The 46,671-nt window shown below is 30.3% G+C and carries 24 protein-coding genes and 1 tRNA gene; 7 read left to right on the top strand and 18 right to left on the bottom strand.

The genetic code is table 11. The features are described from left to right. The 4 genes from GKZ86_RS24245 to lgt form a co-directional block, all read right to left on the bottom strand. Nucleotides 1-9,307: non-ribosomal peptide synthetase (locus GKZ86_RS24245; protein WP_154785605.1), on the bottom strand; the 9,307-nt coding region annotated here is incomplete at its 3' end. Between the two features lie 15 nt (nucleotides 9,308-9,322). Further along, entirely contained in the window at nucleotides 9,323-18,004 is an 8,682-nt protein-coding gene (locus GKZ86_RS24240; RefSeq protein ID WP_154785604.1) for a type I polyketide synthase, read from the bottom strand. A 44-nt stretch (nucleotides 18,005-18,048) separates the two neighbouring features. Beyond that, entirely contained in the window at nucleotides 18,049-24,603 is a 6,555-nt protein-coding gene (locus GKZ86_RS24235; RefSeq protein ID WP_154785603.1) for a type I polyketide synthase, read from the bottom strand. Nucleotides 24,604-24,990: 387 nt separating this feature from the next. Beyond that, complete coding sequence (gene lgt / locus GKZ86_RS24230; RefSeq protein WP_154785602.1) at nucleotides 24,991-25,827, bottom strand: prolipoprotein diacylglyceryl transferase; 837 nt, start codon at nucleotides 25,825-25,827, stop codon at nucleotides 24,991-24,993. Nucleotides 25,828-26,510: 683 nt separating this feature from the next. Between lgt and GKZ86_RS24225 the strand changes: the two genes are divergently transcribed. The 3 genes from GKZ86_RS24225 (at nucleotide 26,511) to GKZ86_RS24215 (ending at nucleotide 30,247) form a co-directional block, all read left to right on the top strand. Continuing rightward, nucleotides 26,511-27,176, top strand: coding sequence for a 4'-phosphopantetheinyl transferase superfamily protein (locus tag GKZ86_RS24225; protein ID WP_154785601.1), 666 nt, complete (start codon nucleotides 26,511-26,513; stop codon nucleotides 27,174-27,176). 68 nt (nucleotides 27,177-27,244) lie between these two features. After that, nucleotides 27,245-27,955: a thioesterase II family protein gene (locus tag GKZ86_RS24220; protein WP_154785600.1), complete on the top strand. Its 711-nt coding sequence runs from the start codon at nucleotides 27,245-27,247 to the stop codon at nucleotides 27,953-27,955. Between the two features lie 180 nt (nucleotides 27,956-28,135). Then, nucleotides 28,136-30,247, top strand: coding sequence for an outer membrane beta-barrel family protein (locus GKZ86_RS24215; RefSeq protein ID WP_154785599.1), 2,112 nt, complete (start codon nucleotides 28,136-28,138; stop codon nucleotides 30,245-30,247). Nucleotides 30,248-30,671: 424 nt separating this feature from the next. Here the strand turns inward: GKZ86_RS24215 and GKZ86_RS24210 are convergent, their stop codons facing one another. The 8 genes from GKZ86_RS24210 to GKZ86_RS24175 all read right to left on the bottom strand — a co-directional run bounded on the left by GKZ86_RS24210 (nucleotide 30,672) and on the right by GKZ86_RS24175 (nucleotide 37,504). Then, nucleotides 30,672-31,142, bottom strand: a complete 471-nt coding sequence (locus GKZ86_RS24210; protein ID WP_154785598.1) for a hypothetical protein — start codon at nucleotides 31,140-31,142, stop codon at nucleotides 30,672-30,674. Nucleotides 31,143-31,550: 408 nt separating this feature from the next. After that, a complete protein-coding gene (locus GKZ86_RS24205; protein ID WP_154785597.1) occupies nucleotides 31,551-32,060 on the bottom strand; it encodes an STM3941 family protein in 510 nt (169 codons plus the stop codon). A 93-nt stretch (nucleotides 32,061-32,153) separates the two neighbouring features. Next, the gene (locus GKZ86_RS24200; protein ID WP_154785596.1) at nucleotides 32,154-32,861 is read right to left on the bottom strand and encodes a DUF6090 family protein; all 708 of its coding nucleotides are present in this window, start codon (nucleotides 32,859-32,861) and stop codon (nucleotides 32,154-32,156) included. A gap of 41 nt (nucleotides 32,862-32,902) precedes the next feature. Further along, nucleotides 32,903-33,718: a DUF5694 domain-containing protein gene (locus tag GKZ86_RS24195; RefSeq protein WP_154785595.1), complete on the bottom strand. Its 816-nt coding sequence runs from the start codon at nucleotides 33,716-33,718 to the stop codon at nucleotides 32,903-32,905. A 202-nt stretch (nucleotides 33,719-33,920) separates the two neighbouring features. Next, entirely contained in the window at nucleotides 33,921-34,766 is an 846-nt protein-coding gene (locus GKZ86_RS24190; RefSeq protein WP_154785594.1) for a hypothetical protein, read from the bottom strand. A gap of 74 nt (nucleotides 34,767-34,840) precedes the next feature. Beyond that, nucleotides 34,841-35,689, bottom strand: coding sequence for a hypothetical protein (locus GKZ86_RS24185; protein WP_154785593.1), 849 nt, complete (start codon nucleotides 35,687-35,689; stop codon nucleotides 34,841-34,843). A 71-nt stretch (nucleotides 35,690-35,760) separates the two neighbouring features. Continuing rightward, entirely contained in the window at nucleotides 35,761-36,594 is an 834-nt protein-coding gene (locus GKZ86_RS24180) for a hypothetical protein (protein ID WP_154785592.1), read from the bottom strand. Between the two features lie 76 nt (nucleotides 36,595-36,670). Then, nucleotides 36,671-37,504 carry a hypothetical protein gene (locus GKZ86_RS24175; RefSeq protein WP_154785591.1) on the bottom strand — a complete coding sequence of 278 codons (834 nt, stop codon included), beginning with the start codon at nucleotides 37,502-37,504 and terminating at the stop codon, nucleotides 36,671-36,673. A 103-nt stretch (nucleotides 37,505-37,607) separates the two neighbouring features. On the opposite strand from GKZ86_RS24175, the gene GKZ86_RS24170 reads away from it, so the two are divergent. From GKZ86_RS24170 to GKZ86_RS24155, 4 genes are all read left to right on the top strand, one after another. Then, nucleotides 37,608-37,895 carry a hypothetical protein gene (locus GKZ86_RS24170; RefSeq protein ID WP_154785590.1) on the top strand — a complete coding sequence of 96 codons (288 nt, stop codon included), beginning with the start codon at nucleotides 37,608-37,610 and terminating at the stop codon, nucleotides 37,893-37,895. 12 nt (nucleotides 37,896-37,907) lie between these two features. Then, complete coding sequence (locus GKZ86_RS24165; protein ID WP_154785589.1) at nucleotides 37,908-40,394, top strand: Hsp70 family protein; 2,487 nt, start codon at nucleotides 37,908-37,910, stop codon at nucleotides 40,392-40,394. 318 nt (nucleotides 40,395-40,712) lie between these two features. Further along, nucleotides 40,713-41,807 (top strand): exopolyphosphatase, encoded by a 1,095-nt coding sequence (locus GKZ86_RS24160; protein WP_154785588.1) that lies wholly within the window; start codon nucleotides 40,713-40,715, stop codon nucleotides 41,805-41,807. Between the two features lie 385 nt (nucleotides 41,808-42,192). Next, nucleotides 42,193-42,264, top strand: a tRNA-Glu gene (locus GKZ86_RS24155). 84 nt (nucleotides 42,265-42,348) lie between these two features. Here the strand turns inward: GKZ86_RS24155 and GKZ86_RS24150 are convergent. The 6 genes from GKZ86_RS24150 to GKZ86_RS24125 form a co-directional block, all read right to left on the bottom strand. After that, on the bottom strand, nucleotides 42,349-42,705 hold the full coding sequence (locus GKZ86_RS24150) for a hypothetical protein (RefSeq protein ID WP_154785587.1): 357 nt from the start codon (nucleotides 42,703-42,705) through the stop codon (nucleotides 42,349-42,351). Between the two features lie 204 nt (nucleotides 42,706-42,909). Beyond that, a complete protein-coding gene (locus tag GKZ86_RS24145) occupies nucleotides 42,910-43,602 on the bottom strand; it encodes a hypothetical protein (protein WP_154785586.1) in 693 nt (230 codons plus the stop codon). 221 nt (nucleotides 43,603-43,823) lie between these two features. After that, nucleotides 43,824-44,327, bottom strand: a complete 504-nt coding sequence (locus tag GKZ86_RS24140) for a hypothetical protein (protein WP_154785585.1) — start codon at nucleotides 44,325-44,327, stop codon at nucleotides 43,824-43,826. A 183-nt stretch (nucleotides 44,328-44,510) separates the two neighbouring features. Then, nucleotides 44,511-44,864, bottom strand: a complete 354-nt coding sequence (locus GKZ86_RS24135) for an IS1-like element transposase (protein WP_228526652.1) — start codon at nucleotides 44,862-44,864, stop codon at nucleotides 44,511-44,513. Nucleotides 44,865-45,082: 218 nt separating this feature from the next. Next, nucleotides 45,083-45,790 (bottom strand): DUF4262 domain-containing protein, encoded by a 708-nt coding sequence (locus GKZ86_RS24130; RefSeq protein ID WP_154785584.1) that lies wholly within the window; start codon nucleotides 45,788-45,790, stop codon nucleotides 45,083-45,085. A gap of 14 nt (nucleotides 45,791-45,804) precedes the next feature. Then, a partial coding sequence (locus GKZ86_RS24125) for an RHS repeat-associated core domain-containing protein (RefSeq protein WP_305069148.1) occupies nucleotides 45,805-46,671 on the bottom strand: 867 nt, incomplete at its 5' end.

Here is a 46,671-nt window from a genome sequence, read left to right as displayed (position 1 = left end):
CATCTGAAACGATATATGCTATTAATTGTTTATTCAAATCACTTCCTTCTCGAGCAATTACAATACTTTGTTTGATACCTGGTATTTCTTGTAAAACACTTTCTATCTCTCCCAACTCTATTCGAAAACCTCTAATTTTAACCTGATTGTCCCTTCTTCCCACATATTCAATATTACCATCAGATAACCAGCGAGCCAAATCGCCAGTTTTATACAATCTAGATTGTATATTCTCTTGAAAAGGGCTTGAAATAAAGCGTTCTTTAGTTAGGTCAGGAAGATTCAGGTAACCTCGTGCCACTTGTATTCCACCAATGAATAATTCTCCTACAACGCCTATGGGTACTGTATTTCCATCTTTATCCAAAATGTATAAACTGGTATTTGAAACAGGCTGACCAATCGGAACTATTTCAAGTCCTTTTACATCCAATGGAACCTGCCAGTAAGTAACATCTACTGCGGCCTCAGTTGGACCGTATAAGTTATACAATGCTGTTACCGGTAATTTTTCTCTAAATGTTAAAACATGACTCTTCTTAAGCTCTTCTCCACTGCATAAGACACGTTTTAATGTTCTGCAATCATCAAGGTTTATGTCTTGCAAAAACACTTCAAGCATTGAAGGGACAAAATGAATCGTTGTTATTTCCTGCTCCGCGATTATATTTTTTAAATAAAAGCTGTCTTTCTGTCCTCCAGGTTTTGCTAAAACTAATTTTGAACCGCTTATCAAAGGCCAAAATATTTCCCAAACTGAAACATCAAAACTAAAGGATGTTTTTTGTAAAGTTTTGTCTAATGGAGTCAGCCCATAATATTCCTGCGTCCAATACAATCGATTTACAATATTTTTATGCTCTACCATAACTCCTTTTGGAGTACCTGTCGAACCAGAGGTATAAATCACATAAACTAAATTATCAACACTAATTTCAATATCTAAAGCCAAAATGGATTCGTTATTTAGATTCTCAGACTCTTGATCTAAATAGATCAAATCTATCTCTGGATCATTTAATGTCAATGGGCAGCTTTCTGAACTGGTTAAAAGAATTTCACTTCCCGAATCTTCTAACATATAGTTAATTCTGCTAATAGGATATTCAGGGTCTATAGGTACGTAGGCACCTCCGGCTTTTATAATTCCAAGCAATCCTACAATCATTTCAATAGAACGATCAATACATATTGCTACTAATGATTCCTTTTTTACTCCTCTTCTTTGAAGGTAATGCGCTAACTGATTCGAACGCTCATCAAGTTCTCTGTATGTTAATTCTTCTTCATCAAAAATCAAGGCTATATCATCTGGCGATTGATTCGCTTGGATTTTTAATAAATCGACTAAAGTTTTATCATGATCATATGTCTTTAAGGTATCATTGAAGTCTGCCGTTAATGTTTTCTCTTCTTCTAAACTTAGAAATTTAAGATCTTTTATCTGTTGATGCGGATTATCTACAATATTACTTAACAGAAGTTCATAATGACTTGCCATGCGCTCTATTGTCTCTTGTTTAAATAAATCTGTACAATATTCTATACTCAATTCAAGTCCTGACTTATTTTCTGTTAGATTGAATATTAAATCAAATTTACTTATAGATTGTTTTAATTTCTGAATTGAGAATTTTAAACCTGCAGAATCTAAATTAATTTCATATATCTCTGATTTGTCTTGAAAAACAAATAAAACTTGAAACAATGAAGTTGTACTCAAATCTCTGTTTTTAACAACTTTTTCGACTATTTTCTCAAAAGGGACTTCTTGATTCGAATATGCTTCTAAACAAGTCGTTTTGATTTGTTCTGAAAATTCAAGAAAACTTGAAGTCTCATCTAAATGACTTCTCATTACAACTGTATTTACAAAAAAACCTATAAGTCCTTCGAGCTCGTTTTGATCCCGATTAGCAACAGGTGTACCTATGCAAACATCATTTTGTCCAGTATATTTATACATTAATATTTTTAAGCCACTCAAAAGTGCCATAAATAGAGTTATTTCACAATCTATTGATATTTTTTTTAGCTTATCAACTAATGTTCTTTCAAAAATAAAATCTACAGAACTACCATTAATAGACTGTATATTGGGTCTTTTGTAATCTAATGGTAAGTTTAAAGTTTCTGTATTTTTTAATTTATTTTCCCAATACGTCGTTTTCTCTGACAGCACCTTCTCATTGAAATATTGTCTTTGCCAAATTGTATAATCCGAATATTGAATAGGCAACTCATTTAATTGTTGAGGTTCTTTTGTTATTTTAGATTCGAGAATTGATTTTAATTCATTAATTAAAATTGGTATTGACCATCCATCCGCGGCGATATGATGTATCACAACAACCATGTAATGTTGATCTGTATTTTCTTTAATAATTTTGACTCTAAAAGGATAATCCTTATTTAAGTTAAAGGGTTTATAAATTTCTTGATTAATTAAAATTTCAATATCGTCCTGCGTATTGATTTGAAAATTTTCTACATATTCTAATCTCCACAAATCAGGAGTAATTACTTCCTGATAAACGGCTCCATTTTTTTCAATAAAAATAGTTCTCAATGCCTCATGACGATTTATTAAAACTTTAAACATATCTTCAAATACATCTTTATCAACAAATCCTTCTATTTTTAGTGCAAACGGTATATGATAATGTGTACTGCCATATAACTTATCAATAAACCATAATCTTTCCTGAGAATAGGATAATGGAATATCATCTGGGCGTTCATTAATTTTTATAATTGATAACTTACTAGAATATTCAATAGCTTTGATATAAACCGAAAGAGATGCAATTGTAGGGTTCAAAAACAAATCATTTATGCTCAAATCTTTCTTCAACTCTTTTCTAATTCTAGATCCAACTCGAATTGCTAATAAAGAATGTCCACCTAACTCAAAAAAATTATCATGAATTCCAATTTTATCTCGTTTAAGTAATTCTTCCCATATAGTAGCTAACTTCTGCTCTAATTCGTCTCTTGGTTCAACATATTTAATATTTATTTGAGATAATTCTTTCTCTAATAATACTTTTTTATCTATTTTCCCATTTGCAGTTAAAGGAATTGATTCTAAATTGACAATTAATGCAGGAATCATGTAATCAGGTAATTTTAATTTCAGCTGTTGCTTAATTAATTCCTTATCAAAATCGCCATCTGTAACCACATAAGCTACTAAAGATTTATTTTCATCCTCTTCACGAACTATAACAACATTTTGTTTTAAATTTTTTACTTCTGATAAAGTCTTTTCGATTTCACCAATCTCTACCCTGTAGCCATTTATTTTAACTTGATTACCAATTCTGTCGATATATTCGATATTACCATCTGACAACCAACGAACTAAATCTCCTGTACTGTATAATTTACCATTATAATCGTCGGAGAAAGGATTCTCTATAAACTTATCATTAGTTAAATAAGGCTGATTATAATATCCTCTTGAAATTCCTGCACCCCCAATAAATAACTCTCCAGCAATTCCAATGGGAACAGGGTTTTTAAATTTATCTAAAATATAGACAACGCTATTTGTAAATGGCTTGCCAATAGGTATAATGTCTTTCTTTTCTGTTAAATCAACTTTATACAATAATTTCCCAATAGTTGTTTCAGTTGGGCCGTAATGATTCAAAACTTTACATTGGTGATCAATATTTTTAATCTTTTCAATTACATCCATCGTTAATTTATCTCCCCCAAATATCACCATTTGTTTAGGCAGAAGTATATTATTATTATTATATTCCAGGGATTTCCAATGAGATGGCACAATCTTTATACAATCAACTTTGTTATTCTCAAAATATTCATGCATACTACTTGCATTTGTAAGTGACTCTCTTGAAAATAAATGAAGTGTTTTGCCTAAGAGAAGTGAGCTAAACAAAACGGTATTACCAAGATCTGCTGCCATTGTTGACATTAATCCAAATGAAGAACACATTGTTATATCTGTGTGTTCAAAAAGACCAGATATATAATCTAAAACATTATGATGTGATATAACTACTCCTTTGGGCTTTCCTGTAGAGCCTGAAGTATAGATAATGTAAAAGTCATCATTGATAAAATCATCAAAACATATAAGTTCTTTTGTTGATTCATTTTCTTCAAATATTGCTTTATTATCTATGTTAATTAATTCTAAATCATCTTCTGAATCAAATAAATTCTGACAAAATTCATCAGTCAAAACAAACTTTAATTTTGTGTCTTCTGTTATAAATTTAATTCTACTTTTTGGCAATTCACTGTCAATTGATAAATACACCGATCTGATTTTTAAAATCCCCAATATAGCTAAAACCATTTGCAGAGGACTTTTCAAGCATACACCTATGATTTCTTGAGACTTAACATTTCTAGATAGAAGGTAATTGGCCAGCAAACTTGATTTTTGATCAAGCTCTTTATACGTTAATATTTGATTTTCAAAAACTAGAGCCCTTTCTGAAGGTGAAATTCTTGCTTGTTCTTTAAATAATTCGATAAATGATTTATCATATAATTTATCAGCTTTAGGCTTATTAAATTCAACTAATATTTTATTCTTTTCTTCTTCTCCTAAAATATTTAATTGATCAATTGTATAGTTTGGATTTGTTAGAATAGAAGATATAAGAGTATCATAATGTTCAAACATTCTATTAATAGTTGAATCCTTAAACAAATCCGTATTATATTCTATAAAGATATCTAATTCAGAATCAGTTTCAATCACATTAAATGCTAGATCAAATTTAGACGTTTTTTGAACATAATCTTTCACAACAACGGTTAATTCCCCTATATTTATACTAGGAATTATTTCATTATTATTAAATATAAATGCTATTTGAAATAAAGGATTCCTACTTAAATCCCTTTCAGGTTGAACTCGCTCTACAATCTTTTCGAAAGAAACGTCTTGATTATTAAATACATCTAACGTAGAATCTTTAATTTGATTTAGAAAATCTTTGAATAAACTATCTCCTTTTACTGAATTTCTTAAAACTAATCGATTAGCAAAGAATCCAATTAACTCTTCTATTTCATCATAATTTCGATTTGCTACTGATGTCCCAATACATATATCTTCTTGATTAGTATATTTATAAAGCATTACTTTAAAAATAGCCATCATTGACATAAATAGGGTAACCCCTTCCTCTTTACTATATTTTTTTAATTTACTACTTAACTCTTTATCAATATTATACCTTGCATTACTCCCTTTTAGGCTTAGAAATTTTGGTCGCGGATAATCCGTAGGTAAATTTAATTGAGAAAGATCTTTTAGTTTTTCTTCCCAAAACTTAAGTTTTGTATTTAAAGTTACTTCATCAGTATTTGATCTTTCCCAAATAGCAAAGTCTGCATATTGAATCGGAAGTTCTTTTAATCCATGTTCAATTCCTTTTTCTTCAGATTCATAAATTTCCAATAATTCCTTTACAAAAATTGGCAGCGACCAACCATCAATATTTATATGATGCATAACTAAGAGTAAACAGCATTTTTCAGTTGAAAGTTTAAATAGCTTCACTCTCAATAATAAATCTTTTGACAGATTAAAGGGTTTATCTATCTCATTCTGTATTAGGTAATTTAAATCTTCTTTTTCAGTCGTATTTATTTCTTCAAAAAATGAAACTGATTCGTCATCTATTTTTAATATTTTTTGAAATACTTCTCCTTTATTTTCTACAAAAACTGTTCTTAATATTTCGTGTCTATCAATTATTTTTTTAAATGAGTTATATAAAATTTCAACATTCACATTTCCAAGTAATTCTAATACGACTGGTAAATGAAATTGAACACTTCCTTGTTTTTTATCAACAAACCATAGTCGCTCCTGTGCAAAAGAAAGAGGTATGTTTTCAGTCCTTTTTTGTTTTTCAATTGTTGTAGAAACACGAACTATTTTACATCTATGAATATACTCTGAAAAACCTCCAACTGTAGGATTGATGAATAATTGTTTCACTTCAGCTTCAATATTTAATCTTTTCCTTATCAAGGAAATTACCCTAACAGCTAGCAGTGAATGTCCTCCTAAATCAAAAAAATTATCGTAAATACTAATTTTATCGATATTTAATAATTCTCCCCAAATACTTACTATTTCTTCTTCTATTTCATTTCTAGGCTCAGTATATTCTTTACGATTTAAAACTGAATCATTGAATTTTGGTAATGCTTTCTTATTAATCTTACCATTAGATGTCAATGGAATTTCATCTATACTTATAATAGATAATGGGATCATATAATCTGGCAGCCTCGTTCTAAGAAATTGCTGTACTTCTATTAAATCTAAAACTCCATCTGAAACGATATATGCTATTAATTGTTTATTCAAATCACTTCCTTCTCGAGCAATTACAATACTTTGTTTGATACCTGGTATTTCTTGTAAAACACTTTCTATCTCTCCCAACTCTATTCGAAAACCTCTAATTTTAACCTGATTGTCCCTTCTTCCCACATATTCAATATTACCATCAGATAACCAGCGAGCCAAATCGCCAGTTTTATACAATCTAGATTGTATATTCTCTTGAAAAGGGCTTGAAATAAAGCGTTCTTTAGTTAGGTCAGGAAGATTCAGGTAACCTCGTGCCACTTGTATTCCACCAATGAATAATTCTCCTACAACGCCTATGGGTACTGTATTTCCATCTTTATCCAAAATGTATAAACTGGTATTTGAAACAGGCTGACCAATCGGAACTATTTCAAGTCCTTTTACATCCAATGGAACCTGCCAGTAAGTAACATCTACTGCGGCCTCAGTTGGACCGTATAAGTTATACAATGCTGTTACCGGTAATTTTTCTCTAAATGTTAAAACATGACTCTTCTTAAGCTCTTCTCCACTGCATAAGACACGTTTTAATGTTCTGCAATCATCAAGGTTTATGTCTTGCAAAAACACTTCAAGCATTGAAGGGACAAAATGAATCGTTGTTATTTCCTGCTCCGCGATTATATTTTTTAAATAAAAGCTGTCTTTCTGTCCTCCAGGTTTTGCTAAAACTAATTTTGAACCGCTTATCAAAGGCCAAAATATTTCCCAAACTGAAACATCAAAACTAAAGGATGTTTTTTGTAAAGTTTTGTCTAATGGAGTCAGCCCATAATATTCCTGCGTCCAATACAATCGATTTACAATATTTTTATGCTCTACCATAACTCCTTTTGGAGTACCTGTCGAACCAGAGGTATAAATCACATAAACTAAATTATCAACACTAATTTCAATATCTAAAGCCAAAATGGATTCGTTATTTAGATTCTCAGACTCTTGATCTAAATAGATCAAATCTATCTCTGGATCATTTAATGTCAATGGGCAGCTTTCTGAACTGGTTAAAAGAATTTCACTTCCCGAATCTTCTAACATATAGTTAATTCTGCTAATAGGATATTCAGGGTCTATAGGTACGTAGGCACCTCCGGCTTTTATAATTCCAAGCAATCCTACAATCATTTCAATAGAACGATCAATACATATTGCTACTAATGATTCCTTTTTTACTCCTCTTCTTTGAAGGTAATGCGCTAACTGATTCGAACGCTCATCAAGTTCTCTGTATGTTAATTCTTCTTCATCAAAAATCAAGGCTATATCATCTGGCGATTGATTCGCTTGGATTTTTAATAAATCGACTAAAGTTTTATCATGATCATATGTCTTTAAGGTATCATTGAAGTCTGCCGTTAATGTTTTCTCTTCTTCTAAACTTAGAAATTTAAGATCTTTTATCTGTTGATGCGGATTATCTACAATATTACTTAACAGAAGTTCATAATGACTTGCCATGCGCTCTATTGTCTCTTGTTTAAATAAATCTGTACAATATTCTATACTCAATTCAAGTCCTGACTTATTTTGAATGAATTCAAAAGTAATATCAAACTTAGATGTCTTTTTTTCTATTTTTAATTGCGTTAGAGTTACATCATCAATATTTATTACCTGTGCATAAGGTTCATTCTGTAGAACTAATAAAACCTGAAATATCGGACTACGACTTACATCTCTATCTTTAACAACTCGTTCAACAACTTTTTCGAAAGGCACATCTTGATTTGAATATGACTCTAAAGTTACTTTACGGATTTGATCTACAAAAACACTAACACTTTCATTTTCATTCAGATAACTTCTTAAAGCAATAGTATTAACAAAAAATCCAACAAGATTTTCCAATTCATTTTGACTCCTATTAGCGACAGGTGTACCTATGCAAACATCATTTTGACCTGTATACTTGTACATTAATATTTTCAAGGCACTTAAAAGAGTCATAAAAACACTGACTTTATTGTGTTTTGAAAAACTAATGACATTTTCGTTTAATTGCTTTGAAAAGCTAAAATCTATAAGATCTCCATTATTACTTTGAAGTGAAGGATAAGAATAATCAATAGGTAAATTTATTGGAGTTACTCCATCCAATGTTTTCTCCCAGTACTTCAATTTATCTTCGAGAACCAATTTTTCCCAATACTCTCTTTGCCATAGTGAATAATCCGAATATTGTACTGGTAGCACGCTTAGATTAGCAGATCTATTATTTTTTTTTGATCGATATAATTCGCTCAATTCATTAATAAAAATTGGAATTGACCATCCGTCAGATATTATGTGATGCAAAACAACAACAAGTAAAACCTCATCAGAAAAGTTTATTATCGTACCTCTAATTAAATAATCTTTTGAAAGATCAAAATCCTTCTGAATCTCATTAAGTATATATTCATTTATAGCTTTGTCGTCATTAGTTTTTGAATCATTGATAATTTTTATATTCCACTCAATATCCAATATTTCACTTTGGTAAGGAACTCCGTCTTCATCTTTAAAATTAGAACTTAAAACTTTGTGACGCTTTATAATATCGTTAAAAGATTGCTCTAACATTTGGATATTTAAGTCTCCATTTATTTTAAAAACAGCTGGTAGATTATATTGAGCACTTTTTTGAAATTTATCAACAAACCAAAGTCTTTCCTGTGAAAATGACAAAGGAATTTTGCTGAAGACATTATTTCTAGACTTTACAAACTCTGAAATTGATAATTCTTCTTCCTTAGGTTCCATTAATTGATTGCTCAAAAAATTTAATATTGCCTGTTTTTGAAATTTTAAATCTTCTATTATAGCATTATCTATTATGGCATCATCGGTAAAATGTAAATTAAGTTTATCATTATTTTTAGAAACAATAATTCCATGATCATTTGCTTTTTTTAATAGGGCTAAAACTGTTGAGATGCTATTTTCTTGCATTAATTTGGTGTTTTTTTATAATTCAATTTTATGATAAACTTTAGAAGTATCTAGTAAATTTAATTTTGTCATTTCTATGTATTCTGAAATTAAAGCTATGTTTGTTAATTCAAATAATAGCCTCATTTCAATATCTACTTCAATTATTTTTCTAATTTCAGAAATAAGTTTTACGGCTAAAAGTGAATGTCCACCCAACTCAAAAAAATCGTCATAAATACCTACTCTTTGAACATTTAACAACTCTTTCCAAATATTCACCAACTTTTCTTCTAAATCATTTCTCGGCGCTACATATTCATTTTGAGATGAGATTTCTATATCTAAATTTTGTAATACACTCCTATTAATCTTTCCATTAGCAGTCAATGGAATTTCAGGAATAATATGAAAAAATCCAGGAATCATGTATGCGGGAAGAACCATTTTTAATTGTGAACGAAGCGTCTTGATATCTAACTGTTCACCTTCACTGACAACTATACAGGCCACGAGCGCATCATTTTCATCTTTTTTCACACAGACAACTACACCCTGTTCGACTAGTGGCATCTGGTTAAGTATAATTTCTATTTCCTCTATTTCGATTCTATGACCATTTACCTTTACTTGTAAATCTGCACGCTCAATATATTCAATTTCGTTATTGCTGTCATAACGGACTAAGTCACCTGTTCTGTAAATAAGATTATACTCATCACTAAATGGATTTTTTATAAATTTTTCCTCGGTTAAAGCTGGTCTGTTTATATATCCAGCTGTAACACCTTTTCCTCCAATATATAATTCTCCTAACATTCCTTCTGATACAGGATTGAGAAAGGAGTCAAGAATATAAAATTGTGTATTGTCAATCGGTGATCCAAGAGTAATCCTAGTTGCTTGTTTGTCGATTTTTTTAACGGATGACCACACTGTTGTTTCTGTTGGTCCGTACATGTTGAAAATTTCTGCTTCAGATACAGCATTTATTTTTTTTATCAACTCCAAGGGAAGCTTTTCTCCTCCCAACATAATTTTTTTAAGCCATTTTAATTCATTCCTAGTATTATCGTCATTTATCAGAATACGCATTAATGAAGGTGTACATTGTAAATGAGATACTTTGTTTTTTATAATATTTTCAACAACGCTGTAAATTTTAATTGTTCCTGCTTCAGGTAATGGATTACTATTTTCCAGTTCATTTAAACTTGTTAAAGAATCCATAGATGGAGTAGCCAAATTTTTTATATTATTCTCTTGCAAAACGACCTTAAATCCATTGGTTAAAGTCCATATCAATTCCAAAACAGCTATATCAAATGAAATTGTGGTTACAGCAAGTAGTGTTCCTGGATCAGAACCAAGCGAAGTATTCATTCCCTTGCAAAAATTAACAACATTCCCATGAGTAATTAATGTTCCTTTTGGTCTACCTGTACTACCTGATGTATATATTACATATGCCAAATCATCAGAATACACAGTTATACTATTTTGCTCATAAGGTTGTTTTGCAATGTTCCTAGCTTCTTGATCTAAATCAATTACAACTCCGTTAAATTCACCAAATAACTTAAAGTGATTATTTTCTGTAATAAGGTATGAAATATTAGAGTCTGAAGTGATAAAGTTTAACCTTTCAACAGGAAAATCCGGATCAAGTGGAACATAAGCTGCACCTGATTTTAGTACAGCTAGAATACATATTACCATGTTAAAAGATCTTTCAGTACAGATTCCAACCAATTCACCTTTTTTAACTCCCTTGGATATCAAGTAAGCAGCAAACTGATTTGCTCTGCAATCCAATTCAGAATAACTAAGCTCTTCGTCCCCATCAACCAATGCAGTTGTTGTTGCATTTCTAGCAACTTGTTCTTCAATAAGTGTATTAATGCCTTTTTCTGATAATTTAACATTATTACCGATCCATTTTTTCAGAATCGTATCCTCAGTCACTTTGTTGTGCATAGAAACTGTTGATATAAGTTGATCTGGATTATCTAATAAAGCACGCATCAAGTTTACATATTGTTCTTGCATCCTAACAATAGTACTTTCGTTAAACAACTTATAATTATATTTAAAAATACCAGCTATACCTTTGCTATTCTCAATCAATTCAAGCGTGATATCAAATTGCCCTTCTTGCTGAGGCATATTAAACGGGCTAAGTTCTAATTCACCCCACTTCACATTATCTCCTTCCATAAGGGCAATAATTTCTTCAAACTTTTGAGGCTTTTGTAGACTAAACATACTTTGAAAAATTGGGGTTTGCCCTGCTTCTCTTTTTGGATTTAATTTTTTAACAATTAAAGGGAAAGGGAAATCCTGATTAGAAAGCACATCAAGTACTGTCTGTTTTACTTTTCCTAAATACTCCCTGAATGAAAGAATATTAGATGGTTTTGTTCTAACTACAGTCATATTTATAAAGTCTCCTACAAGTCCAGCAAATTCCATTTTACTACGGCCTGAAGTTGGTGAACCTATAATAATATCTTCAGTATTAGTATATCTGTAAAGTAGTATTTTAAACAAGGTTAGAGCTGACATGAAAAGTGTAGCTGATTCTTTTTTAGAAAATTCCTTGAGTTTTTCTACTAGATCTTTATCAATATCAAATCTGTAAGTTGCTCCTACATTTTCAGTTGTTAAACTCCGTGGATAATCAACAGGTAAATTTAAAACAGGAAGTTCTCCTTCCAACTGTTTCTTCCAAAATTGCCATAATCTAGTACCTTCATTACTTACGAGCATTTCATCTTGCCAAGAAACAAAATCAAAATAGTTAAAAATCTTTTCCGTTAGAATGATTTCTTTATTTGTGCAAAGTGATGAATAAACTTCCTTCAACTCATCGAGCAATACCCATAATGACCAACCATCACAACACATGTGATGCAATGTAAGCAACATGACAAATGAACCTTTTCCTTCATCAAACATATCAACTCTTAAAAGAGGATCATTCTCTAAATTAAATGGTATTTCATAAGCAGATTTAACCTCTTCGTACAATTTTTCATTGTCCCAATTACATGCATCAATGATATTAAAACTGAATGATTTTTTTTGTCCTAAAGGGCGCAAGGTTTGATGAATTCCTGTTTCGGATGTACTAAATGAAATTCGCAATGTTTCATGACGATTAACAATAATTTCAATTGCTTCTTTCCATTTATCCAAGTTCAGTCCATTCATTATCCTTGTCGTAAAAGCTACATTGTAAGCAGAACTTGAAGGATTCATTTGGTACAAGGTCCATAAGGATTCTTGACCAGCACTTAATTTATAATTTATTCCAGCGGATAATTCTTGATGCTTGTGTTCAATTGCGATGGTCTCAATTTTGTTATTTAAACGTTCGGCTATGATCATAGCCAATTCATTGATGCTAGGACCTTGTATTAAATCAACCATACTAAGGATAACCTTAAGGTTAGTTTCTATTTTGTTTTTAAGTTCAATAGCCATCATGGAATCGAGTCCGTATTCGGCAAGAGAAATATGTGTACTAATATCTCCCTTATCTAGTCTCAATAATACACTTATTTTTTGAATCAAATATTTTTCTATTTCTAAAACTGTGGCTTCCTGATTACCATTGAATTCATTTAAAAAATCAACCCATTCAGAGTTATCATCCCTTATTGGGTTAATAAATTCAATCACTTCGTTAAAAAATGGCATATTTGCTGATGAAGGAAATAAAGTTGTCCACGATGACCAATCGACTGGTAATACCGCTAACCTACCAAGAGATGAATTCCAAACCAACTCAAGTGCACTCATACCTTGACTAGGCGAAATAAGATTCATTATCTTATAACTTGATTTTTGATTTTTTAAGGCTTCATTTACAAGGCCAGTATCAGACCATGCTCCCCAGTTAATACTTAATGTTTTTAATCCACGATTAGTTCTAGACAAAGCAAGTGCGTCCATAAAACTATTGGCTGCTGCATAAATATTCAAACCAGGTGAAGCAAGTATCGCTGATGCCGAGGAGTACATAATGAAGAAGTCTAGATTATCATTTAAAATTTTATCCAGATTAATCACTCCTAAAATTTTCGGGCTAAGTTGTTCGATTGCCTTTTGAGCATTCGATTCTCCAAAAGGCGTATAACTTACATTTCCTGCTGCATGTATAACTCCTTTAATAGGGGGGAAAGAGGCAGAACAGTATTCATCATACCAAGTTGATATTTTTTTTTCGTCCGCTACATCAAGTTTTAATATTTCAATATGAGCTCCATTTAGCTCTAGTTTTTTTACTGCATTTATTTTATTACCAATCTTTGAAAGGGAATCTATATCTTTCCATTTATTTCGAGAAGGCAAACCATTTCTACTTGTAAGAATAAGTCTTCTAGCCCCCATTTTAATCATCCATTCAGCGGTCAGAAGGCCTAAATCACCAAGACCACCTGTAATCATATATGTGGCATCTTTTCGAAATTTTAGTTCGTTTGAAGGAGGAGTAATTTTTGCTTTTCTTAAGCGAGGAACTTGTATAGAATTTTCACCAATAAGAATTTGTTTTTCCTTTTGTTCACGACAAATGAGAGACAGAATTTGTTCAAAATTAAATTTTTCTGAATTAGAATTTTCAATATCAATAATACCTCCCCAAATTTTTTCATTCTCAAGCTCAAGTGATTTGACAAACCCCCATAAAGTGGCATGTAGTAATTTTTCTTCAGCAGAGTAGCTCCATGCTCCACGGGTAATCACCCATAACTTTATTGCTTCACCATTATAATCAGTAATTGTTTTTATAATGATTTCAATTTCCTGAATAATTAAATAAATTTCATTAAGGTAGTCTGATGATTCTCCAATGATATTTTGTGGGATATAAATAATTTTTTGATTATTTTCAATACATGTTTTAAGCCTTTCTACTTCTTCAATAACAATCGCATTTAGTCCATGTTGATTTACTGATGAAAATAATTTAGCCCCTAGTGTTTTAGCACGGTCGAATATAAGCCATGAATCTTTTTGTTCTATTGCTTCAGAGATTATATCCATATCGATCCATTCTACTTCATGAATCCATTGTTCTATTTTTATTTCATTTGATTGACTACCAATAAATTCAAATTCTACATTAGTAGTCTCCGCAACCAATTCGACTGCAGAGTTAAATACCTGAACATCTCCTATAAGTTTTCTATTAATTGTATCGTTATTTAATATCTTTGCGTAACTCCAAAACGCATCGCCTGATAAATGATCATGTATTTTTACAGCACCTATTCCTTTGCCAACGAAAGCACTTTCCTTTGTTCCTTCAATTCCAGCAGCAAGCAGTTGCCCACATATATCCATTAATGCAGGATGCGAATGATAATCTTTCATTTGACCAACTATATCAACTGGAGTTTTACTAAACGAAAGTATTTCATCTTTACCAATCCAAATTTCTGAAACGCCTTTAAAAGTATTCTCCCAATGGTTTCCTGATTTATACCAATCAGCATAAAAAGCAGCACCCGACAACTGTCTTAAAGACCTCTTTTTTATTGCATCTATATCAAGAGTTACACTTTGTTTAGTATCTTCTTTTGTAATTGCCATTCCACTCATCCTGAATACCCATTCAGAGTCTTTCTCTTTTCTTAAAGTTCTACTATAAATACTGAAATGAAAATTATTATCTTCTTTTTTTACTTGCATTTGAAGTTCATAAATTTCTTCATCTTTCAGAATAAAGACTTTTTCAAATTTAATCGAATTCAGTTCAATATGTTTCTGGCTGCTAAGTTCTTTTACTGCCGATACAGCCATTTCTGTATAACATGCAGCTGGAAAAATAATTGTGTTTTCTATTTTGTGATCACACAGATATGATATTGATCTTAGATTAAATTGCTGTTCCCAAATATATGTATTTATACTACCTGCAAGTTTTCTTTTACTTCCCAAAAGAGGGTGTTCATTCGGTTTATTATGTATTCCAATTTCTTTATCTATGTTATTCTCCAACCAGTATCTTTTGGTTTGAAAAGGGTATGTTGGAATACTTATTTTTGAATTTTTAGTATGTTGATAAAAATTCTGCCAAAAAACATTAGCTCCATTGACATATAGTTGCGCTAAGGCAAAGAGAATACTTTCATTGTTGTTTCTGTTTTTTTTAAGACTTGTAATTACTAAAGATGATTTTTGATCTACTTTTGTTTTTGAAAGACCGCTTAAAACAGCGTCTGCACCAATTTCAAGGAATACATTTGCTCCTAAACTTACAAGCATTTCTAGGCCTTTCTTAAATTTTACTGTTTTAATTACATGATCTACCCAATAATCAGAGGTACTCATTTCATTTGTGATAATCTTCCCTGTTACGGATGAAATAATTTGTATTGTAGAGGTGTTGTTATAGGTAATTGTTTTACAAAGTTTGCTAAATTCCTCAAGCATCGGTTTCATTAAGGGAGAATGAAATGCATGCGAAACATTAAGGGGTTTCATTTTAATTTGCTCTCCATGAATTGAAATGATTTCATCGATCTGTTTTGCATCGCCAGAAAGCACAACACTTTCATCACCATTTATTGCTGCGATAGAAACTTGTTCAAATCTGTCTATAATTATTCTTGCTTTCTCTTCATTCGCTACAATTGAAATCATTTTTCCGGGATTTTTCAATCCTTCCATTAATTTTCCTCTTGCTGTGATAAGCTTTAATGCATCTTGCAAACTAAAAATTCCACTATAACAGGCCGCTGCATATTCACCAATACTATGTCCTAGAATATAATTAGGTTTAATTCCCCAATATTCCCATAATTTAGTTAAAGCATATTCTATAATAAAAATTGCCGGTTGGGCCCATTCCGTTTGATTTAGATCTTGTTTTATATTCTCTCCTAGCAACAAATCTAAAAACGAAAATTCAATCTCTTTATCTATATACTCTATACATTCATCAACAGCTGCTTTAAAAACAGGTTGGCTATGGTAAAGTTCTTTCCCCATGCCAGGATATTGTGTTCCTTGACCATTATATAAAAATGATGTAATTAACTTTGTGCTTTCTGGGAATAGTCCAGAAATTACGATACTCTCATTTTTAGGATTCTGGAGTTGATCTAACTGAACTAAACAATCTGATGTTGAAGACGTAATTATTGCTAATCTCTTAGCAAAGTGAGATCTGCCAATTCCTGTAGTATATGAAAAATCGGAAAGTGATATTTGACTATTCGTTTTAAGAAATATTTTATATCTAGTTGCAATATCTAGCAAGCTTTTATCTGTTTTAGCGGATAAAAAAACAATATGATTTTTTAAAGAATCTTCCGAGTTGTTTGTTTTAGTTTTATACTCTTCAAGTATTACATGAGCGTTTGTACCACTAAAGCCAAATGCGCTAACACCAACAGCCATAGGTTTATCAACTATATTATACTTAGTTGTTTCTATGGGAACTTTTACAAAATCCATCCATTCAATATGTGGACTAGGGGTTTTAAAATTAAGATTGGCAGGAATGCATCTATTCTTTAAGGAAAGAACAGCCTTTATAAAAGAAGTTATTCCTGAAGCTGATTCTAAGTGTCCAACATTCGTTTTTACTGAACCTATATGTAAGGTGTTTTTATTTATTCTGTCTTTACCATAAACTCTATTTATAGCTTCTATTTCAATTGGGTCTCCAAGGGGTGTACCAGTACCGTGAGTTTCAATATAATCAATTTCGGAAGGAGTCATATTTGCTTTTAACAAAGCACTTTTAAGAACCTCCTGCTGAGCTAACCCGTTAGGAGCAATTAATCCATTACTTTTTCCATCCTGATTGAGAGCTGAACCTTTAATAACGGCAAGGATGTTATCTCCGTCTCTTTCTGCATCTTTCAATCTTTTTAATAGAACAACACCACAGCCTTCACTTCGAACAAAACCATTAGCATTAGCATCAAATGAACGACATTCCCCTTCAGGAGAAAGTGCTCCCATTTTCGAGAAAATTATATGTGCATTTGGTTCTAACATTAAATTAACGCCTCCTGCAATAGCTAAATCTGATTCGCCGTTATGCAAACTATTGCAAGCTAAATGTATAGCTGCAAGTGAAGAAGAACATGCCGTGTCTAGTGCAAGATTAGAACCTTTTAAATCAAAGTTGTAAGATATTCTTCCTGCTGCTGTACACGGAGTATTTCCAGTAACATCATAAACATCCATTAAATGATATTGTTTTGTTGCTGCTCTCTGCTGAATATATTCAGGTGATGCAATTCCTATAAAGACACTAGATAAAGAGCCCTTCAACTTTTCTGTAGGTATACCTGCAGATTCTATTGCTTGCAAAGTGGTTTGAAGAAGTATACGTTGTTGTGGATCCAGTGCTTCTGCTTCAATAGGAGAAATGCCAAAAAATTGTGCATCAAATAAATCAATATCATCAATAAAACCTCCCTTTCGAACGCACATTTTTCCTGGAACAGAAAGATTTTCGTCATAAAAATCATCAATATTCCATCGGTCAGCTGGAATATCAACGATTCCATTTTTTTTATCAAGCAACAATTGCCAAAAATCTTCAGTATTATTCACTTTACCTGGTAATTTACAGGCCATACCAATTACAGCAATAGGCCCATCATTTTCCTTTAACTTCTGAACTTCATTTTTTAGCTTTTTAATTACACCCAATGATTGTTTGAGTTTTTCAGTCAGTTGTTCCTTTTCCATACTTGTGTTGCTTATTTCTTAATTGGTTGCAGTGTCTAATTTGATTAGAGATTATTTAGTTCTCGATCCAGTTCTTCAAGCATTTCTGAATCAGACATTTCCTCAATCAAAAGATCAATCTCTTTATCAGTGTTAATAATTACTTTTTCTTCAGCCGAAAACAATTCTGTTTTGATGTTTAACTCATTTAATAAATGTCGAGCTAAAAGATGAATTTTTGGATAATTCCAAAACGTAGTAATTGAGATTTGAATACCAATTAATTTCTGCAATTTATTTCTAAATTGAATAGCCATAAGTGAATCTAATCCAAGATTAACGAAAGGAAGGTCTTTATCAATTTTTCCAGGAGCAGCTTTAAGAATTCCTCCTAAAATTTCTTGAAGTTCGACTTCCATCATTAAGGCAGATTCGTCAAATGAAATAGATTCTTTGAGCATTTGCACAAAATTATTTTCAACTATTATCTGTTTAGAATTTGTAAGATTGTCAAGAAGTTTATCAACTGCATATGAAGGATTATTCTCTACCCATTTGGCATGGTTAAAATTAAATACATTTACATCAGTTAATTGATTTGTTAATACCAACTCAATAGCTTCAATATATTCATTTACTGTAAAGCTAGAGATACCTTCTTCTTCAAGTCGGCCGCCACGGATATCTTGTTCAGCAGCGAGGCCAATCTCTGCGATTGGTCCCCAGTTGATACAGTTAACAGTAAGTTTAAGTGATTGTCTTTTTTTTGATAAAGCATCCATAAAAGCGTTACCTACTACATAATTTGCTTGCCCTATAGAACCAATTGTTGATGCCACTGAAGAAAAAAGAACAAAATATTTTAAATCATCATTCAATGTAGCATTATGAAGATTCAGCGCACCTTGAATCTTTACTTCTATCGGTTTTCTAAATGTTTCAACATTCAATTTTGCAATTGAACTATCTGATAATGATCCAGCTGCATGAAAGACACCTTTTAGTTCGGGCATTGATAATCTTATTTCATTCAAGATTAAATCTACATCCGAAGGATTACTTATATCTCCATTTAGAATTAAGATGTTCTTTTTTCTTGCAATCAACTTATTAATTTCTTTTTGTCTTGCATCGCTAGGTTTATTTCTTCCAACAAGCACAATATTAACAGCTCCTTTTTCGCACATCCATTCTGCAAGAGCAAAACCTAATCCACCCATTCCGCCGGTAATCAAATAAGTTTCATTTTCTGAAAACATTTTTTTGGCTGGTTCTACCATCAACAATGGATCATTTAAATCGAAAACAATTTTACCAACATGCTGTCCTTTAGCCATCATATTAAAACCATCTAACATAGCAGAAGCTGGAAAAACAGTTTTTGGAATTGCTGCGTAATGTCCATTTTCAAAATGATTCATTACATTATTAAGATGCCCTCTCACCAAATCAGGTCTTTCATTTAGCATTTTATGAAGATCAAAGAAAGTATAGCTAATACTTTCTTTAAAAATATCCATCTTTAAAATACTATTCTCATAAACATCTTTTTTACCTATTTCAAGAAAACGTCCAAATCCACGAAGTAACTTAATACTTTGAATCATTGCTTCACCAGTAAGAGAATTCAATACAACATCAATTCCTTCTCCATTTGTATAATTTCTAATCTCTTTCACAAAATCAAGAGAATGCGAGTCCATTACGTATTTTACACCCATTTTTCTCAACAGCTCTCTCTTTTCTTCAGTTCCTGCTGTAGCATAAATTTCAGCTCCAACATTTTTAGCTATCTCAATTGCAGCTATACCAACACCTCCCGTAGCAGAATGGATAAGAACCCTTTCTCCTTTTTTAAGATTCCCATGGGCTATTAAACATGCATACGAAGTTCCATACGCCACAGCAATTGTTGCGGCATCAAGAAAATTCATATGATCAGGAATCTTTACAGCTTGTAGTGATTTACAAATTGTGTACTTTCCAAAACAATCATGTTGCGGACTTAATCCTATCACTCGATCTCCAACTTTAAGATCGGTTACTTCTGAGCCTATTCTGTTAACAATACCTGCAAATTCAATACCTAAACAAAGAAAGCCTTTTGGAGAACCTGGATAAATACCCAAGGCAGACATCACATTCATAAAATTGAGGCCAACAGCTTGTACTTTTACTTCAATCTCATCGTCACTTGGATTTTTTATTTCTGTTTCTCTAACTGTAATATTATCTAATACTCCAGGTTCGTCGGTAACAAATTGAAATGAAACAGCATCGTCAGCAGGGAGAGTTTTTAGATCACTGTTATTTGTATCAATGAATTTTGGAATCTCATAATGATTAAGTCTGTGAGCAAATAAATTATTGTCCCGAATAGCTATTTCTTTTTCTTCAGAACCCGAATAAAGTATATTAGATAAAAATTTACTATCTTTTTCTGGGGTGTCACTAAGATCAATTCTAGTACAATCAAATTCGGAATGCTCATGAAAAGCAACCCTACTCATTCCAAAAAGTGGAGCTGAGAAAATATTTACTTTCTCATCGGTGATTACTTGTTGAGATGCTGACGTAATTACGTTTAATTTTGGAAATATTTCCCATTCCGTTTCATTTAAAGCCTGAATCAAATAAATTAATCCCATATAAATTTGTTCAGCTTCATTCCAGTTTAGATTATTTTTTGATAAGCCCCATAAATAAATCGCATCAGTAATTGAAATATCCTGACGATTCAATTCAAAAAAAAGTTTAAGAAAATGATCTTTTTTACTAATATTTAATTCAAAAATAAGTACCGTTTCATCTGAAAGTACAGCATATTCATCAGCTTTTCTGACCATTATGACACGATCATTTTGTTCATTTGCACAAACAATCAAATCCTTACAAACATTTTGATCGTCTTCAAAAAGCAACCATGTTTTTGGCTGATTTGTGCTCATTTGTTTTGTATCGGAATTAATTTTATTCCAAGCAAATTTGTAAAAAGTATCACTTACAAGACGATCATTTTCTTCTTTTAGTTTTTTAAAGGAGAAGCCTTCAATAATTATCAATGCATTTCCTTCTTCATCACAGATTTTAATATTCTTAGTGTGAACATCTAAAACAATTTCTGCTTCATTGACATTGTCAATGCAAACCCATAAAGGTTTTTCGAAAGTTGCATCAGGTTTAATATAAAAAGTTTCTATTCCTGAAGGCAAATAAGTTTCATTGCTGTTTTTTTCTTGTCTGGAAAGTGAAGCCATACAAACTTGAAAACAGGCGTCTAAAATGGCGGGATGTACATGATAAGACTTTGCTGCTTCTTTAACTTTATCTATAGCATCGATTTTTCCAATTGCCTTTTCTGAATTTGCCCATATTTCTTGTACTCCACGGAACCTTTCTCCATAATAAACACCTCCATTTTCCATCATTTTATAATGCTCTTCTTTATTGAAATGAACTGGAAAATCATCAAAATATGAAGGGAAAGTATTTTTAAGAGACGAAAGTTCTGGTTCATTTTTAAATAACAAAGCATTTCCTTGACAATGAAACTCCCATGAAGAGGTAGATGCTTCATTTGGATCGGCACTATAGATTTCGAAATGTATATAATTTTTTCGCTCTACATTTATAATTACTTGAACCGCCTTTCCAATTGTATCTAACAAAAGAGGTTGTTTAAAACTTATATCGCATATTTGATGAAAACCCATCCCAAATGATTGGCGTATAGCTGCATATATTAACTCCAAATATCCTGCCGCAGGGAAAATAACAGTGTTTTTAACCTGATGATCTTTCAGATAAGGTAAAGAAGCTAAATCAATTACACTTTCCCAGTATATAATATTTTTATCATTTGCAAATTTTATCTCTCTACCTAAAAAAGGATGTATTGTTCCAGATGAATAACCAAATGTAGATGTTTCAGCATTATCAATCCAAAAACGATCTTTTTGCCACGGATAAGTTGGAAGTTGATCATGGTTAACAACCGCATTTTCATAAAATTTATTCCAATCAACCCTAACGCTATTTTCATAAAGGTTTTTAAAACTATTAATAAATTCGTTACTTTGAGAAATATCTCTTTTAATGGTATGAATAACATACGAAGATGCTTTGTTATAATGCTCAATTCCCTGTTCAATTAATTGGACTAGAATTGGATGTGGGCTTACCTCAACAAAAACACAATCATTTTCTATTAACAATTGTTCAACCGCTTGAGCGAATAAAACAGGTTTACGTAAGTTATCCGTCCAATATTGTGAATTAAAATGAGTTCCGTCCATTATTTTATTATGAACTGTTGAATAAATTGGAACAGAACCTTTATTTGGATTTATATTTTTAATTTCCTCTAGGAGTTTTGGTTTCAATTGATCCATCTGAGGACTGTGCGAAGCATAATCAACTTTAATTAAACGATTAAATATTTCTCTTTCATTTAATAAAGTCACAATTTCATTAATGCTTGATGAACTTCCTGAAAGCACTGTTGAACGAGGACCATTGCAAGCACCAATGGCAACAAACTCTTCATGTCCTATTATAATTTTTTGAGCTTCTTCAAAGCTTAATTCAACAAGTAACATCGCTCCTTCACCACTTACTGTTTTTGCAAGGGAGCTACGCTTACAAATTATTGCAGCTGCATCTTCAAGGCTTAGAACACCAGCAATATGAGCTGCGGCAACTTCACCCATACTATGTCCAACCACTACATCTGGTTTCACACCATATGATTCCCATAATTTTGCCATTGAAACTTCAATAGCAAAAAGTATTGGCTGTATGTAATCTACTTCACTAAATCGACTGTTATTTTCATCTTTAGCAATTTCTTCTAACAATGACCAATCCACAAAATGACTTAAAGCTGCATCGCAGTCCTGCATAGATTGTTTAAATATTTGTTCTTTTTTCATTAGTTCACATCCCATTCCAACCCACTGTGAACCTTGACCAGGAAATACAAAAACTATTTTTTTATCATCGCCATTAATGGAAACTCCAAGATCATCATCGATGCATTCTTTAAGGCTTTTAATCAATTCCTCTCTAGATTTCCCTTTTGCAGCATACCTACACCCTAAGTGTGATCGATGCAAAGCTGCACCGGCACATATAGCTTTCCATTCATTTTCTGTTGAAATATTAAGAGTATCAATATATTGCTCAGCTAGTATTTTAAGTGCTTGGTTGTTTGCAGCCGCCAAAGGCAATATATATTGTTCTTTTTCTTTAATATTTGTATTATTTAAAGACTCTCTTTTTGGGGCTTCTTTTAGAATAACATTGACATTGGTACCACTTAGACCAAATGCACTCACTGAAGCATATCTTGCTTTTTTATTAGGTAGCCATTTTACTGTAGATGTAGGTATTTGAACTGGAATATTAGCCCAGTCTATGTTTGGATTTGGAGTGTTAAAATGTAGATTGGAAGGGATTTTATTGTTTTGAAGTGCTAATACCGATTTTATAAGTCCAGCAATACCAGCAGCAGATTCACAATGTCCAATATTAGTTTTAACAGAACCTACATATAATTTCTGATCAGATTTTCTTTCCTTAAATGCAGATACAATACCTTCCATCTCAATAGGATCGCCAACCGGAGTACCTGTTCCATGTGCTTCAAAATAATCTATGTCATCAGGCCCAACCATAGCCATATCCATTGCTGCACGTATAGCTTTTGCTTGGGATTCCATTTTTGGAACTGTATAACCTTTGCTGGTTCCATCATTAGTTATTGCAGATCCACTGATTACTGCTAAGATGTTATCTTTATCCCTTACAGCATCTTCATATCTCTTCAATAATACAAGTCCTGCGCCTTCGGATCTGACAAACCCGTCAGCAGATGCATCAAATGCTTTACTTCTTGAATCATTAGCCAATGCATTTAGTTCACAAAAAGCGACATGATATTTCGGCGATAAAATAAGATTTACTCCTCCCGCGATAGCAAGATTAGAATCCCCAGATAACAAACTTTGGCATGCAAGATGCACTGTTGTAAGAGATGACGAACAAGCTGTGTCCAAAGTAATACTAGGACCTTCTAAACCAAATGCAAACGATATCCTACCAGAAGCAGATGACATTTGAGTACCCGTTACAGAATAAGCATTAATAGCCGTTGGGTTTGGAGAGCGAATATCTTTTTCAATATAGTCTACAATGGTCATTCCTATAAAGACTCCTGTAACACTTCCTTTTAATTTATCAGAATCAAATCCAGCGTCTTCTATAACCTCATAACCCAACTCAAGCATTAGTCTTACTTGAGGATCAAGAGACTCTGTTTCAAATGGAGATATCTTAAAGAACAAATTGTCAAACAAATCTACATCTTTTAAAAAACCACCTTGTTTTGTATACATTTTACCCTTGGTGTTTTTTTCAGGATCATAATAACGTTCAGTATCCCAACGTTCTTTTGGAATATCATCTATCGCATCCACCTTATTTTCAATAAGATCCCAAAAAGCTTCTGGAGTATTTGCATCGCCTGGAAATCTGCAACTCATTCCAACAATAGCAATGTCATTTGAATTTTTAAAATCTCCTTCTGTTAAATTATGTTTGTTTAAACTGTTCTTGTTCATGCTCGCTAAATAAATTAATTATATACTTTAGTTTCTTTATATAAATGCTTAAATTTTACTTCCTATTTTTAATATATATATATTCATCTTTTACAACATAGTTTAAACCACTAAGGATTGGAAGTCCATAGTGGTTTAGCAGACTAAAAGTCTGCAAAGTGGGATTATTCTTCAATCATGGAGTTACTGGTATTACTATCATTTGGTTCTCTGTGATACTCCAAATATTAGTTAACCATTTTATCTGTAATCTTTTCAGTACTCAAAATCAATTTTCCCAAAAAGATATCCTTTTTAGAAGATAAAAGCGAAATACACTAAAGTGCATAGCTTTAACTATTTTTAAAGCCAATAAAACTCTCCTGATTTCAAAAAAATAAGTCCCGTTTACTTATTTTTTTGAATCACTTTTGACTTCAAAACAATTAAAATAATTCCAGCTACTATAAATGGCAAACTCAAAATTTGCCCCATGTTTAATGCCATACTATTTTCAAAAGAAACTTGATTTTCTTTAAAAAATTCAATAACTAATCTAGCTGAAAACAGCATAACCAAAAAATAACCAAAAATTAATCCCTCTGATTTATTATTGGTTTTAGATTTAAAAATAAAAAGTAAAACAGCAAATATTGTTAAATATGAAAAGGCTTCATATAATTGTGTCGGGTGCCTTGGAATCAAATCAACATCATCTCTTTGAAAAACCACACCCCAAGTACCGTTAGTAGGCTTTCCGTAAATTTCAGAATTCATAAAATTTCCAAACCTAATAAATGCAGCAGAAATGGGACTTACTATAGCAATTCTATCAAGCAACCAAAACAACTTAACTTTATGTTTTCTACAATATAAAAAGATTGCAATAAATACTCCTATCACACCTCCGTGACTTGCCAAACCCGTAAAACCAGTAAATTTATAGGCTCCATTTATTTCCTTTATGGGTAAAAGAATTTCTATTGGGTTATTAAAATAATAAACTGGTTCATAAAAAAAACAATGCCCCAATCTAGCACCTAAAATTGTTCCTAAAATAACATAAACAAAAAGATCCTCTAAACTTTGAAGAGGGATATTTTCGTTTTTATATATTCTTTTCATTATAAGATATGCTATAACTATACCCGTTGCAAAAAGCAATCCGTAGTATTTAATCGGAAAGGTATCAGTTATCCAAAAAATTACGGGGTCAACATTCCAATTAATTATTTTACTTTCCATTTTTTAAAATTATTTAACAAAAAAAAAATCAATTATCTTATAATATAATTTGTAAAGACCTATTTAGATTGATCTTTTTGTAATTCTTCTTTCTTTAAATTAACAAAGTAAAAATTATATTTTACGAATGTATAAAATAAAAATTAATTATATTATTATTATTCTTACATGTTCTCCGATTTAAATTGGAGTTTTTCTAACATTTGTCAAAATTTAAAACTTTCGAAATTTCACTTTTTTTTATAATGTTGATTCTTATTATTTTACCTGATTTTTTTGATTGAATTATGAGTACTATCAAGATTAAAATTCTCAAGGTTAGTTCTAAAAATAAATTAAATAATTCCTCAAAGACACTTAATTTACTCATTTTCGTTACTACATAGTAAACCAATTATCATAAAAAATAATATTCAAGAGTGCCTATTTTTAATTTATGCATTGTGTTATTTCAACGAAATCAACTTTTAAAGAAAATCCTTCTTGATTTTTTTTGAATTAACTGTAAAGTGTAATATTCTATATTCGTCTTTTGTTATATTTGCCGACTTGGAGTTCATTTTGTGTAATAATTTACAAAATTAATTGGGACAGGGTTCGAAAGAGGATCCATGCAGGGATTGGGAAGCTATGCAGTAAATAGTTTTTGCTTGGCCTTGCTTGAAAGTAAAAGAACATAAATTATGATAAGTATTTATTTTTCTAATATTGATGATGCTTTTAAAGCAGTTTCTTATGATTTATGTTTAAATCGCTTACCACTAAATATGAGTGAAGGAATTCGGCGATTTTATCAGGAAACTGATCGTAAATTGGGACTTCTCGGAAAAATGCTATTAACGTTTCAACTTCATAATTACAAACTTTTAGAAATATTATCTTTATCAAATATCCAATATAACGAATATGGAAAACCTTCATTTTTTCATTCTTTTGACTTTAACATTTCTCACTCAGGAAGAATAGCAGTTTGTGCAGTGTGTATTGAAGGTAGTATCGGAATTGATATTGAAGAAGTTAAAGAAGTAAATTTAGAAGAATACAATCAGCAGTTTAGCAGTAATGAATGGAAGATAATAACAAAGGATAAAGATCCAACATCTAAATTTTTTGAGTTTTGGACACGAAAAGAGGCGCTTGTAAAAGCAACAGGACTTGGAATCAGCATCTTCCACGAAATAGAGGTTATCCATGATATTGTTATCTATAACAACCAAACTTACAAAATAGAAACTATTTTTATTAATGACAAGTATAAGGCAAGTATAGCATCAAGCGGGAATGAAAAAAAAATTAAAATCGAAGAAATATTCTTTGATAATATTTCTAATATAGTAGAAAATAAGTAACCTGCTTTTTTATTGGAATTCCAAGAGAACATGGTATTATAAAATGGAAATAAGTAAAATTATAAAATATGAAAAGTTCTCAAAAGTATAAAGTTTTGTGTTTTAGTTTTGCAGGAGGAAATCAATATTCATTTGATACTTTTAAAAAAATAGCCCCTGATAACATCACATTTATTACAACTGATTACCCTGGAAGAGGAACTCGCATTGGAGAAAACCTCCTTTGTGAAGTTGATGATCTTGTAGAAGATATGTATCAACAAATTGATAATGAAATTGATTCTCCTTACATAATTTATGGCCACAGTATGGGAGGACTAATCTCCTATCTATTGGTTTTGAAGTTAAGATCGAAAGGAAAAAAACTTCCTGAAAGTATTTTTATAACAGGATGTCGTGCACCGTCTACGTGGGATAAAATGAAGAGATTAAAAAACCTAAATTATGAAGAATTTATTATGGAATTGAAGATGTTAGGCGGTATTCCTCATGAAATTTTAAATGACAAAGATTCTATGCTTTTTTTTGAGCCAATTCTAAGAGCAGATTTTTCTATTGTTGCAACAAGCGAATATAAGAAAGTGGAACCACTTTCTATTCCAATCAAAATAATAACTGGAACAAAAGAAGATATTAGTCAAGAAGATGCACTTAAATGGCAAGAAGAAACAACATTTCCATTAAGTTATAATCGTCTTGAAGGTGGTCATTTTTTCATCTTTGATCATCCTGAAAAAATTTTAGAAGAAATGAGTGAGTGTTTTCAAAATCGAAAATAAGATATCTTTAAAATATTGATTATTTTTGAACATTATTAAAAAAAAGATTATTACAAATCAAGGTTTGAATATTATATTAAATCAAAAAAATATTTTCACTATTATGTTTAACAAAAAGAGTTTTAATTTGTCTTATGACAAGAAATAATAATAATAATAATAATAATAATAATAATAATAATGAAAAAAAAGATTTTAGTTGTCATCATTAATTTAATTGGATTTAGTATTGGATTTGCTCAAGAAAAATCTAAAGGCATAAAGGAATTAGATGAAGTTTTGATTACTAAAAACAAAAAAGCAATTGAGCAAAAAGCAGATAGAACCATTTTTGATTTTTCTAGTCAAGCTCATTTAAATTCGGGTTCGGTACTAGAAGGATTAAAAAAATTACCAGGTTTAATAGTGTCTGAAGTGGCTGGAATGATGTATCAAGGAAAGCAATTAGATGTTTATATGGATGCACGTCCTTTGAATATTTCTTCCAATGAATTGAATGCATTTCTTGAAGGAATGCCTGCCAATGCGGTAGAAAGGATAGAAGTTATTACACAGCCTGGAGCCGAATTTGCTGCTACTTCAGGAGGTGCCATAATAAATATTATTACTAGCAAAAAATCCAAAAACTATTTGAGCGCAACCTATAGTTCAGGTTTGAATTTTACTACCTATGACAAATTAAGATCACGTTTTAACAACAGTTTACTTTTGAGTGCCAAAAACAAATACTTTGGATGGCAATTAAATCTTGGACAGAGTTATAGAGAAAGTAATTTGAAGTCTAGTATTACTAAGGATGAAAACGATGCAACTACTAATTTATCTCAAACTGATGCTGATAGAGTTACTAGAAGTAATTACGCAAAATCGGCATTGACTTTCGATTTCAAAAATGATAGATTATTACTCAATTATGATGTTAATTACAACAATAATGATGCTTTTATAGAAGGGAATGGTTTTGGATTTGTATCATCTTCAGACGTAAGTAAAACAAAGGTTTTAAGACAGGATGCTGTTGCAACTTATCAGAAAAGATTTAATGATAAGAATAAAAAATTAGACTTTAAATTTAATTTTGCACGAAATGATAACGATTTCAATTTGCAATCAGTAATTCTAAATACAGCCGTTTTAGATAATGTGGCTTTACAAGATTTCTATAATTTTAAAATTGATTATTCTCAACCTATCAAAATTTTAGACCAAGGGAAATTTAGCTTTGGAACTTTGTATGAAACCCTCTTTTTTGAAACTAAAAATAAAGGAATTACTAATTTAGATTACCAACGCAGAACAGCAGCAACTTACTTAGAATTACAATCTTCATGGGAAAAATTTGATTTTATTATTGGGGGTAGAACTGAAGATTATGCTATTTCAGGCAAAACCAATACATCCGATTTAATTCCGTTTAATCAATTTCGCTTTTTCCCCAATGCGAGTATGCAATATAATTTTGGACCACAAATATTTTTTAGTATCAATTACAATAAGAAAATAAGTTTGCCAAGTACTTCATCTTTAAATCCAAACAATACAAATTACCAAAATCAAAATATTAATTACTCAGGAAACCCACAATTGGAGGCTACTATTTTTGATAATTATGAAGTGAAAATTAGTGCTTTCGATTATGCTTTTATAGGATACAATGTGAGTTCAGCAAGAAATCAAGTGATTAATAGAGTACTACTTAATAATAATTTAGTTTCCAACACAAGCATTAACATTTCTGAAATAAAGATTCACAATTTCAACATAGGCCTGCCATTGCCTTATATGTTATTTACTAAAGGATTAAAAGAAACAATTAAGATGGATTTTAATCCTGATAAAATTAATTTTTTATATCTATACACTGGTTATCAGAAACATCAAATTCCAAATTTAAACACCAATGGTTATTGGATATTTAATTTGATGTCACAAGTTCTATTACCAAAAGAGATTAAATTTGTGACCAATTTCAATTATACAACCACTGGAGGAAATTATTATTATTTTAAAACAACCAAACCTTTTAGTAATAGTCTTGACATGAGTTTTTCAAAGAAATTTTTAGCAGGTCAATTATCGGTTTCTTTAAATTTTGATGACATTTTAAACACGAATCAACAAGGATTAACTTCGGTTGGCACACCAGTATTGCTCGAGAACAAATTTGATACTCGTCGATTTGGTTTTACTTTGAATTACAAAATTCCAACTAAAAACAAGTTGGCTAAAGAAGATCCTAATTTACTCAATAAAGATAAAAAAGAGGAAAACAGTAATACCATTATCAATTAATTTTTACAGCTTTCATCTACTAATTAAAATTTGATAAAAATGGAAATGTTACCAAAATGAATGTTTTTGATGAAAAGACTGAAGAATATAATTATGAATACAAACAACTATTGACAACAGCTGCTTTTGAAAACTAAAAAATTACCAAAATCAAGTGGCTTTATGTTATTCAAAAGTGCAATAATCATACATTTAAAGTCTTTAAATCATCAACAAAACGGTTCGAAAATTGTCCTGTTAGGGCTACTAAGACAAAGCTTCAGAGAAATCTGGAGCTTTTTTGGTTTTAACTATCTTTAGAACCGTCTTTTTCAACATCTCGTTGTGCTCACGAGCGGGACGCTCGCGCTAGTATGTAAATAACTTTACGATGCTTTAGATAGGAGTAGCTGTTACCAGCTGTTACTTTTGATTTGTATAACCACTATTTCCCAACTATATAAATAAAATAAAAAAATTCATGCTCATATTCCCTTTTTTTATTTTCACTTACAAATTTTATTATTGTCTTTGAATTCTCAAATATTTTGGTAATATTATTTTTCTCTTTAAGTGAAGATTTTTTTTTAAAACCCAAAGCTTTAATTTGATTTAGATAAAGTTTACATTTTTCAGAATTAAGAAATTGTAACCTTATATTGTTTATGTGATAATCTTCAGGATATGATAAAGTTAGAAAATAATAATTTCCATTTTTTTCAGTATATAGATATGTAGTTTGACCGCCATTTTTTTTATTATCTTCACTACAGAACTTCCATCCTTTTTTTGTCAGATCGTTATAAACTTCACTAATGAATACTCCTTTAAGGGACAATAGTTGTTTAATGGTTAGATTTTGACTATTTGCAATAGAAAATATAAAAAGAAAACAAATTAGAAGTGCCTTTTTCATAATTAATCATAATTTTTAGAAATTAACATCTTATAATTGCTGGTAACTAACTTATATGTGTAACAAAACCATACAAGGCCATCCAAATTCAGGTAGATATGTGTGATAAATTTCATACATTATTTATCTTTCAAATATATATATTTTTCACTACAAACTATCAAAGGGACTTTTAATTTGATTGATATCTTTTGGCACTTATATAAGTGTATATGCAAACAAAAAGTAGAGGAAAAATTAAGATACGCATTTTAAAATACTGTAAAGATCCAAGATAATCTGGTTAGATATTTGAATGCTTCTCGCTACTCAAAGAAAAAGCTTCAGAGAAATCTAGAGCTTTTTTGTTTTTAACTATCTTTATATTTAGCCCAAATCCATTGTAATAGCTTTTACACGACGACTTTATTAGTTTGGTTGTATGTTATCGTGGAAAATTTTAATTATTTCAGATTTATCGATTTTCAAATTGTCTAAACTTATAACTATTGGAGTCCCAAAAGTTTCGATGTGTTTGTTTATAACATTTTTTTTCAAACCACTGAGTCTATTCAAAATAATTTCATTATCCTTAATTCCTATAAGTAAATATTCGGAAAACTTATGTTTAATAATTTTAGCATGTGTGATATTTTTCCAAGAAATAATCCCAATTTCGGAAAAACTCATATAATCTAGAATTCCTTGATTATCTATTACTAACCCAGGCTTTTTAGCTATTATTTTCTTTAGGCTTGACCAAAAAAAATAACTTAAAAAAGGAATCGCAATGACCAAAACAATACTGAGCTTTAAAGAAATTTTTCCCTCAAGATAAAGTGAGTAGTAATATAAAACTACCAGAAATATCACAAGAACAGATATTATTAAAAGTGAAACAATCCTAGTTTTATTTATTTGAATTTCTAAAGTTCTCATGTTGTTGTTGTTTTAAGCTGTCGCATAACGTTCTACGAGTACAGCAGGCACTAACTTGCCACATTACCAAACGGCAGTTATGCATTCGCTTTTTTATTTATTCAACTCTTTTTCAATTTCTTTAATAAGTTCAATTGCTAATGGTTTTGTATTTTCGTTGTAAACTCTTATGTTATTCTTACCTAGTCTAACAAGAAATTCTATTGTCTTTTTAAATTTTGGGTCCGAATATAATTTCTCTTCAGGTTTATCAGCATTTTCTATCATTTTATCAAAACTCTTAAATAGAAAATCATTATAATATTTATCAACTTCATTAACTGCCGGTACAAATATTTGGTAATAATTCAAGATTTTCTGTTTTAATTTTTCGTCTTCAATGTAGCCTATTTTACCACTTGACTTAAAACCTTCATAATTAGCAATATTCATTTTTGGTCCATGTGAATAAATTGGGAAATTAACCTTATTTTTAGATTTATAAATACGGTCAAGTTGGAGAGGCGTTAATGCTAAAATTTTTTCATATTCCATGTTTGACTTTTGGTAAGCTTCCTTTTCATTGTCAATGTTTTCTATGTCATTCTTTAAATCATTCTTTAAATTAGCAAGAAACGCGGATACCTCTTCTTGTTGATACCTGTGTTCACTCCAACTGTGTAATCCTATTGAAAGCGTTACAGCAAAAACGATTATAAAAATTTCTATGATGATTTCTTTCACTTTCTCTCCCAAAGTGTGTTCTGTATTTTTCGCAGTTCTGTAAATTTTTTGAGTATGTTTTTGTACTTCTTCTTGCATAATTTAGTTTTGTAATTTTAACTCTATTTATTGGTGGTAGTTTATTTTAGTACACTATTTAATTCAACGAGTTCAAAGTCGTCGTTATTTTGTAGTAAGTGTTTTAATATAGGAATATGTCCTTGTCCAAATATTAGTATAACATATTTGTCATTTGCACTTATTTGATTCGTTATATTAGCGTAAATAGCAAGATTTCTTAAATACCAATCTGATACAGATTCTGCTCCTGCAAAATTTTTACCTGCTCCAATTTTTGCTATATATTTTAGATAAATTGATAAATTTCTTTTTAATTCCTCAGGTTTATTTATGTATTTTAAAACTTCGGTTATCGTACCTTTTTTCAATTGATTATCAAAATCACTTATCATTGCATTTGCCTGAGTTCCTAAATCTTTTAGCAAATAAAGTTGATTATTTTCTTTTGCGGTTGCAGCCATTAAGCTATCGTGCATTGCATAGAATTTGTCGATACAGTTTATTTGATTTAATTTTAATTTTTTACCTAACCTAAAACCAATTTGTTCTCTTTCTGAAACTGTAAGTTTATAATGACCTGTTAAATATAAATTATACAAACTATCGCTAGAACGTTGATTTTCAAATGGCTTTTCAATCATCACTTTAGTCGCTTTTGTTTGAGACAGAACATTCGTTAAATCTTCTAATTCACTTTGTCGCTTAGCACTTAAAAAATCGTCTGTCTTTAGTTCAAAATTATCTGTATGAGGCGTTTCGAAGTGAATTGTCCCGATTAACAAGATTTTAGTTTTATGTTTAGACTCTTGTCCAAAAGTTGTTGTTACAATTAAAAGCGTAATTAAAAATGTAGAAATTGTTTTAATGAAAGTCATTTTTTTTTAGTTTATTTTCTATTATTGTCATTCCGCCAAATTGCCAAAAACTTATTTATATGTATAACAAAACCACACAAAGCGGCTCAAATCGAGGCAGATATATGCGATAAGTATTACACATTCTTTATTTTCAAATATATAATTTTTCCATTATAAATCATCATGCCTTTTATTTTACTATTAAAATCAGTGCATAAAATTAATGGCTGGAGCATTTAGCAAAAAGAGCCACTACTTTTATAAGAGCAAGTACGATGAAAAAAATAGTTTTTCCGGACATGCCCGATGAATCACCTGATGAGTCTCTGTCAATACTGTTAGAAACAACCGCTTCTCTATTTCTGACCAAAATATCAGTTAAACTGGGATCATAGGCAACATATCCCTGCATTGCCGATATACAGCCCATATAAAAATCAGATAATTTATTGGCATTATAACGTACTGAAACAATGTTTACAAGACTTCTAATTTTATTATCGATCTCGATAGAACTAAAATAGGACAACAAAACAAAAAAACTTCTATATTCTACATACGCAATTGCAGCATTGTTTTCTGAATTGTTTTGGCTCAAATTTACGAGTATAGCGTCAAGTTTTCCGTTTAGTTTTTTATTCAATTGAAAAAGTGCATCTTCAGGAAAACAGTCTTTATAATCAAAAATATCATTGATGAAATCAAATTTATTCTGAGATAAATGCTGATCAAAAAACAAGACTAAATCATCATTAAGAAATTGATTTATAAAGGACTGAATCTTTTCAGAATCATATTCTCTTTGAGGTGAAGGAAAATTATGCCTGGAATAATTTTTTTTCGAAAACAAACTATACAAAATTCGGTTTGAAGCTATAAAATAAAGTTCTTCACGATATTCTTTTAAAGCCAAAATCAGATTATTGGCGACATTAACATCTATATCCGGATTAATTCTTTTTTCAACATTAACTTGCTTTTCTACTCGAATTATGTCTTCTGGCGAAAATAATAGAATATTGTTTTTATCTATCTTTAATTCTTCAAATAACTCTATTATGTTCATCCTTAATGCTAATTTTAAAGCACAAACATAACCTTTTTAACTCTTTTGCAAAAGATTGAACAAAAAAATAAATTTTAGTGGCATGCAGATTTATTTAAAACTACCAAAAGAAAGATAACAACAAGAACTATTTGTATAACACGATATACTTTTTCGCTGTCATTCTCATTCTCATTATCTTTTATTGATGCAAGTAAAAGATCTTTATTATTAACCAGAGTTTTAGTCATCTTTTCATTAAAAGCATTATAAAATGCCATCGATTTTATGACACTTATAAAAAAAATGTTGCTCGGATTTTTTTTATAAGATCTAACAACCAATAATAAGAGATTATCCATTTTTCTATCTAATTCAACCGTTGCAAAATGAGATAGTAAATCATAAAAAGTGCTGTATTTAATATATCCAATATTAGAAAAATCACTTGTGGTCGAAACAGATAACTGAGAAACAGCAAAATCAAGTTTAGAAAAAACAAGTGAAGCCATTTTGTAGATAATCTCTTCAGGAAAATAGCTTTTTAAATCTAAGAGAAGGTTAAGTTCCTGTAAATTATCATAAGTGTTTTTTGAAAGTTTAAAACTGAAAAAAGAAATCAAATCATCTGCTAAAAAAAGAGAAATAAAGCCTTTAATTTTTTCATCAGAAACCGTCAGATTGTAATTTGAAAAATCATTTTTGGAGAAATTATTATGTGTGAAAAAATTAAAAAGAATATGATTTGACATTACGAACAACAGCTCTTCTTTGTATTCTTTCAATACAGTAATTAAATTTTCACTTGTTTTAGAATCTATTTCCGTATTTATTCTTTTCTCAGCATTAACTTGCTTTTCGACTCGTTTAATGTCTTCTGTTGAAAATAATAGAATATTGCTTTTGTCTATTTTTAATTCATCAAATAATTCTATTATGTTCATTCTTAATACTAGTTTTTGAAACACAAACATAATCTTTTTAACACTTGCAAAAGCTTAAACAAAAAAATAAATCAGGAGCATCTACTTACCAAAAAAGGTATAATAGCGCATATTAAACCAATAAAGATGCTGAATGCGGGATGAGTTTTCTTATCTTGTTTTAACTCGGGCTTATACACAGCGGCACCATTTTTAGCTAAAACTTCATTTATATTTTCATTAATTGCCCTATAAAATGCCATTGATTGTATAACAGAAGTAAAAAAAACGGTATTTGTTTTTTTAATATAAAATTTAATAACCAACGACAATAAATTACTTATTTTTTGATCTGATTCAACCGTGGTAAAATGCGATAATAAATTATAAAAGGTTCTGTGTTTAATATAAGCGATATTTGAAAATTCTTTACGCTCCAAAACAGTCAATTGAGAAATAGCAAAATCAAGTTTAGAAAAAACAAGTGAACGCATTTTATAGATAACTTCTTCGGGAAAATATCTTTTTAAATCTAATAGAAAATCAAGTTCTTCTAAATAATGAAACCAGCCTTTTGACAACTTTAAACTGAAAAAAGAAATCAAATCATCGGCTAAAAAAAAGGCAATAAAGTGTTTTATTTTTTCATCTGAAACAGCCAAATCATAATTTGAAAAATGATTTCTGGAGAAATTATTATGCGTGAAAAAATTAAAAAGAATACGATTCGACAATACAAACAACAGTTCTTCTTTGTATTCTTTTAATGCCAAAATTAAATTTTCACTTGTATTAGAAGCTATTTCCGGGTTTAGTCTTTTTTCAACATTAACTTGCTTTTCGACTCGCCTAATCTCTTCTGTTGACAATAATAGAATACTACCTTTATCTATCTTTAATTTTTCAAATAATTCTATTATGTTCATTTTTAGTACACCTTTTTAAACCATAAAAATAATATTTTTAACTCTTCTGTAAAATTGAATAAAAACAATTTCAGCGTTATTTGCATATCAAAAAAAGGATAACAGCAAAAATCATGATTGCAATTATTATTTTGACGACAGGTGGCATTATGGCATTTTCAACATCTTCTTCTAACGCAGGTATTGCATCGCTGTTTTCAGCAAGAACTTTAGTGATATTTTCATTAAACGCATTATAAAATGCCATCGATTTTATGACAGAACCAAAAAAAACGCTGCTCGTATCTTTATTATAAGATTTAATAACCATTGACAATAGATTACTCATTTTTTGATCTGATTCAATCGTTGCAAAATGGGATAATACATTATAAAAAGCTTTAAATTTAATATAAATGATGGCAGAATATTTATTAGTATTCAAAACAGCCAATTGAGAAATAGCAAAATCAAGTTTAGAGAAAACAAGTACCGTCATTTTATAGATAATCTCTTCAGAAAAATATCGTTTAAAATCTAATAGAAAATCAAGTTCTTCTAAATTTTCAAAAGTATTTTTTGAGAGTTTTAAACTGAATAAAGAAATCAGGTCAACTGATAAAAAGAGCGTAATAAAGTGTTTGACTTTCTCATCAGAAATATTCGGATTGTCAGTAAAAAAATATTCTTTGGAGAATTTATTTTGCGCAAAAAAATTCAAACAAATACTATTCGACATCACAAAGAAAAATTCTTCTTTATATTCTTTCAATGCCAAAATTAAATTTTCACTTGTATTCGAATCTATTTCCGGGTTTATCTTTTTTTCGAAGTTTATTTTTTTCTCAATTCTGATATAATCTTCAGAACCAAATTCTAAAATCTGATCCTTATTTAAATCTAATGAAGAAAACAATTGTATGATATTCATGGTCTTCTAAAATAATTAAGGCATTGATAAAAAATAATATTGATCATTACTATCATATTAAATAAATTGTAAATTGCTGATCTATAAAAATCCAATTTTAAAAATGAATACAATAATAAATCAACTGTTTGAAATTGAAAAAAAAGCGTTAGAACAAAACTTTAACGGTTTCGAACGCAATCTAAAAAGAATTTATAATGAATTGGAAGAAAAAGGATATAAAATTATAAATCCTTTGGGAACTAATTATGATGAAAGAGACAGCTCTATTGAGGCAAACATTCTTAATTCAAATTCTAAGAAAATAACCAAAGTTATTAGGCCCACAATTTACAAAACAGAAAACGACACGTTGCAACTGGTTCAAAAAGCAGTAGTTATAGTAGAATAATAGCATCATTATATGAAGAATATCAATATCGGAATTGATTTAGGAACAACGAATTCAGGAATTGCAAAATACGAAAATGGAAAAATCAGTATTTATAAAAATCCTGTTGGGTTCAAGGATACTATTCCGTCTGTAGTTTCATTTCGAAAAGGACGCATTCAAATAGGCGAAAAAGCAAGAGAACACAGCGCAACAAATGCCGAAAATGTATTCTCTTCTTTTAAACGAAAAATGGGATCTGATGAAGTTTATTTCATCAAAGATATCAATGAAAATCGCAGCCCAATTGAACTGTCTTCGATGGTTTTGAACGAATTAATTAATTTCGCTCAAGGCGAAAGTTTAAAATCTGCCGTTATTACGATTCCGGCTTCTTTTGACACAATTCAGTCTAATGCCACCAAAAAAGCAGGTTATCAGGCAGGTTTTGAAGAAATAGTGTTGCTTCAGGAACCTATTGCTGCTTGTTTGGCTTATTCAAATTCTTTAAACATAGAAATTACATCAGATAAAAAATGGCTGGTTTATGATTTTGGAGGAGGAACTTTTGATATCGCATTAGTAAATATTAACGAGCGCGATCTTAAAGTATTTGATCATAAAGGCAATAACTTTTTGGGAGGTGTCGATTTAGATACTTTATTTGTTGAAAAAATAATATGTCCGAAAATCGAAAAAGAAACCCAGGAAAATAATCTTTGGTCAAAACTAATTTCTAAAGAAAACCCTGTTTATAATAAACTCTTTTTTGAACTTCTCTACAAAGCAGAAGAAGCAAAAAAAGAACTTTCGATAAAAGAAATCTCAAGTATTGAAATTGATTTTGACGAACTTTCAATCTCATTAGACATAGATATTAGTCGAAAAGAATTTGAACTGATCATTCAGCCTAAATTTGAAGAATCGTTTCATTTGGTTGAAAAATTAATCAAAGAAAATCAACTGGATTTTTCAGATATAGAACGCATTATACTTGTTGGCGGTACTACTTACATTCCGTACATACGCCAGCAATTGCACGAGCGAACTCAAATTCAGGTAGAAACGAGTCTGGATCCCACAACCTCAGTAATAATTGGAGCAGCTTATTATGCAGGTTCTAAACCTTCGGAATTGAGTGATGAAGTGGTTGTAAATGAGCCTGTATCTGAAGAAAATAGTATTCAGGTTGAAACCATTTATGAACCACATTCTAAAGACTCTGAAGAACTAATTGTGGTACTTTTAGAAGAATCATTTGAAGGATATTACAGAATTACCCGCGCAGATGGTGGTTTTGATACCGGTCTTTTGAAAGCGAATAAAAAAATAGCCGAATTTGTTCCTTTATTACAAAAAACAACCAATCAATTCACGTTATTTTTATTCAATAATCAGCAAAAACAGGTATTTAGCAACTCGAATATTCAAATTACAAACGGATTGTACAGTATTCTGGGACAGCCAATTCCGAATGATATTTGTTTGGAATTAGACGAGGAAACAGGAAAAAGTCACATGGAAATTATCTTTAAGAAAAATGATATTTTGCCGCTAAAGAAAACAATTTACAAAACCTGTTCTAAAAACATATTAAGAAACTCTGACCAAAAACTTATTATAAATGTAGTTGAAGGAAATGCCGGAAATATGGCGGGCAGTAATCTTTCTATTGGCTATATTGAAATATGCGGCAGTAATTTTGAGCAGGATCTTTTAAAAGGAATGGATATTGAGCTGAATTTTAAAGTTTCGGAGTCACGAGATCTAAGCATTGATGTTTATATAAGTGCTCTTGATTTAGAAATAAGTGAAGTCTTTAATCCGCATCAGAGAAAAATTTCGATTGAAAAATTATCATTGGAAATTAAGAATGCTTTAGATACTATTTTAGAAGAAATAAGAAGTGAAGAACACAATGAGAATTATGAGTATTTAGCTAAATTAAAAAGATCTCAGGAATCGTTAACCATTCTTTATAACGAGGCATTAGAAAATAAAAATGATGCTATTACAGATAAAAAATATCAAATCGATGAATTGAAGAAAATCTACATTCAGGAATTTGATGATCTTGTTCGACACAAACACATATTATCTGAGCTTGAAGAATACAATAATATAAAAGACAGCCTTTCTTTTTATATTGAAAAAGGCAGTCCCCGCCAAAAAGAAGAATATGAAAAGATCATAAAAAACGAAAAAGAAGTATTGCAGTCAAGCAATAAATATTTGATTCGTAAAAAGAAAAAAGAACTCGAAGATTTGTTAGAAAACATCTATAACAATCAAGACGAAAGCTATATAGATTATTTTTATTATTTGCGTTTTGAAGATCCAAGTGCCTTCAAAGACAAATCTAAACATGGTAAACTGATAGAATTAGGAGAAAAAGCAATTGACAATTCTAATCTGGTTGAATTAAAATCGATCTGTCACCAACTTTATAGTTTATTGATTGTTAAACCCAAAAGAAGAGATGACTTTAATACATTTGACGGAAATCTTGGAATAAAATAATTTGTTTAAAAGCTTTAGAGAAATCTGAAGCTTTTTTGTTTTACAATAGTTTGTGTCTTTTCAACCTCAACGATTTTCAACTATTCCGCTGATTATTCTTTTTCGATAGAAATATAAAATCACATACCAATTACATCAAAACAATACCTTAATAATTAAATAATATGTTTTCTTGATAACCGAGTTTATATTAGTAAATGTTTTTATAAATTTGCAATCTTGTAATGAAACCCATTATTTTGAATTCAAAATTATGACTTTCACATAATTACATTAAAATCTTTATTCAAAATTATATTCCAACAATAATTAAATCCAATGTTTAAGAAAAACAAACCCCAAATTCTAATTTTTATTCTTTTAAATTTATTTTTTTCCATCAATTCATTTTCTCAAAAAAATCTTTATGCAGGAATTGAAATCGGACGCAGAGCTATAAAAACTTCTGTTCTTGACGTAAACAATATTAAGAAAGCAGATTATAAAATTCTATACTTCTCAAATGACAGAATTAGTCTTGCCGATCATATTATTGCAAGCGGTGAGATTCCTCAGGACGACATCAACAAAACGAGTGCAATAGTTGTTGAGCAATTGAAAAAAATAAGAGAGGAATTTAAAGTTCCGGAAGCAAATATATTTATAGTTGCGGCTCCTGTTTTTGCAACTGCACGCAACGTTGACGCTTTAAAAAATAAAGTTGCTACTCTAACAAACAAAAGCATTGATGTAATTAATGTTGATGAAGAACCTAAAATACTAGTTAAAGGCGCAATACCTCCTGTTGATTACTCGAATGCGTTATTACTTGATATTGGAGCTCAAACTACCAGAGGCGGTTATATTGATGAGCTTAAAGACAACAAATTAGAGTTTACACCTTTAGAGCTTGATTTTGGAACTATGACGCTTACTGACGCAATACAAAAAACGGTTGTAAATCAGACTCAGGTTAATGATATGTCGACGTATCAGGAAAAATCTTTTGATTTTAACCCGGTTTTGCGTAAAAAAGTAAAAGAACTGCTTGATGCAAATCCTGCTTTAGCTAAAAAAGAAAAAATCTATTTATCTGGTGGAGCTGTTTGGGCTTTTGCAACGCTATATTATGATGAAAACGTTAAAGATCATTATATTTCTTTAACTCTGGAAGACGTTATTAATTATGATGCAATCCTGAAAAATAATTTTGTTAAGTTTACTAACCTTGCCAAAACGAATAAAGAAGCAGCAAGAGTTTTGAGCACTTATGATCAGAAATACCTTATTTCTGCCAATAACATACTAGTAACTTTGTTGGAAAGTATTCCAAATTTAGCGACAAAGAAAATATATTTTGTAAAAGAAGGACAAGTAACATTACTTATCTCAAATATTGCAGATCATTCTAAAAAAGTAAATACTAATTTCTAAAGAGTTTTTACCATTATTACAAAGCTTCAGAGAAATCTGGAGCTTTTTTATTTTGTGTTTATAAGTAAAATGTTCGTATCAGATTTAAAAAAAAAGCGTGAAAATACAATTAAAACCATAAAAATATTCTTTCAAAACGATCGATTGGCAATATAATTTTAAATTTTATTGAAAGTGATAAAAAGAGAAAAAGAACTTCTTTATCACTTTTTTTGAGCAAAACAACCAATTATTAATCAAACAAATACATCTTAACTAATCTAATTTGTTTAGTATTTATTGTTTCTAAAATATGCCGCTTTCAGAATAACTGAAAAATTTTTAGGAAAAATATTTTTGTGTATTTTAAAATTAATTGCATTTTTGCACCCGCATTAAGAAAGTAGGCCCGTTCGTCTATCGGTTAGGACGCATGGTTTTCATCCATGTAAGAGCGGTTCGATTCCGCTACGGGCTACTAAGAAAAAGCTTCAGAGAAATCTGGAGCTTTTTTGTTTTTAAACAATTTATCTAAAAGTCACACAAAGGTTTTTACGAAATTTCAACCTTCATGAGAACCGGGAAAACGAGAATTAGAACCTGCAATAAAAGACTCATTAATTTCGCTTAGCAACTCAAATTCATCTACAGGAAACAACTGCACTACAACTTCTAAAATAAGAGCCACATTAATAGATTGATTTTTGACTGTTTCTGAAATTTTTGGAGCTTCATGATCTAGTGCCAGAATACATAATTTAAGCATGTTGGTAATAACACAACCAAGCTCATAATAATTTAACAATTTGATTTCGGCAGTATAAAACTCTGTTTTGTCATTTGGCGACTTTAAAGTATTTAAATACTGACTCATTAGTTTTCTGAGATACTCTAAATTTTTAGTCTCTTTTGTTTCCATTGAATTATCTTTTATAATAATTCAAAGTTTGACATATTTTTTTCAAAAGTGGTTATCTTATATGATAACCTAAAAAAATAAAACAAAATCGATTGTTAATAGTTTGAAAATCAAGTTTAAAAAAAGTAACATATCCAGAAAAGGGAAATGCCAATACATTATAAATCGATCACATCGAATTATTTAAGTTTTTAAGTCTGAGTATTACCTCAAATTTAAAAGCACTAATTGATTGTGAATGGTTATTAATTCCTGCATCGATTTTTTTAAATCTGCCGGCATATTATCAATCTTGTTTTGCTTGGTAGAAAATTCATTTTCATCCTGGTAATGTGTAATACTTACTAAAAGATTTTTATCCTGAAAAGCAGGCAATCCTGGAAAATCATTTTCAGTCATTTCGCTTACCCAAAGCGTTATATCTTCTATTTCTACATTTTTAAGGAATGGAAGATATGTAGTATCAAATAGGTTAATAACCTTTTCGAGAGTGCTATTACAAATATAAAAATCGACAACGGTAAATCTTTTATCCGTTTTTAATAATTTGCTATTAATTTCCTTTTTTAATGGTTGCAATAGATAAACATTATCAGAATTTATCATCATGTCATTTGCTCCTTTGCCATGTTCTTTCCAAGTTGTACTATTAATATAAAAATCATTCAAAAAAGTTAATCTGGTTTTCATATCAGTAAAACCACGAAACCAAACAAATCTGTCGTTTACATTATTAACTTTGAATTCTCCCAATGTATATCCACCAAGGTCATTCATTGGAGCAACAAATTTCGAGTGAAAATAATCACCGAACTTCTCCGTTAAATTTGGTTTTAATAAATAATTTCTAATCTCTAATACTTGTATGTTTTCTGAATTTTGTTGGGCTAGATTCATATTAGTTTTTTTTGTTGTAAATAGATATATTTAAGATACTATAAATATACTATTATTGATTGTCAGTTTTTGCAGATTTTGATTTTATAAGACATAAAAAAACTCGCATGAATGCGAGTTTTTTTATGTCTTATATTCTGTTTATTTTATTTGTTTTTTATCTAGAATACACAGCAGCTACACTTTGCATAACTGGTTCCAAAAAATAAACAATTGATACATTACCGCTTATATCCTTTTTTTACCTTATTCAAAGTTACTTTACATATCTTATCTTTTACTTTATAATGATGATAGGACAATATTATTTGTTGTTTTCCAATTTTTTCTATTTTATATTCTTCTTTACTCCAGACAAATGTTGAATCATTTTTTACACTCCAAGTCCTTTCTTTACTAATTATATCTCCATCATTATTAAATAAATTAAATCCTTTATATGTCCTTAAATATTTATCATAATTTCCATTCTGATAAAATTTAAAATAAACTCTACTCTGAATACAATCATTATTATATTTCCAATATTCACTTTCATTTGTTATAAAAGTATTTTCTAATTCATGTTTTTTTCCACATGAGACAAACATAATAAATGCTACTAAAAGATTTTTTTTATTCATCAATTTCTTTATATTTAATTGGATATGTTTTGCCTTTATACAAAATTCCAGACTCCACTGACCTTTTGGTGCAGGGCCATAATTTTCTCCTTGTCGTCTCATCTGAAATCTACCTTTATTTGTTTCATTGAATGAGCAAAGTCGGAGACATTTGCGCAGCGTTGACGATGAAGTATTCTTTGTGGAGCGGGGCATTTTTTAGTATGCAAAATGTACTCAACAATGAATCCAGAAGCAATTAAACCTCACTAATTTTACAAAAAAAAATAAAAAAACTGCGCAAAGTCAGAGACATTTGCGCAGTTTTTCATTAGGACCTCTTCGAAGAGCGGGGGGCTGATTAATAGTTTTAGCAATTGATACAATTCTTTTTAACAAGGTTGTGGTTGAAATTTTTAATATTCTCGCAGTACTTCTTATTCCAAAACCTTCTTTGGTATACTGGATAATATTTTTGTCTACATCAGACTTATAAGCCATATAAGTGTAATTTTCTATAAATCGTTTACCACAATTTTTACAATAATATTGCTGTTTTTTATTTTTAGTTGTACCGTTTTTCGACACTTTTTTCTCTCTACATCTTGGACAATTCATACCATCACTAACTCTGGAACACGAAGTAGCATTTTTGCTCATTTTATTTCTTTTAAGGCAATACTAAAACAAAAAAGATGAGCAGTACTGCTCATCTTTAACTTATTTTTTTTCTAATAATAATTCTATTTCAACATGTTAGAAATTAAAAATTTCATATCACTAACTGTGAAACACTGCCGTAACTTCTATAAAATCCAAAAGCCACTCCGTAATGGAATGGCTTTTTCTTACTTTATATTTTCATCATTTTTAAAACTCTACCAGTTTTGCCATTCAGAATCTTTATTATCTCTCCACAAACCTTCGCCTACAGCTAAATTTAAAATAGGTTGTAACGTATTATCAATTCCTAAGATTGTTCCTAATGAAACTATTCTTATATCTTCTTCTTTTACATCTGGTCCTGGTTTTGAAAACATTTCCCAAACATGTTCTTCCCATCTAGTAAGTTCAGTTATTGTTTTACCTTGTAGAGAATCAATATTAGTAATTATATAAGAATTCTTAGGAACATTGAAATTCCAATCTAAATCTAACCATTTCCAAATAGGGTCATCTGTTATTTTAAATTCTGACATTAATGGTATATCCATTGTTCTATTTACGGAAATAATCTGATAAGCGGTAATTTCATCTAAATTATAATAATCATAAACACCTATCATTAGTTTTTTACTCCAAGATGAATCCACTTTACTTAAATAATAAACATTATTTTCAGATAGTTTGAATTCGGATTCAATCTTATGTCCAGATTTCAATTGATTGTATATATATCTAAAAATTGCTTCATTATCTTTTACAGAAATAAATCCTCCAGCGATAATAAGTTCGAACCCTAACTTTTCAGTTAAACCAATAGTATAGGAAAATTCAGGATGCTGTCCTCCATTTACAAGTGTAAGATGATATTCATTATCATGAATGTTAGTCTTAATAATATTTAAAAATTCGCTTCTAGTCATTATTTTATTTTAGTTTAATCTTTACTATGCAAATAAGTGTGGCAATCTTTACAAACAGGAACTGATTCTTTTCCACCATCTGCATGTCTGTCAGGGTAATGGTGCGATTCTGTATCTTCTGCTTTTGTTTCATTACCACAGTTCGCACACTTATTGTCATTTTCTTCTCTTTCTTTTGCTTTTCCCTTCGCCGTCTTAACTCTTTGTTTATCTCTATCAGCAGGAGCAACAGTACCTTTTCCTCTAGCAGATTTTTCAAGCTTTCCTGCCGTACCTCTTGCTGTTGGTTCTGCAGTTGCAGGTTTTGCATTATCAACAGCTTTTTCCATTGCATTTTTTGGAACTAAGTCAGTCTTCACATCAGAACCACTCGATACGGCTTCTGCAAGCTTACTAACAAAATCGCCAACAAAATTACCAACTGTTTCCCAAATGCTAATTCTAGGTACAGCTTCTACAGTCATACCTTCTAACGCAATACTCATTTCAGGTGCAACACTTTCTACTGGTGCAAACTCTACTTCTACAGAAAGAATAGGAGAAACTAGTTCTAAGCCTTCTAATTCCCTACCCAATCCCATTTTATTCTCTTGGAATGCATAAGTTGAGTTATAAGTGTATTTCTGTGCTAACGGGTCAATACACATAAACCTACCAATAGCAGGGTCATAATTTCTCCACTTAAAGCTATCCCAGTTCAATCCTAGCTCGTCCTGACGCTCTTGTCCCTGATACTTATACTTATTATTAGTTGCCACATAATCATTATATCCTTTGTGTTTCAATCCGAAAGGATAATAATTGTTTTCTTCGATAATTTCAAGAACTTGGGTTGTTGGGTTCTTTGCAAAACTTACTCGTATGTTGCCTAAATGATCCTT

It is taken from the genome of Flavobacterium sp. LC2016-13, from assembly GCF_009707955.1.
In the GTDB taxonomy this organism is placed as follows: Bacteria; Bacteroidota; Bacteroidia; order Flavobacteriales; family Flavobacteriaceae; genus Flavobacterium.
This window is presented reverse-complemented; position numbering and strand designations above follow the sequence as displayed.

Excerpts from the sequence above, each read along its gene's own strand:
- GKZ86_RS24240 (WP_154785604.1), bottom strand. The coding sequence starts at position 18,004 with ATGGAAAAGGAACAACTGACTGAAAAACTCAAACAATCATTGGGTGTA.
- GKZ86_RS24235 (WP_154785603.1), bottom strand. The coding sequence starts at position 24,603 with ATGAACAAGAACAGTTTAAACAAACATAATTTAACAGAAGGAGATTTT.
- lgt (WP_154785602.1), bottom strand. The coding sequence starts at position 25,827 with ATGGAAAGTAAAATAATTAATTGGAATGTTGACCCCGTAATTTTTTGG.
- GKZ86_RS24225 (WP_154785601.1), top strand. The coding sequence starts at position 26,511 with ATGATAAGTATTTATTTTTCTAATATTGATGATGCTTTTAAAGCAGTT.
- GKZ86_RS24220 (WP_154785600.1), top strand. The coding sequence starts at position 27,245 with ATGAAAAGTTCTCAAAAGTATAAAGTTTTGTGTTTTAGTTTTGCAGGA.
- GKZ86_RS24215 (WP_154785599.1), top strand. The coding sequence starts at position 28,136 with ATGAAAAAAAAGATTTTAGTTGTCATCATTAATTTAATTGGATTTAGT.
- GKZ86_RS24210 (WP_154785598.1), bottom strand. The coding sequence starts at position 31,142 with ATGAAAAAGGCACTTCTAATTTGTTTTCTTTTTATATTTTCTATTGCA.
- GKZ86_RS24205 (WP_154785597.1), bottom strand. The coding sequence starts at position 32,060 with ATGAGAACTTTAGAAATTCAAATAAATAAAACTAGGATTGTTTCACTT.
- GKZ86_RS24200 (WP_154785596.1), bottom strand. The coding sequence starts at position 32,861 with ATGCAAGAAGAAGTACAAAAACATACTCAAAAAATTTACAGAACTGCG.
- GKZ86_RS24195 (WP_154785595.1), bottom strand. The coding sequence starts at position 33,718 with ATGACTTTCATTAAAACAATTTCTACATTTTTAATTACGCTTTTAATT.
- GKZ86_RS24190 (WP_154785594.1), bottom strand. The coding sequence starts at position 34,766 with ATGAACATAATAGAGTTATTTGAAGAATTAAAGATAGATAAAAACAAT.
- GKZ86_RS24185 (WP_154785593.1), bottom strand. The coding sequence starts at position 35,689 with ATGAACATAATAGAATTATTTGATGAATTAAAAATAGACAAAAGCAAT.
- GKZ86_RS24180 (WP_154785592.1), bottom strand. The coding sequence starts at position 36,594 with ATGAACATAATAGAATTATTTGAAAAATTAAAGATAGATAAAGGTAGT.
- GKZ86_RS24175 (WP_154785591.1), bottom strand. The coding sequence starts at position 37,504 with ATGAATATCATACAATTGTTTTCTTCATTAGATTTAAATAAGGATCAG.
- GKZ86_RS24170 (WP_154785590.1), top strand. The coding sequence starts at position 37,608 with ATGAATACAATAATAAATCAACTGTTTGAAATTGAAAAAAAAGCGTTA.
- GKZ86_RS24165 (WP_154785589.1), top strand. The coding sequence starts at position 37,908 with ATGAAGAATATCAATATCGGAATTGATTTAGGAACAACGAATTCAGGA.
- GKZ86_RS24160 (WP_154785588.1), top strand. The coding sequence starts at position 40,713 with ATGTTTAAGAAAAACAAACCCCAAATTCTAATTTTTATTCTTTTAAAT.
- GKZ86_RS24150 (WP_154785587.1), bottom strand. The coding sequence starts at position 42,705 with ATGGAAACAAAAGAGACTAAAAATTTAGAGTATCTCAGAAAACTAATG.
- GKZ86_RS24145 (WP_154785586.1), bottom strand. The coding sequence starts at position 43,602 with ATGAATCTAGCCCAACAAAATTCAGAAAACATACAAGTATTAGAGATT.
- GKZ86_RS24140 (WP_154785585.1), bottom strand. The coding sequence starts at position 44,327 with ATGAGACGACAAGGAGAAAATTATGGCCCTGCACCAAAAGGTCAGTGG.
- GKZ86_RS24135 (WP_228526652.1), bottom strand. The coding sequence starts at position 44,864 with ATGAGCAAAAATGCTACTTCGTGTTCCAGAGTTAGTGATGGTATGAAT.
- GKZ86_RS24130 (WP_154785584.1), bottom strand. The coding sequence starts at position 45,790 with ATGACTAGAAGCGAATTTTTAAATATTATTAAGACTAACATTCATGAT.